Source organism: Pectinatus haikarae (genome assembly GCF_015732185.1).
In the GTDB taxonomy this organism is placed as follows: domain Bacteria; phylum Bacillota; class Negativicutes; order Selenomonadales; family Selenomonadaceae; genus Pectinatus; species Pectinatus haikarae.
Genome location: NZ_WIQM01000016.1, coordinates 580344 through 638014 on the forward strand (window position 1 = coordinate 580344; position 57671 = coordinate 638014).

The 57671-nt window shown below is 41.3% G+C and carries 52 protein-coding genes, 4 tRNA genes and 1 other annotated feature; of the genes, 13 read left to right on the top strand and 43 right to left on the bottom strand.

Going from position 1 to position 57671, the window contains the following annotated elements; translation table 11 throughout:
• Positions 1-63 precede the first annotated feature (63 nt).
• The 5 genes from rpsT (at position 64) to I6758_RS13340 (ending at position 815) form a co-directional block, all read left to right on the top strand.
• Positions 64-330 (top strand): 30S ribosomal protein S20, encoded by a 267-nt coding sequence (rpsT, locus tag I6758_RS13320; protein WP_196605728.1) that lies wholly within the window; start codon positions 64-66, stop codon positions 328-330.
• A 125-nt stretch (positions 331-455) separates the two neighbouring features.
• A tRNA-Arg gene (locus tag I6758_RS13325) sits at positions 456-533 on the top strand.
• 7 nt (positions 534-540) lie between these two features.
• Positions 541-626: transfer RNA gene (locus I6758_RS13330), tRNA-Tyr, on the top strand.
• An 18-nt stretch (positions 627-644) separates the two neighbouring features.
• Positions 645-722: transfer RNA gene (locus tag I6758_RS13335), tRNA-Arg, on the top strand.
• 7 nt (positions 723-729) lie between these two features.
• Positions 730-815, top strand: a tRNA-Tyr gene (locus I6758_RS13340).
• A 122-nt stretch (positions 816-937) separates the two neighbouring features.
• Here the strand turns inward: I6758_RS13340 and I6758_RS13345 are convergent.
• The 27 genes from I6758_RS13345 to radC form a co-directional block, all read right to left on the bottom strand.
• Positions 938-1147: a TOBE domain-containing protein gene (locus tag I6758_RS13345; protein WP_196605729.1), complete on the bottom strand. Its 210-nt coding sequence runs from the start codon at positions 1145-1147 to the stop codon at positions 938-940.
• 9 nt (positions 1148-1156) lie between these two features.
• On the bottom strand, positions 1157-2203 hold the full coding sequence (locus tag I6758_RS13350) for a sulfate/molybdate ABC transporter ATP-binding protein (protein ID WP_196605730.1): 1047 nt from the start codon (positions 2201-2203) through the stop codon (positions 1157-1159).
• Between the two features lie 2 nt (positions 2204-2205).
• Positions 2206-2892 carry a molybdate ABC transporter permease subunit gene (gene modB / locus I6758_RS13355; protein WP_196605969.1) on the bottom strand — a complete coding sequence of 229 codons (687 nt, stop codon included), beginning with the start codon at positions 2890-2892 and terminating at the stop codon, positions 2206-2208.
• A gap of 2 nt (positions 2893-2894) precedes the next feature.
• Positions 2895-3713, bottom strand: coding sequence for a molybdate ABC transporter substrate-binding protein (gene modA / locus I6758_RS13360; RefSeq protein WP_196605731.1), 819 nt, complete (start codon positions 3711-3713; stop codon positions 2895-2897).
• A 508-nt stretch (positions 3714-4221) separates the two neighbouring features.
• Positions 4222-5910: a methyl-accepting chemotaxis protein gene (locus I6758_RS13365; RefSeq protein ID WP_196605732.1), complete on the bottom strand. Its 1689-nt coding sequence runs from the start codon at positions 5908-5910 to the stop codon at positions 4222-4224.
• A gap of 364 nt (positions 5911-6274) precedes the next feature.
• On the bottom strand, positions 6275-7435 hold the full coding sequence (gene wecB, locus I6758_RS13370; RefSeq protein ID WP_196605733.1) for a non-hydrolyzing UDP-N-acetylglucosamine 2-epimerase: 1161 nt from the start codon (positions 7433-7435) through the stop codon (positions 6275-6277).
• A 32-nt stretch (positions 7436-7467) separates the two neighbouring features.
• Positions 7468-8514 (bottom strand): glycosyltransferase family 4 protein, encoded by a 1047-nt coding sequence (locus I6758_RS13375; RefSeq protein ID WP_196605734.1) that lies wholly within the window; start codon positions 8512-8514, stop codon positions 7468-7470.
• 210 nt (positions 8515-8724) lie between these two features.
• Positions 8725-9180 carry a deoxycytidylate deaminase gene (locus I6758_RS13380; RefSeq protein ID WP_196605735.1) on the bottom strand — a complete coding sequence of 152 codons (456 nt, stop codon included), beginning with the start codon at positions 9178-9180 and terminating at the stop codon, positions 8725-8727.
• A gap of 41 nt (positions 9181-9221) precedes the next feature.
• Positions 9222-9860, bottom strand: coding sequence for a uracil phosphoribosyltransferase (upp, locus tag I6758_RS13385; RefSeq protein WP_196605736.1), 639 nt, complete (start codon positions 9858-9860; stop codon positions 9222-9224).
• Between the two features lie 17 nt (positions 9861-9877).
• Entirely contained in the window at positions 9878-11122 is a 1245-nt protein-coding gene (glyA, locus tag I6758_RS13390) for a serine hydroxymethyltransferase (RefSeq protein ID WP_196605737.1), read from the bottom strand.
• Positions 11123-11162: 40 nt separating this feature from the next.
• Complete coding sequence (gene rpiB / locus I6758_RS13395; RefSeq protein ID WP_196605738.1) at positions 11163-11606, bottom strand: ribose 5-phosphate isomerase B; 444 nt, start codon at positions 11604-11606, stop codon at positions 11163-11165.
• A 138-nt stretch (positions 11607-11744) separates the two neighbouring features.
• On the bottom strand, positions 11745-12782 hold the full coding sequence (locus I6758_RS13400) for an L-threonylcarbamoyladenylate synthase (RefSeq protein WP_196605739.1): 1038 nt from the start codon (positions 12780-12782) through the stop codon (positions 11745-11747).
• Positions 12767-13666, bottom strand: a complete 900-nt coding sequence (prmC, locus tag I6758_RS13405; protein WP_196605740.1) for a peptide chain release factor N(5)-glutamine methyltransferase — start codon at positions 13664-13666, stop codon at positions 12767-12769. Before prmC ends, I6758_RS13400 begins: the two co-directional genes overlap by 16 nt.
• Positions 13667-13672: 6 nt before the next feature.
• Positions 13673-14740 (bottom strand): peptide chain release factor 1, encoded by a 1068-nt coding sequence (prfA, locus tag I6758_RS13410; protein ID WP_196605741.1) that lies wholly within the window; start codon positions 14738-14740, stop codon positions 13673-13675.
• Positions 14741-14763: 23 nt separating this feature from the next.
• Positions 14764-15672 (bottom strand): DUF1385 domain-containing protein, encoded by a 909-nt coding sequence (locus I6758_RS13415; protein WP_196605970.1) that lies wholly within the window; start codon positions 15670-15672, stop codon positions 14764-14766.
• Positions 15673-15895: 223 nt separating this feature from the next.
• The gene (rpmE, locus tag I6758_RS13420; protein ID WP_196605742.1) at positions 15896-16096 is read right to left on the bottom strand and encodes a 50S ribosomal protein L31; all 201 of its coding nucleotides are present in this window, start codon (positions 16094-16096) and stop codon (positions 15896-15898) included.
• Between the two features lie 187 nt (positions 16097-16283).
• Complete coding sequence (locus I6758_RS13425; protein WP_196605743.1) at positions 16284-16898, bottom strand: epoxyqueuosine reductase QueH; 615 nt, start codon at positions 16896-16898, stop codon at positions 16284-16286.
• 5 nt (positions 16899-16903) lie between these two features.
• Positions 16904-17953 (bottom strand): Holliday junction branch migration DNA helicase RuvB, encoded by a 1050-nt coding sequence (gene ruvB, locus I6758_RS13430; RefSeq protein ID WP_196605744.1) that lies wholly within the window; start codon positions 17951-17953, stop codon positions 16904-16906.
• A 27-nt stretch (positions 17954-17980) separates the two neighbouring features.
• Positions 17981-18973: a lysylphosphatidylglycerol synthase transmembrane domain-containing protein gene (locus tag I6758_RS13435; RefSeq protein WP_196605971.1), complete on the bottom strand. Its 993-nt coding sequence runs from the start codon at positions 18971-18973 to the stop codon at positions 17981-17983.
• 98 nt (positions 18974-19071) lie between these two features.
• Positions 19072-19365, bottom strand: coding sequence for a cell division topological specificity factor MinE (minE, locus tag I6758_RS13440; protein WP_196605745.1), 294 nt, complete (start codon positions 19363-19365; stop codon positions 19072-19074).
• 13 nt (positions 19366-19378) lie between these two features.
• On the bottom strand, positions 19379-20167 hold the full coding sequence (gene minD / locus I6758_RS13445; protein WP_196605746.1) for a septum site-determining protein MinD: 789 nt from the start codon (positions 20165-20167) through the stop codon (positions 19379-19381).
• 14 nt (positions 20168-20181) lie between these two features.
• Complete coding sequence (minC, locus tag I6758_RS13450) at positions 20182-20835, bottom strand: septum site-determining protein MinC (protein WP_196605747.1); 654 nt, start codon at positions 20833-20835, stop codon at positions 20182-20184.
• 134 nt (positions 20836-20969) lie between these two features.
• Complete coding sequence (gene mrdA, locus I6758_RS13455; protein ID WP_231038678.1) at positions 20970-22817, bottom strand: penicillin-binding protein 2; 1848 nt, start codon at positions 22815-22817, stop codon at positions 20970-20972.
• Between the two features lie 52 nt (positions 22818-22869).
• Positions 22870-23361, bottom strand: coding sequence for a rod shape-determining protein MreD (gene mreD, locus I6758_RS13460; protein WP_196605749.1), 492 nt, complete (start codon positions 23359-23361; stop codon positions 22870-22872).
• Positions 23358-24275 carry a rod shape-determining protein MreC gene (gene mreC / locus I6758_RS13465; RefSeq protein ID WP_196605750.1) on the bottom strand — a complete coding sequence of 306 codons (918 nt, stop codon included), beginning with the start codon at positions 24273-24275 and terminating at the stop codon, positions 23358-23360. The genes mreD and mreC overlap by 4 nt, the downstream gene beginning before the upstream one ends.
• 13 nt (positions 24276-24288) lie before the next feature.
• A complete protein-coding gene (locus I6758_RS13470; protein ID WP_196605751.1) occupies positions 24289-25323 on the bottom strand; it encodes a rod shape-determining protein in 1035 nt (344 codons plus the stop codon).
• A gap of 113 nt (positions 25324-25436) precedes the next feature.
• Positions 25437-26132, bottom strand: a complete 696-nt coding sequence (gene radC, locus I6758_RS13475; protein ID WP_231038679.1) for a RadC family protein — start codon at positions 26130-26132, stop codon at positions 25437-25439.
• A 497-nt stretch (positions 26133-26629) separates the two neighbouring features.
• Between radC and sigH the strand changes: the two genes are divergently transcribed.
• Both sigH and pfp read left to right on the top strand, forming a co-directional pair.
• Positions 26630-27514, top strand: coding sequence for an RNA polymerase sporulation sigma factor SigH (sigH, locus tag I6758_RS13480; protein WP_231038680.1), 885 nt, complete (start codon positions 26630-26632; stop codon positions 27512-27514).
• A 5-nt stretch (positions 27515-27519) separates the two neighbouring features.
• The gene (gene pfp, locus I6758_RS13485) at positions 27520-28767 is read left to right on the top strand and encodes a diphosphate--fructose-6-phosphate 1-phosphotransferase (RefSeq protein ID WP_370871626.1); all 1248 of its coding nucleotides are present in this window, start codon (positions 27520-27522) and stop codon (positions 28765-28767) included.
• A 60-nt stretch (positions 28768-28827) separates the two neighbouring features.
• Here pfp and I6758_RS13490 read toward each other — a convergent pair whose 3' ends face one another.
• Positions 28828-29403 (bottom strand): hypothetical protein, encoded by a 576-nt coding sequence (locus I6758_RS13490; protein ID WP_196605753.1) that lies wholly within the window; start codon positions 29401-29403, stop codon positions 28828-28830.
• Between the two features lie 40 nt (positions 29404-29443).
• Complete coding sequence (locus tag I6758_RS13495; protein WP_196605754.1) at positions 29444-31423, bottom strand: methyl-accepting chemotaxis protein; 1980 nt, start codon at positions 31421-31423, stop codon at positions 29444-29446.
• Positions 31424-31694: 271 nt separating this feature from the next.
• Here I6758_RS13495 and lepA point away from each other — a divergent pair, with 271 nt between their 5' ends.
• On the top strand, positions 31695-33488 hold the full coding sequence (lepA, locus tag I6758_RS13500) for a translation elongation factor 4 (RefSeq protein WP_196605755.1): 1794 nt from the start codon (positions 31695-31697) through the stop codon (positions 33486-33488).
• Positions 33488-34618: a radical SAM family heme chaperone HemW gene (gene hemW / locus I6758_RS13505; RefSeq protein ID WP_231038681.1), complete on the top strand. Its 1131-nt coding sequence runs from the start codon at positions 33488-33490 to the stop codon at positions 34616-34618. Before lepA ends, hemW begins: the two co-directional genes overlap by 1 nt.
• Before the next feature lie 180 nt (positions 34619-34798).
• On the opposite strand, the gene I6758_RS13510 is transcribed toward hemW, so the two are convergent.
• A complete protein-coding gene (locus I6758_RS13510; RefSeq protein WP_407947361.1) occupies positions 34799-36208 on the bottom strand; it encodes an anion permease in 1410 nt (469 codons plus the stop codon).
• Positions 36209-36381: 173 nt separating this feature from the next.
• Positions 36382-37731 (bottom strand): adenylosuccinate lyase, encoded by a 1350-nt coding sequence (gene purB, locus I6758_RS13515; RefSeq protein WP_196605757.1) that lies wholly within the window; start codon positions 37729-37731, stop codon positions 36382-36384.
• Between the two features lie 341 nt (positions 37732-38072).
• Here purB and I6758_RS13520 point away from each other — a divergent pair, with 341 nt between their 5' ends.
• Positions 38073-38960, top strand: a complete 888-nt coding sequence (locus I6758_RS13520) for a LysR family transcriptional regulator (protein ID WP_196605758.1) — start codon at positions 38073-38075, stop codon at positions 38958-38960.
• Positions 38957-39838 carry a hypothetical protein gene (locus tag I6758_RS13525; protein WP_196605759.1) on the top strand — a complete coding sequence of 294 codons (882 nt, stop codon included), beginning with the start codon at positions 38957-38959 and terminating at the stop codon, positions 39836-39838. Before I6758_RS13520 ends, I6758_RS13525 begins: the two co-directional genes overlap by 4 nt.
• A 127-nt stretch (positions 39839-39965) precedes the next feature.
• Here I6758_RS13525 and I6758_RS13530 read toward each other — a convergent pair whose 3' ends face one another.
• Complete coding sequence (locus I6758_RS13530; protein WP_196605760.1) at positions 39966-41474, bottom strand: catalase; 1509 nt, start codon at positions 41472-41474, stop codon at positions 39966-39968.
• Positions 41475-41660: 186 nt separating this feature from the next.
• On the bottom strand, positions 41661-43490 hold the full coding sequence (locus I6758_RS13535) for a phosphoethanolamine transferase (protein ID WP_196605761.1): 1830 nt from the start codon (positions 43488-43490) through the stop codon (positions 41661-41663).
• Between the two features lie 319 nt (positions 43491-43809).
• Between I6758_RS13535 and I6758_RS13540 the strand changes: the two genes are divergently transcribed.
• A complete protein-coding gene (locus I6758_RS13540; protein WP_196605762.1) occupies positions 43810-45738 on the top strand; it encodes a diguanylate cyclase domain-containing protein in 1929 nt (642 codons plus the stop codon).
• 77 nt (positions 45739-45815) lie between these two features.
• Here the strand turns inward: I6758_RS13540 and I6758_RS13545 are convergent, their stop codons facing one another.
• From I6758_RS13545 to I6758_RS13560, 4 genes are all read right to left on the bottom strand, one after another.
• On the bottom strand, positions 45816-46931 hold the full coding sequence (locus tag I6758_RS13545; RefSeq protein ID WP_196605763.1) for a Nif3-like dinuclear metal center hexameric protein: 1116 nt from the start codon (positions 46929-46931) through the stop codon (positions 45816-45818).
• On the bottom strand, positions 46858-47607 hold the full coding sequence (locus I6758_RS13550) for a tRNA (adenine(22)-N(1))-methyltransferase (protein WP_196605764.1): 750 nt from the start codon (positions 47605-47607) through the stop codon (positions 46858-46860). The genes I6758_RS13545 and I6758_RS13550 overlap by 74 nt, the downstream gene beginning before the upstream one ends.
• A 116-nt stretch (positions 47608-47723) precedes the next feature.
• The gene (locus tag I6758_RS13555; protein WP_196605765.1) at positions 47724-48839 is read right to left on the bottom strand and encodes a 5-methyltetrahydropteroyltriglutamate--homocysteine S-methyltransferase; all 1116 of its coding nucleotides are present in this window, start codon (positions 48837-48839) and stop codon (positions 47724-47726) included.
• A 137-nt stretch (positions 48840-48976) separates the two neighbouring features.
• Positions 48977-49891, bottom strand: coding sequence for a LysR family transcriptional regulator (locus I6758_RS13560; protein WP_196605766.1), 915 nt, complete (start codon positions 49889-49891; stop codon positions 48977-48979).
• A 249-nt stretch (positions 49892-50140) separates the two neighbouring features.
• Positions 50141-50390, top strand: a binding site (T-box leader).
• Positions 50391-50428: 38 nt separating this feature from the next.
• Here I6758_RS13560 and I6758_RS13565 point away from each other — a divergent pair.
• Complete coding sequence (locus I6758_RS13565; protein WP_196605767.1) at positions 50429-51751, top strand: MFS transporter; 1323 nt, start codon at positions 50429-50431, stop codon at positions 51749-51751.
• 110 nt (positions 51752-51861) lie between these two features.
• Here the strand turns inward: I6758_RS13565 and I6758_RS13570 are convergent, their stop codons facing one another.
• Genes I6758_RS13570 through I6758_RS13595 form a run of 6 tightly spaced genes read right to left on the bottom strand, consistent with a single transcriptional unit; the run spans position 51862 to position 57661 of the window.
• Entirely contained in the window at positions 51862-52542 is a 681-nt protein-coding gene (locus I6758_RS13570; protein WP_196605768.1) for a fructose-6-phosphate aldolase, read from the bottom strand.
• A gap of 31 nt (positions 52543-52573) precedes the next feature.
• Positions 52574-53002: a PTS sugar transporter subunit IIA gene (locus I6758_RS13575; RefSeq protein WP_196605769.1), complete on the bottom strand. Its 429-nt coding sequence runs from the start codon at positions 53000-53002 to the stop codon at positions 52574-52576.
• 22 nt (positions 53003-53024) lie between these two features.
• A complete protein-coding gene (locus tag I6758_RS13580) occupies positions 53025-54500 on the bottom strand; it encodes a BglG family transcription antiterminator (protein ID WP_196605770.1) in 1476 nt (491 codons plus the stop codon).
• A 22-nt stretch (positions 54501-54522) separates the two neighbouring features.
• Positions 54523-55734 carry a mannitol dehydrogenase family protein gene (locus I6758_RS13585; protein WP_196605771.1) on the bottom strand — a complete coding sequence of 404 codons (1212 nt, stop codon included), beginning with the start codon at positions 55732-55734 and terminating at the stop codon, positions 54523-54525.
• Positions 55735-55758: 24 nt separating this feature from the next.
• On the bottom strand, positions 55759-57207 hold the full coding sequence (locus tag I6758_RS13590) for a PTS mannitol transporter subunit IICB (protein WP_231038682.1): 1449 nt from the start codon (positions 57205-57207) through the stop codon (positions 55759-55761).
• A 16-nt stretch (positions 57208-57223) separates the two neighbouring features.
• On the bottom strand, positions 57224-57661 hold the full coding sequence (locus tag I6758_RS13595; RefSeq protein WP_196605772.1) for a PTS sugar transporter subunit IIA: 438 nt from the start codon (positions 57659-57661) through the stop codon (positions 57224-57226).
• Positions 57662-57671: the final 10 nt, after the last annotated feature.

Below are 57671 nucleotides of genomic sequence, written 5' to 3' on the forward strand. Positions count from 1 at the left end.
TGCAATCAGCATTGTGACGTGATAAAATATTTAAATGAAATGTTATGTAAAGGAGTGAATTAATTGCCAAATATTAAATCTTCAATTCAAAGCGTAAAAACTGATGCAGAACGCCGCGCGAAAAACGTATCGGTGAAATCTACCGTTAAAACTGCTTTTCGTAAAGTCAATGATGCAGTTAAAGCTGGCAATGCTGATGAAGCTAAGTCTCTTTTAGCTGTTGCCTGCAAAAAAATAGATAAAGCTGCCGCTGATAATGTTTTTCATAAAAATGCAGCAGCCCGCCGTAAATCTCGCTTGGCTCAGAAAATCAACGCTCTGGCTAAATAATTTTTTACCTGCTTCTATAATCGCGGAGCAGGTTTTTTTACGCCTTTAAAACTCTCTTAATAAAAAATGATTGACACTAAACCTTCTTTATGATAAAATAATTTTCGCAGTTATGAAAAGAATATGGCCCTGTAGCTCAGTTGGATTAGAGTGTTTGACTACGAATCAAAAGGTCGCAGGTTCGAATCCTGCCAGGGTCACCATTAACATGGGTAGGTGCCCGAGTGGTTAAAGGGAACAGACTGTAAATCTGTCACCGCGAGGTTACGATGGTTCGAATCCATCCCTGCCCACCATTTTACAATTTCATACATGGCCCTGTAGCTCAGTTGGATTAGAGTGTTTGACTACGAATCAAAAGGTCGCAGGTTCGAATCCTGCCAGGGTCACCATTAATATGGGTAGGTGCCCGAGTGGTTAAAGGGAACAGACTGTAAATCTGTCACCGCGAGGTTACGATGGTTCGAATCCATCCCTGCCCACCATTTATTAATTGGCAACAAAAGTTTTGACAATATTTTGTCAGAGCTTTTTTTAGTTTTACAATAAACAAGAAAGCAGACAAGAACACTCTCTGTTCTTGTCTGCTTTCTTGTTTATTGTGCGTTTAATCTACAGCAACAATCACTGAACTGGCTTTTATTACTGCGTAAGCTTCCTTCCCCACTTCAAGGCCAAGTTCTTTTACTGACTGCTTTGTTATGGTAGCAGAAACAATATCCCCGCTTGCGAGCTTGATTTTCACAACATCGTTTACGCTGCCCGTATCAATGCCGCATATTACACCTTTTAGCTGATTTCTTGCACTTAATCTCATTTTCTCACCTCATTTCTTTAGTAAAATAAGTTTATCCTCCGGGATAGTCAGAAATATCGGCTTGTCTCTTAAACGAACCCATGCATCTTTTTCCAGCTCCCAGCGCAGCAGCAAACTTTCTTTGTCATGGGGGCGGATCATAATAATGTAGGAGAAGGTATCCTCAATTACTTTTATGATCTGCGCAGAAAAACAATTCACCTGCTGCTGAGCCGTTGTCGGTTCAAAAAAATGTGCTCTAAACCCAACATAAGACAAATCGTCCGGTACCTGCTGAGCAGTGAAAAGTTCCAGCTGCCAGTCGACTGCATATAAATAATGCTCATCAATTTTATGAGCTTTTGAAGTATTTTTGCAGCCTGTCAATACTGCTGCTGTTAACGTCTGTGGATCATCGAAAATGCCATATTTATCGCTTACTGTCTCAATATGCCCATTACTCATGACAGCAACATGATTGCACAAACGATACACTTCATCACGATTATGCGAAATGAAAAGAGTCGTCTTTTTATATTTTTCAAGCAGATCGCCCAGTTCCAGTTCAAGCTGCCATTTAAGATAGCTGTCAAGTGCTGAAAAGGGTTCATCCAGCATCAGCAGTCTGGACTGTGCAGCCAAAATTCTGGCAAAAGCCACTCGTTGCTGCTGTCCCCCTGAAAGATTTGCAGGATATATGCTTTCTAATCCCTGCAGATGAAATCTCTGAATATATTCTTCTGCGGTTTTGCTTTTGTTTTCTTTACTGCCGCTGACCACAAAAGCAATGTTTTCAAATACTGTCATATTCGGAAACAAAGCATAGTTTTGAAAAAGATAGCCGGAATGACGTTTTCTGGGTGAAAGATTTATATTTTTCTCACTATCAAACAAAACTTGTCCGTCAAGTTCTATATAACCGCTGTCCGGTGTCTCTACACCGGCGATGCATTTCAATGTCATACTTTTGCCGCATCCCGAGGCTCCCAGTATAGCAAAAATTTCATTCTCCACGTTGAAATCAACATCAAGAGTAAATGCGTTCAGCTGTTTTTTTATTTTTACTTTCAATGCCATACTCAGACCCCATTCCCCGCAGAGGACTTCATCGCATATCGCCCATTGTTTTTCAGCCATAAATTCATAAGAACTATCACGACAAAAGATATAGCAACTATTATCCCTACCCAGAAAAATGCTGCATTATTATCACCGGCCTGCACAGCCGAATATATTGCGGTTGATATAGTTTGTGTTATTCCCGGAATATTGCCCGCAACCATAATTGTTGCGCCAAATTCACCGAGAGCACGGGTAAATGCCAATATCACCCCGGCAATAAGGCTGTGCTTTGTGTTTGGCAGTATTATATGCCAGAAAATTTTCCAGTCAGAAACGCCTAATGTTTTTGCCGCATAAATAATATTTTCATCAAGCTGTTCAAATGCGCCTCTCGTAGTTCGATACATAAGCGGAAAAGCTACAACCACCGCTGCCAGAACCGTAGCTTCCCAGGAAAAGACCAGTGAATAACCGAAGGACATCATTATCTGACCGATAGGGCTGTTTTTGCCAAAGGCGATCAAAAGGATAAAGCCGACCACTGTAGGCGGCAAAACCAAAGGCAGTGTCAATATAGCATCCAGAATTCCCTGAAAATGTTTCAGCCGCACTACAATATATGCAGCATATATACCTGTAAAAAAAGCTATGACAGTAGCCAGACAGGATGTTTTAACAGATATTAGAAGCGGTGAATAATCCATCATCATTTAGCCATTGTAAAGCCGTATTTTTCAAATATCTTTGCAGCTTCAGGTGTTTGCAGAAAAGCCACAAAATCCTTTGCTGCATCCATGCTTTTTGTCGATTTCAATATTGCAACAGGATAGATTATCGGTTTATGAGAACCGTCAGGTGCCTCTGCTACAATGTTCACTTTATCGGAAATAGCAGCATCAGTCTTATAAACTAAGCCGCAGTCAGCTTCTCCGTTTTCGACCCATGCAAGCACGGCACGAACATCATTCCCATAAACAGCTTTGGGAGTGACAGCATCCTCGTATTTAAGATTTTTAAACACTTCTTCAGCATATTGCCCGGCGGGAACACTCTTAGGATCTCCTATAGCGATCTTTTTTGCCTTATCCGTTATAATATCAGAAAATTGTTTTATATCATTTTTATTGTCCTTAGGAGTTATAAGAACTATTTTATTTATCAGAAGATCCTTCCGCGTACCGTCTGCCAGCAGGCCTTTACTGTCCAATGTGTCCATTTGCTTCTGTGCTGCTGAAATGAATACATCTGCAGGAGCTCCCTGCTCAATTTGTGACTGCAATGAACCGCTTGCTCCAAAATTAAAGGTCAGTTCTGTATTAGGCTGCTTTTTTTTGTATTCTTCTGCCAGTGAATTCATAGTCTCTTTCAAACTGGCTGCCGCTGACACTACGATCTTCTGCTGTTCTGCCGCCTTAGCACTGCTTTCATTTTTTTCCTCATTTTGCTGACCGCATCCGGCTGTCAGCACAGCTGCCGTCAACATGGCAAACAACAGTGTGACCATGATGTTTTTACATCTCTTCATAATTATCTAACTCCTTATTTCCAATTCTATTTTTAGAATAATTGATTGATCGAGAAATTGATAGTTAATTGCAGACATTCTTCAAAAAGAAGATATTGATGAAAAAAATATCATAAACGCTAACCGAACAGAATAGCTCACACAAGTACATATATATTTTCTCTGTGTATTTATGTACTGTATTAATATACTATTATTTTTTATTGTTTGTGTCAAGAAGGTTTCATTTTATAATATATCAAAATATGTTATCAATATTATTTGTATATTGGTTAATAACTTTGCAAAAGAAATATGTATACACTTTTTACTTGTTTTTTTTAAGAAAAAACCAGTAATTTTTATAATTAAAAAATATTATTGCTCATACATAAAAATATTATTGTTCAGTAAATTAAAAAATAAATATTTATAAAAAAATGTACACACTTCAAATTCAGCAGAAATGTGTACATTAAAGATATATATTGGAATTTTTTAATCAAAAAGACTCTGAATTAAGAACATATCATATTCTGAACTTTTTGGTTTCATCAAGTAATTTATCTGTCAGCTGCTGCAGATTTTGGCATGAGGCGGAAATTTCTTCCAGCGAAGCTGTCTGCTCTTCTGTAGATGCTGAAGTATTTTCCATTTCATCAGCAACGACCTTCGTTTCTTTATCCACTTCTTGTATTCTGGAAAGAATATTATCACCATTTTTAGCTACTTCGTCCATCGTTTCTGACATTTCCCTTACCTGCATGGCTACAGAGGCAGCGATCTGCATTATATTGGAAAAGGCTTCTCCCGATTTATTGACAGATTCCATGCCCGCCTGAACTTCTCCTGTTCCAGAAGATATAGCGTCAACAGCTTCCTGTGTTTCCTTCTGAATCCGGCCGATCAAGCCAGCGATCTGCTGCGCCGATTGCTGAGACTGTTCCGCAAGTTTTCTTACTTCTTCCGCTACAACGGCAAAACCTTTCCCCTGTTCACCGGCCCGTGCTGCTTCAATAGCAGCATTGAGCGCCAAAAGATTGGTCTGTCCTGCAAGTCCCGAAATAGTATCGACTATCTGTCCGATTTCCTTGGAACGATCTCCCAAGGCAGATATGACATCCGAAGAACGCCTGGTGGTTTCCTCTATCTGCTTCATCTGCTCTATAGTGGAAAACATTATCTGTGTTCCTTCATTTGCCGTATTAAGGGCTTTTTCTGCATCATCAGCTGCAGCTCGGGCGTCACTGGAAACAGCCTGCATATAGTTCGTTATATTCGCAGTATCCTGTGTGGACTGACTTATTCCCTTTGACTGTTTATCTGCGGATTGAGCCACTACAGTAACGGATTGTGCTATATGCTGTATCGCATTTGCTGACTGATCCGCTCCTGATGCGACCTGAGAAACAGTATTTGCTACATTTCCGGCGGTGCTTTGTATCGTTCTGACCAATGTATGAATATTTTCAATAGTTTTGTTGTAAACAGAAGCCATTTCACCAAATTCATCAGTACCCGTAAATTCTATCTTTTGTTTTAGATCCCCATCGGAAACTTTTTGGCTTACTAACAAAAATGCATTTATAAATTTACTCATATAACGTGTGACCACAGTTGCTATAGCCATGCCTATTATTATGGCTATAAGCAGACCTACACCTGTCATAATCTTGCTTTTGGTGTATTCGCTCTGCCCATCGGAAACATTTTTAGCTGTAGCTGTATTTATTTCTTCTACATAACTCTTTATATCATTATTAAGTTGTTCGCGCAACTGCCTTATTTTAATGGTCTGTGCTTTAACAGTATCTGTTTCCAAATTTTGCCCTGTTTTAAAATTTTTTATCCTATCATTTGTTAATTTTTTATAATCCTGCCATAGAGAAATGGTATTGGTTACACGTTCTTTATAACCGGAAAACGATTTTTCCTGCAGTTCGTTTAAATCCTTATCAATAACTTGCTCAATATTTTGCATTGCATCCGTCCCTTCACTGGAAGAAGGTCGAAGCATAGCATTGCGCTGTGCTGCCATATATTCACTCAGCTCTTTGTCTATATTGGTTATCAATACTAATTTAGGAACGCGCTCTGTCCCCAGCTCATTAAGCCGTGAATTTACTTTATCCATGGAATATAAAGAAAATAAACCTATAATCCCCGTTAAAATTATTACAACTGCATACGAAATATACATTCTGGCTTTTAAATTCATCCCATAAACACATCCTTTGTCTTTATGTAAAATAATTGATATCCCACATCAATAATTGTATGCAATATGCCCACAGACACAACTCTGCAAATTTTTCTTCTATTTAAGAAATATTCTGCAAACATACTGTAGAATAGGACTAATAAAAATATTCTCAACATTAATAAACTCATTTTTTCTTTACCTATCCCACCTCCTTATGCGAGACAGTTCGCACAACAGATAAACAACGCCCTTAGTTATGTTCCGGTTGCAGAATGTCAATAAAAAAGCACTATTATCTTGATGAACGGTACCTTATTCTCTTTTGAAAAGAGTATCAGATACCGTTCCCATGACCGAATAAAATTTAAAAATCCTATTTTCATGAATCTAAGGAAAAGCATTCAGGCAAAGTATTCCTGAAACCATAATAATATAAGACCGCATCGACGATCCGCTTGGCAGCATGACCATCACCATATGGATTGCAGGTGCTGGCCATACGCATATATTCGGTTTTATCATCAAGCAAATATTTTACTTCATTATAAACGCGGTCCTTCTCTGTGCCTATCAGTTTTACAGTACCAGCCGCTACAGCTTCCGGGCGCTCCGTAGTATCACGCAATACTAAAACCGGCTTTCCAAGCGATGGCGCTTCTTCCTGAATACCGCCCGAATCTGTCATTATAAGGTAAGATCGATGCATCAGATTTGCAAAAGGTTCATAATCCAGAGGATCTATCAAATGTACTCCCCGCAGTCCTCCAAGTTCCTCATTGACGACTTCGCGTACCTTAGGGTTTTTATGCACCGGAAAAATTATTTCCACATCTTGATACTCAGAAACAATCTGCTTCATCGCTTTATATACATGGCGCATCGGTTCTCCGAGATTTTCCCGGCGGTGTGTCGTTACCAAAATGACACGTTTATCTATGTAATCTATATTCTGCAGCATCTTATCGGCAAACTTATAGTTATCACAGACTGTTTTATGCAACGCATCAATGACTGTATTGCCAGTGACAAAAATATTCTTCTCCGGAACATTTTCTCTGATAAGATTTTCATGAGAAACTTGCGTAGGTGCGAAGTGGAGATCTGCCAGCGCACCGGTCAGTTTTCTGTTCATCTCTTCGGGAAAAGGTGAATATTTATTATTTGTTCTCAAGCCTGCTTCGACATGTCCTACCGCGGTTTCATGATAATAGGCCGCCAGTGCCCCCGCAAAAGTAGTCGTTGTATCTCCGTGAACAAGTACCATATCAGGATGTTCTTCGGTCAAAACCTCATCCAGTCCCCGCATAGCTTTATCTGTTATATCAAAAAGAGTCTGCCCTGCCGCCATTATATTAAGATCATGATCAGGTTTTATTGAAAAAAGATTCAATACCTGATCGAGCATTTCTCTATGTTGAGCTGTAACTGTTATGACAGGTTCTATTTCTTCGTGCCTGGCCAGTTCCAATATAACCGGAGCCATTTTAATGGCTTCCGGTCTGGTGCCAAAAACAGTCATTACTTTGATTTTTTTCTTCATGGACTTTCCTCCCACCGTCGGATAATAAAATATCAGGTATGAATGTTATTTTTAGGATGAAATATCCCAATCTTCCTTGCACCGTAAATAATAACAAGCAATATAAATAACACTATTATCACGCCGGCATATTCACTGACCTGTGTCAAAGCTATTGCGCTAAGCCCCAAAAAACTGCTGAACACATACATCAACAGCACAGCCTGCCGCTGTGTAAACCCCAGATCCAAAAGACGGTGGTGAAGATGTCCCTTATCCGGTTTAAAGATAGGAACACCGCTTCTATATCTGCGTATAATAGCAAAAGTCGTATCAAGAATAGGCAGTCCAAGTGCCAAAATAGGTACAATCAAGGCAATTGTAGTAGCACTTTTCACAACGCCGATTATAGACACACCTGCCAAAATGAATCCTAGAAACATACTGCCGGTATCTCCCATAAAAATGCGCGCAGGATTAAAATTGTATTTCAGAAACCCCAGCGAAGACCCTACAAGAGAAGCAGTGATAAAAACAATAAACGCATCTCCCTGCTGATAACCAACCAAAAGCAATGTTATAGAAGCAATAGTGGAAACACCAGCAGCAAGACCATCAAGACCATCAATAAGATTGACTGTATTTGTCAGGCCTACAATCCAAAAAACGGTCGCCGGTACAGATAGATACTCCAAAAAAATCCAATCGCCAAAGGGATTGGTCACAAAATCAATTCTGACATCAAAAGATACAAGTATACATGCCGCAGCGATCTGTCCAATAAGTTTCACCTTGGCAGGCAGGTTTTTATAATCATCTATTATTCCGACGACAACAATAAATGTCCCGCCGATCAAAAGTCCTGCCAGATCCATCCCATGTTCAGCAGCTATATCTGTAGTAAATGACAGTATCAATACCGTCATCAAAAAACCGATATATATTCCCAACCCTCCCAGACGCGGAACAGGATGACAGTGTACTTTCCTTTTATCTGGGGCGTCCATCGCATCCGTTTTAACAGCAAATTTTATCACCATCGGCATTATCAGCAATACAATGACCAATGAAATGATAAATGCCAGAAGAGAACTCGGCATCTTTACAGCGCACTTCCTTTACTATAAGCAAACAATACCCTCTTTATCCATGGATGCAATTCTATTCAAAAGCTATCCACAGCCAAAGCTGTCAGTTTCATCACTGAAAAGCCTTTTATGAATATGCCATTCAACTTATACCAAACAGCAGGTCTTGTTTATTATTTGATGTGAATACTGCTATTATCTTAACCTAACCCAAGAAATATATCAATATATTTTTCTGGGATCAGCTTCTACGACTGAACCGTCAGCTTCCAGATAAACAGCCTTATCGATCATAGCATTGCAGATCATGCGCCTGCACAAAAGACATGGTTTGCCCGATGCCAATGTTCCATCCTCATTACAGCCGACGATGTAAATCACTGCACCCTTCATTTTTACCGGATCGGCAGCTATTATCGCATTTTGTTCGGCATGTACAGCCACACACAATTCATATCTTTGTCCTTTGGGAACATGCTGCCTTTCCCTTTCACAGATTCCTGTATCAATGCAGTTATCCTCACCGCGCGGAGCACCGTTATAACCAGTACTGACAATAATTCTATCCTTTACAATGATAGCGCCATAGCGTCGGCGGAAGCATGTGGAACGCCGCCCTACCGCTCTGGCTATATCAAGAAAATATTCTGTCCAATCAGGACGGCTGTATTTATTCATATTTTTCTCCAAAACTATAAGACCAATATATGGCAGCCCGATTATAGCGTACCGAACAATCTGTCGCCGGCATCACCGAGTCCCGGCACTATATAACCGTTTTCATTAAGTTTTTCATCAATAGAGGCTGTATATATTTTTATATCGGGATGCATTTCATTTATAGCTCTTATACCTTCAGGTGCAGACACCAGGCACAGATAAATGATATGCTTTGCCCCTTTTTCCTTCAACAGAGAAAGAGCAGCCGCAGCCGATCCTCCCGTGGCGAGCATAGGGTCAATGACAATGAGCGTCCTCTCTGCCACGTCAGTCGGCAGTTTGCAGTAGTATTCGACAGGTTTGAGTGTCTTCGGATCTCTGTACATTCCCACATGTCCTATTTTTATAGTCGGAATAAGTTTGACGATACCGTCTACCATTCCCAGCCCGGCGCGTAAAATAGGGATGAGCCCCATCTTTTTGCCATTGAGAGTTTTAGAGCTGCATTTTGCCACCGGTGTATTTATGCTCACGTCTACAAGAGGCAGATCACGTGTTATCTCATATGCCATCAGCATCGATATTTCTTCCAGCAGCTCCCGAAAATCCTTAGTGCCTGTTTCTTCCATCCGCATCAATGTCAGCTTATGCTGCACCAGTGGATGATCAATAACGCTTATCTTTAAATCGTCAGTCATTTTTATTCTCCCTCAGATCAGTATAAAGGATATTTTTCACACAAGGTCTTCACTCGCTTAGCAGCCTGTGCCATTATACCTTCATCATTTGGATTATTGAGTACTGCAGCTATTATGCCGGCTGCTTTAGCCATATCCTTCTCATCAAAACCGCGTGTAGTGAGTGCCGGTGTGCCCAGCCTTATACCACTGGTCACAAAAGGACTCAACGGTTCAAACGGTATAGTGTTCTTGTTTACGGTTATACCTATATCATCAAGCAGTTTTTCAGCATCTTTTCCGGTGATGTTTTTATTTCTGAGATCCACCAGCATTAAATGATTGTCTGTGCCGCCGGAAACAATACGAAAGCCTTCCTGTGTCAGCGCTTCTGCCAAGGCACGTGCGTTCTTTATAATCTGACGCTGATATTCCTTGAATTCGTCACTCAGAGCTTCCTTGAAAGCAACAGCTTTGGCTGCTATGACATGCATCAGCGGACCACCCTGAATGCCAGGGAAAATAGCTTTATTGAACTGCTTGCCGAATTCGGCATCACGACAAAGGATAATCCCGCCGCGCGGACCGCGCAGAGTCTTATGTGTCGTCGAAGTAACTACATCGGCATATTCTATAGGATTTGGATGAAGACCTGCAGCCACAAGTCCGGCAATATGAGCCATATCAACCATCAGATAAGCGCCGACAGATTTAGCTATCGCTGAAAGGCGTTGAAAATCTATGATCCGCGCATAAGCGCTGGCTCCGGCAATTATCATTTTGGGATGATGCTTTCGTGCCAGCTCTTGCAATGAATCATAGTCAATGCGCTCGGTTTCTTTATCTACGCCATACGGCACGACATTAAAATATTTACCGGAAATATTCACAGGGCTTCCGTGTGTGAGGTGACCGCCGTCAGTCAGATTCATTCCCAGGACTGTGTCGCCGGGCTGCAATAAAGCAAAATAGACTGCCGTATTAGCCTGGGCGCCGGAATGCGGCTGTACATTTGCATATTCAGCACCGAACAATTTTTTTACGCGGTCGATCGCCAGCTGTTCAACAATGTCGACACATTCACAGCCGCCATAGTAGCGTTTTCCCGGATATCCTTCCGCATACTTATTGGTCAGAACACTTCCCTGTGCCTGCATTACCGCATTGCTTACTATATTTTCCGACGCAATGAATTCCAATTTATTACGCTGCCGGGCAAGTTCAGCATTTATAGCATTATTTACCTCCAGATCTACTTTCTCCAAACCATCCACAAGATTCATTTATATCCTCCTAAAAACTCCCAAGTATTATATAAGCTGCTTATTTATCTGCAATAGCCATTATTTTATCCACACGCCGCTTATGGCGTCCACCCAAGAATTCTTCTGCCACCCAGACACGCACCATTTCAGCAGCGGGACCAAAACCAATATCACGGCCGCCCATTGCCAAAACATTAGCATCATTATGCTGACGGGACATACGTGCTGTAAATACATTATGACACAGTGCGGCCCGTATACCGTCAACCTTGTTGCAGGCAATGGAAATCCCTATACCTGTACCGCAGAGTGCTATTCCTCTTTCAGCTTCACCGGAGGTTATCTTAGCACATATTTTTTCAGCTATGTCTGGATAATCAACCGAGTCTGCTGTATACGTGCCAACATCTTCAACTGTTATATCGGTAAATTCAGCCAATACTTCTTTGATATAGTTCTTCAATTCCAGAGCGCCCTGATCACAGCCAATAACAATTTTCATAAAAATCAGCATCCCATGAGGATGCTTCTACACCACCTATCATTTTTAACATAATTCTAACATATTGCATCATCCGCTGGCAAATATTTTACACTTTCCAGCAAAATTCAATCATTGAAATTTACTGATCGGAAAATATCATACACTTATAATTGTCTGTCCGCTTGCCTTTTTCAGACGATTCATGATAGCGAGTCCCACTCCTGTCTGTACCGTTCCTTCTGCCAAAATAACATCCACATTTTTATCGTCAAAATACAGCAGCGCATTATATAAATTAGCCGCTATTGCATATAAATTTTTTCTGCTGCCGTAATTATATACAGCATCACTGTCAAAAAGACCGGCAATTTCACTGCTCGCTATGATCCCGACTTTGAATCCAGCCCTTTTTCGTCTGCCTAATTCCCCGGTCAAGGCTCCCAGCATATTGGCAGCTTTTCCGGAAAATAATATCAACGGCGCTTTCGGTGCATAATGGCGATATTTCATACCGGGTGCTTTCGGCACTTCATTTTTTCCCGTTAAAGCAGGATCTACAGCTACTTTAGGAAATATTTCTTCCAGCATTTCTTTGGTAATTGCTCCCGGGCGTAAAATAATCGGTATATCTTCAGTACAATCCACTATCGTTGATTCGACACCGAAGCCTGATGGTCCGCCGTCAAGAATAAGCGGTATATGACCGTTCATGTCACGATAAACATCATTTGCGGTCGTGGGGCTCGGACGACCTGAAAGATTGGCACTCGGTGCCGCTATGGGAACTCCCGCCATACTTATCAGTTTTCTTGCCGTATCATTATCCGGCATCCTCACTCCCACTGTGGATAAACCGCCTGTAATAGCGTCCGGCACCGTGTTCTTTTTAGGCACAATTATAGTTACGGGTCCAGGGCAAAAAGCTGCCATGATCTCCATAGCCGTATGCGGCAGCCGATCCGTTACCATAGACAGCATTCTTATACTGTCTATGTGCAGTATAAGAGGATTATCCGAAGGACGTCCCTTAGCTTTATATATTTTTGCTGAAGCCTGTGCATCAAGACCATTCGCTCCAAGCCCGTAAACTGTTTCAGTCGGAAAAGCCACTACTTCTCCGAGCTTGATGAGTTCTGCCGCTTTTTTTATACCTGATTCCCCGGCATCCTCTACCTTTATTATTTCCGTTTCCATAATATAACCACCCGCTCTATTCCTGCCAGATCTCTTAATACTTCAACTTTTCCCCAGGTATTTTTCTGCGCTAATGCTTTTACATCCGAAGCCTGATTTATTCCTATTTCACAGGCAAAAAAACCATTTTCCGTCAACAATTCTTTACTGTCAGCCAAAAGCCGTCGGTAAAAATTTAATCCGTCAGCATCGTCTGTCAGCGCCCTTCTCGGCTCATATGCACGCACCTCAGGAGCTAATGCAGGCATATCGGCAAGAGGAATATACGGCGGATTGGATATGATAGCTGCCAGCCGGCCTTTGTTTTCCTCTTTTTGCAGCGGTTCAAGCAGATCTCCCTGCAAAAATTCAAGGCTGTCAGCTACTTTAAGAAGTACGGCATTCTTTTGTGCCATTGCCAAAGCCTCCGCTGATATATCAACAGCAACTCCTCTAAGATTTTTTCTCAGTTTGACCAGTGATACAGCAATGGCACCGCTGCCCGTACCTATATCGGCAAACACAGCCTCACTGTCTCCAGGGAGACGCTCGATCGCAGCTTCAACTAAAAGTTCTGTTTCCGGTCTTGGCACCAAAACATGCTCACTGACCTTAAAAGGCATCCCCATGAATTCCTTCTGTCCTGTCAGATAAGCAACAGGTATGCGCGCAGCCCTTTTTTTTACCAGCCCGCGGAATTGCACCAGTTCATTTTCCTGCAAGGGCTCATCAAAATGTACATATAAATATATTCTTTCCTTACCTAAAAGATGGGAAAGAAGAACTTCGGCATCAAGTCTCGGCGAATCGATGGCTTTTGCAGCAAAATATTCCTGTGTCCATTTCAAAAGCGCGCCTATAGTCCATACTTTTGTATCACCCGCGTGCAATTTATTCTTTGTCATATATCATTACCTGACCTGCTGCAGCCTTTCCGATTGATCGGCCGTAATAAGTGCATTTATCAGCTCATCAAGTTCACCGTTCAGCACCGAATCAAGCTTATGCAGTGTCAACCCTATGCGATGGTCCGTAACACGCCCCTGCGGAAAATTATAAGTCCTTATTCTCTGGCTTCTGTCACCCGAACCCACCTGACTTTTTCTGTCGGCAGCTATACTGTCACGCTGATTTTTTTGCGCCGCATCATTGAGTCTCGCTCTCAATACACGCATAGCTTTTTCCTTATTTTTCAGCTGGGATTTCTCATCCTGACATTGTACTACTATTCCTGTCGGCATATGCGTTATACGGATCGCCGAATCAGTCTTATTTACATACTGTCCACCGGCACCGCTTGCTCTGTATGTATCTATACGCAGATCAGCCTGCTTTATATCTATTTCTACATCTTCTACTTCCGGCAGTACCGCTACAGTCACTGCGGAAGTATGTATTCTTCCGCCAGACTCTGTTTCGGGAACCCGCTGCACACGATGCGTTCCGCTTTCATATTTGAACCGGCTGTATGCGCCCCGGCCTTCAATGCAAAAAGAAATTTCTTTAAAACCGCCAAGTTCAGTGGAATTGGCATCAAGGATCTCACTTTTCCAGCCTTTCATTTCTGCATAGCGTGAATACATGCGGAACAGATCACCGGCAAACAGGGCAGCTTCATCTCCGCCGACACCGCCGCGTATTTCGATGATAACATTTTTATCATCATTGGGATCTTTGGGCAAAAGTAAAATGGGAAGCTCTTCCTCAAAAGCTTCCTTTACTTTTTGCAATGCGGTTATTTCCGTTTCCAGCAATTTTTTAAATTCACTGTCAACTTCTTCAGCCTGCATTATTTTATTTTCACTTAACTCACTGCATGTTTTTTTGTATTCCCGATACTTTGTTACTATTTCATTAAGAGATGCATGTTCTTGACTATATCGCTGCCAGCGCGGAATATCCGCTAAAATATCAGGATCGCTTATGAGCGATTCCAATTCCAGATATTTACTTTCAATTGCCTCTAACTTTTCTAACACGAACGCTTATCCTTCCCCATATATCAATTATTATCGAGTGCCTGCGCAAACGACAGCTTTGCATCATATTCTTTTATGGTATTTTCCTGAGTTTGTACGACCACTGCTTCTACGGCCTTGACTGCAACTTCTATCATCGATTCATCAGGTTCTTTTGTAGTGAGCCGCTGAAGCCACAGGCCCGGCAAAACGGCAATATGCACAAGAGGATTGTTTGAGCGCCCGGAAAACCTAATAATTTCGTATGATATTCCTGCAACAACCGGCAGTAATATAACACGCGACAAGATCCTATACAGAAGATCCGGCCAGCCCAAAAAGGCAAATGTCACTATGCTGACCAGCATGACGATCAATAAAAAGGATGTACCGCAGCGCGGATGAAACCGCGAAAATTTTTTTATATTTTCCGGTGTAAGAGGAACTCCCGCTTCATATGCGAAAATAGTCTTATGCTCAGCTCCGTGATATTGAAAAACACGGTAAATATCCTTCACTCTGGATATCCCGTATATATATATAAGGAATATAGCCAGTCGCAATACGCCCTCTCCCAAGTTCATATAAAAGGGATCATCTGTCGGAAAATATTTTGCTGCAGCGGTAGGAATAACCACAAACAGCAAAATTGCGGCTGCTATGGACACAAATATTGTAATAGCCATATCTTTATCCGAAAGTTTATCATCCTCTTCCTCACCTGCCATTTTGGCCGAATAGGAAAGCGAACGCATACCAATCATCAACGATTCACCGAGAGAGAGCACACCGCGCAGGAAAGGTTTTTTCAAAATAGGGTACTTGCTGCCGAGTGAATTTACAGGTCCTTTTTTCACACAGATTTCACCCGACGGTTCGCGGACAGCTGTAGCTACATATTCAGCACCACGCATCATCACGCCTTCAATGACAGCCTGACCGCCTATATTCATTTTCGTACAGCTTTTTTCTTTCACGCCTAAACTCCTTTATTCCATAGATATTTATTGTTCACACTAAGCTTTCTTCCACCCCAAAATCAAAGAATATTATGCATGGGGCCTGACCTTTGCCAACGTATTTATTCGATCAATTTCTCATCTGATTATCAGCCGAAAAAATAATTCTATATATAAATGAAGCAGAGCATTACTGCTCTGCCGCCCATAACAAATATTATTTTGTCCCGTAACGTTTGTTAAATTTTTCAATTCTACCACCGGCAGCAGATTCACGCTGACGTCCCGTATAAAACGGATGACATTTCGAGCATATATCTACGCGCAGATTTTCTTTAACAGACCCGGTTTTAAAAGTATTGCCGCAGCCGCAAACAACTGTCGCTTCTTTATAATCAGGATGTATTCCCTGTTTCATATAACACACCTCATTTCTACTAAGCTATCGGTTTATAATTATAGCACACTGCTTTGTCTCTTGCAAGCAGCCGCCGGATTATTCACCGTTCATTTTACCGTCTTAAAACCGCCTATACCCATAAGATTTTTTGCCCGTTTTTAAAACAAAATCATCGATAATGAAAAAGAAATCTGCCCTTTTACTCTTAAGCTTCTGATTCTTTTTGCTCACGTAATTTTCTCATTTTCTTTTTATGATCTTTTTTCCATCTGTTGCTGTAACGTTCTTCCTCACTGAAAATACAACCGCAATAGGGCTGTCTGTATAGCTCTAATTTTTTGCATATCTCTACTCCTTCATCCCAGCCTGTACGAAAATCCTCATAAAAAAACGGAATATTTTCAGCTCGGGCAATCTTTTCGGCTGCATCCTTCATAACATTATGCAGTTGATAAGGACTGACGAACAATGTAGAAGTAAATGCATCAAAACCATTCTCTCTGGCATATACTGCCGTCTTCCGTAACCTCCACGCATAGCACATGCGGCAGCGGGGTTTTTCTGCCAGCGTTTCTTCACGCTTTTCCGCCGACAGAGCTCTGCGTAAAAATGTTCTGAGATCATAATTTTTATCAGCTACAACTGCTAATCCTGCTTTGTCTCCAAATTCCATCGCGGTGTCAATTCTTTGTTTAAACTCCTTATAAGGATGAATATTGGGATTAAAAAAATAACCTGTCAATTCATGCCCGCCAGCACGCAGGTTTTGCACAGGGTAGCAAGAGCATGGACCGCAGCACATATGCAAAAGTATTTTCATCCGACTTACCTTCTATTATTTTCTTCAAATAATTTTTCCTGTTTTACGGCACTGCCTGTCACAGAGATATTCATATGCTTATATCCCAGAGCCGTTACTATGCGGCCGCGCGGTGTGCGATTGATAAAGCCCAATTGGAGTAAATACGGCTCATATACATCCTCTATAGTGTCGCGCTCCTCACTTATAGCTGCTGCCAAAGTTTCTACCCCCACCGGCCCGCCGTCGAACTTCTCGATCATTGTCATGAGCATACGTCTGTCAATATTATCAAGACCGGCTTTATCAACTTCCAGCATTGCCAGAGAACTATCAGCAATCGCATCAGTTATAACACCGTTGCCTTTTATCTGAGCAAAATCACGCACTCGTTTCAAAAGTCTGTTTGCAACACGCGGCGTACCGCGCGATCTTTGTGCAATCTCGGCAGCACCCCTGTCTTCAATTTCAATGTTTAAAATTTCTGCTGATCTTTTAATAATATAAATCAGCGCTTCCGGTTTATAGTACTCAAGACGCGAAATAACACCAAATCGGTCTCTTAAAGGTGATGCCAATGCCCCGACACGTGTGGTCGCCCCGATAAGGGTAAAAGGGGCTATATCCAAACGAATAGAACGAGCCGATGGTCCTTTTCCTATTATTATGTCCAATGCGTAATCTTCCATAGCAGAATACAGCACTTCTTCCACACTGTGCGACAGTCTGTGTATTTCATCAATAAAAAGAACATCTTTTTCCGTCAGATTAGTCAAAAGAGCCGCTAAATCACCGGCTCTTTCAATGGCCGGCCCCGATGTAACTCTAAAATTCACGCCCAGTTCATTTGCAATTATTGACGCAAGCGTAGTCTTGCCCAATCCCGGAGGACCGTAAAGAAGCACGTGATCAAGAGCCTCTCCCCTTGATACTGCTGCCTTTATGAAAATCGCCAAATTCTCTTTTGCCTTATCCTGTCCAATATATTCATTCAGATGTTTAGGACGAAGGCTGTACTGCCACATATCCGTATCATTTTCTGCCCCGGCAATAATGCGGTCTTCACTGTTTTCCATACCATTCTCCCGTTACTCAAACGATCTTTAATTCCTTTTGAAAATAGACTTCCCCAGAAATTCTCTGCCAAAGGTCCTCAGAGAATAATAAAATCCCGCTAAAAAAGGCAGATACTCAGCAAAAAGCCGCCACCCCACAGCTACAACTCCGACTGTCCCCCCCGGTGCGATAGTATTGAACAACAGGATAAAGCCGCCTTCAGCAATTCCCGATCCGCCTGGTGTCGGTGAAAAATATAAAAATAAATTCAAAAAAATCATACGTCCCATTACCAATATCCAATTCACATCAGTGCCCAAGCCCAGCAAAAGAAAAGGAACGACAGAGTACAACGCAATCAGACTCAGACCGGATATTACAAAAACCTTAAGCATACCAAAGGGTGCTGATGTCAAAAGCAATATCGCCTTTTTATTATCACGATAAAAAGTTATGAGTCTGCGTCCTTTTTTACGGGAAATGCGTCTGGCAATAAATATTGCCACTCGATCAAAATAACCGCTTACCATAGCCCATACAAGTATTGCAATAATTGAAATAGCCAATATAGAAAATACAAGTAAGAATGTATTGGATACCCATGGCAGCACTCCATCGTCACTCAATAGGATAAAAGGCATGCATATAAATAAAAAAGCTATGGAAACGATCGTTCGAACAATCACTATTACAGCTGCCTTCCCCATGGGAATATCAGCATATCGTAAAAACATCAGCTGCGCTACTGCTCCTCCCGAAAATCCCGGTGTCAAAAGCGCAAGGAAATAATTTCCAAAAACCACTCTGGCGGCCTGTATCGGCGTTATTTTTTCTCCTGATATTTTAATAAGCTCAATTAATCTGAATCCATCCAAAAAAAGTCCGACTGCTACGCTCAAAAAAGCTGCTGCAATTGACCAGGGTTTAAAATCAAGTAAATTTCTTAAGGTGTTTATATCTACAGTAAAATATATTACACCATAAGAGATAAGCCCCACCAGCAGCAGCAATAATATAAGGCGTTTATAAAACATTTGAATCTCCTTAGTTACTGTGACAGATACCGGTTCCGCAAACTCGCAAGAAATGGCCTTTTGCTTATTTAACAAAAGGCCATTTCTTGCGAGTCTGCAAACCATTACCTATGCATATTGCGTGAAGACATAACTTGAGGCTTTATTCTTTTTACCGGTATACTGGCTAAAAGAGCCACTGAATTATCATCATCAGATAAGCTTATTTCCATATCATGCTGATTTATATCCATATAGGTTGAAATCACTTTTATTATATCGTCTTTTATATGATTGACCACTTCAGGTGAAATATTTGCCCTGTCGTGTATAAGTACGACACGCAAGCGATCCCTTGCTATTTTCCCCGACGGTTTATCATCATCGCGTCCAAACAGTTTCATAACAGCCCTCAACATAAGTTATACCTCCTCATACATGCAATATCTGTTTTAATTTATCAAACAGTGTTTTTTTCCGGAGATCAAGAAAAGGGATCTGTTCTCCGCATATTCGCCCCACGATATTATTGTATGCTTGCCCGGCTAAAGACTTTTTGTTAGAAATTACCGGTTCTCCTCTGTTAGTTGAGGTCACGACCATTTCGTCGTCCGGAACCTGCCCTATACAGTCTATTGCCAAAATGTCATTTATATCATCCATGTCAAGCATATCGCCCGAATCGACCATATGGCTTCTTATCCTGTTCACAACAAGTTTTATGCGGTCTTTATCTGCCCGGTTCAGTTCGCCGATAATTTTATCTGCGTCACGTACTGCGGCAACTTCAGGCATAGTGACCACAATGGCATAATCCGCTGCCGCTATTGCCGTCTTAAATCCCTGCTCAATTCCCGCCGGGCAATCTATCAGTATATAATCAAATTCGCCGCGCATTTCGTTGCATATATCAATGAGCTGCTGTCCGGTTACAGCAGTTTTATCCCGAATCTGCGAAGTAGGCAGCAAAAAAAGCGTTTCATGTTTTTTATGCCGGACCAATGCCTTTTTGTAACTGATGCGACCTGTCGCCACATCGACAAGATCATACATTATACGATTTTCCAAACCGAGCAGCAGGTCAAGATTTCTCAGCCCTGTATCAGTATCAATAAGCGCGACTTTATTGCCTCTTTTAGCCAGTCCAACTCCAAGATTGGCGGTCGTTGTTGTCTTGCCGACACCGCCTTTTCCGGACGTCACAACTATTACGTCACTCATATATGCCCTTCTTCCTACCGGTTAATCGCCTCTAATACTATCTTTCCCTTACTGACATAAGCTTTTTCAGGATAGGGTGCATCTGCTTTGGACATCCTTTTATCCGGCGCTCTTGCTACCAAGTCAGCAACCCTGATTTGCATGGGTATAAGATACTCCGCCGTCACCGTTGCATTTACATCGCCGAAAGCACCGGCATGCACGATACCCCGGCACGCACCCCTGACCTCAATATTCCCTCCTGCAATTATAGACGCTCCCGGATTGACATTGCCATTGATAATTATCGAACCGTCAGAAATAACTTCCTGCCCGTTTCTTATCGTTTGATTTATTACGGTTGTCTTTAATTTTCTGTCCTTGTCTTCTGACTCATGCGCCTGAGTTCTATCAACGCTTTCTAAAGACACCTTTAATGGTTCAGCTTTCTCCTCATAACCGTCCTGCAGAATCAGACCATATGAAGAAAAGATACCGCGCACACTTTGTTTTTGTGCCTTGTTGAGCCAGCCAGCCTCCAACTGGATGACAGTCCCTTCTTGAAAAAAATTAAAGGAAGAGTCCAGTTTCTGCCTTATTAAATTTTCGATTGTAGGAAAGTCGACAGTATTTGTCAATATCAATTTTAAGCCTGATCGGCTTCCCTTAAATACAACTTCTTCACTCATCGTATATATACATCCTGCTGTCCGCTATTTTCTAACCGTTAAATTCCGTCTGCCTATATTTTTAAAACTGCAATTTAAAACACCTTTTTACTTATGTTCGCTCTGGTATATATATATTCCTGCCTATACCTTTATCAGTGATCCACTTTTACTCCCGATTTTATATCATTGTTGCTGACAGTCGCCGGTTCCTTCTGCGGATCAATAAGCGGTGGCTCAGGAACCAGATTAAAAGCAGCTTCCAATATGGCCTTGCCTATCGGCACAGCTGACTGTGCCCCATAGCCGCCATTTTCCACTATAACGGCAACTGCCACATTTGGATCTTCATATGGTCCATACGCCACAAACCAGCCATGATCGGCACCATGAGGATTTTCTGCCGTCCCCGTTTTACCCGCAATATTTACAGGAAAAGAACCGCCAAAAAAAGATGCAGCTGTACCCACTCTGGTGACCTCCAGCAGGCTTCTTTGTATAAGCTTTATAAATTCTGGATTCACCCCGTCAAGCTTGCTCAAAACAACCGGATCAAAATGTTTGTAAACTGAACCGTCCGGGTTTGTTATATCCTCCACCAAATGTGGTTTATAACGTGTTCCGCCGTTTGCTATTTCACTCATTATCATTGCTGCCTGAATCGGTGTGACAAGGTTGAAGCCCTGTCCAATGGCCGCATCGAGTGTCTCGGACAGATACCAGTCTTCCTCATAATTTTTTTTCTTGTACTCTCTGCTGGCTATTAAACCGCTTGCCTCATAAGGCAGATCTATACCCGTTTTTTCTCCCAAGCCATAAAGCTTCGCATATTTGCCGAGCGTATCTATTCCTACACGGTTGCCCATTTCGTAAAAATAAACATTATCCGAATGAGCCAGTGCCTCGCCAAAATTAATCAGCCCCAATGCTTCTCCATCTGCATTATGTTTGGGAACAAGCCAATATACACCCGGGTCAAAAATTTTCTCTTCGGGCGTGACCTTGTGCTCATTCAAAGCCGCTGTGCCGGTGACTATTTTAAAAACAGACCCAGGCGGATATTCCCCGGTTATAGCCTTATTATCCATAGGATGATAAGGATTATTGTTTATTTCATTCCAATCCTTTTCAGAAATTCCTCTCGCAAATTTATTAGGATCGAAAGAAGGACGGCTGGATATGGCCAGTATTGCCCCTGTTTTGGGATTCATGACGACCGCAGCAGCAGCATTTGCATGTATCTCCTTCAGTCTGTCATCAATAGCTTTTTCTACAGCAAGCTGCAATCCCATGTCAATTGTCAGATGCAGATCCTTACCCGGGATAGGCTCCTTTTTGCCTAAAATCTGCACAGGTTTTCCCGTAACATCAACTTCAACTTGTTCACCGCCTGCCGTTCCGCGTAAATACTCATCGTAAATTTTTTCCAAGCCGAATTTGCCTATTGAGTCTCCCAGTTTATAGTTATCATCTTTATGCGTTTTCAGCTCATCCTCATTTATTTCGCCGACATAGCCAAAAGTATGTGCACCTATAGTCTTGTATATATAATCCCGCACTGGCTGTGCTTCAACAACTACTCCCGGATATTTTTCTTTTTGTTCTTCAATAATAGTCCAAATTTCCGGTCCGACATCTGTTTTCAACCGTATAGGATCAAAACCCCTATGCTTTTTTATTTTATCTTCTATCTCCGCTTTATCCATATGCAGCAAAGCCGCCAGATTATCTATCAGCTGCGGTTTTATTTCTTCTTCAAGCGGCAGAATAGCCACTGTGAAACCAGGCTGATTCATTACCATAGGATTGCCGTTTTCATCATACATGGTACCGCGCGGCGCCATGGTAGGTATGATTCGTATTCGATTTCCTTCGGCCTGTTTTTTATAAAAATCGCCTTCGTATATCTGCAAATAACCAAGTCTGATAATCAATGCCAATATAATCAGAACCGAAGCAATGGACAAAGCTTTCAATCTATTGAATATATCTTTCGATTCCAAGCTGTTTTCTCCCCGCATTTAATAATTAAGACACCCTTAAAAGGTGCCTTAATTACTCATCAAAACTCTTATTTTTCAGCCAGCACACTATTCTGTGCATCAAATAAGAAAAGCATAAATTATATACCAATGGTATTACTAACAAGTTGTATGCATTCTGCATAATATTTACTGTATAACCAAGCATCAATATAACAATAAGAGATATCAGATAATTCGCAGCTGTTGCCACAATAGATGAAATGACAGGCAAAATAATTTTTTTCTCATAGACCCGGCCTATCATAAAGCCAAAACCAAACCCAATCATCATCTTGCTCAGTGTATTGAAGCCAAGAAATGTTCCCGATGCAACATCCTGCAGAAGTCCGCTGCAAAATCCAATAAAAGCGCCTCGTCTGAAGCCATGCGTCAGTGAGTACGATACCGTCAGCAACAGCAGCAGATCTGCGTTGATATTATGAAAGGATACCAGATTCAACAGGGAAGTTTGCAAAATATATGCTGCAAGAAAAACAGCAATCCAGGCAATTTTTTTTTTCATTTGGCCGTTCCTTCTTCGTTGCTGCTTCCGTCAGCCGCCCGCTGCATTTGTTGAATAAGTGCATCCGGAGGCAATTCGCGGGAATTTACCACAACTGCCACATCCTCCAGCTTCTGAAAATCTACTGCCGTCTTCACAACTGCATATTTTAACAGACCACCGGATTCATTTTGCACATCATCAACTGTGCCTATGAAAATTCCCTTGGGATATATTCCGCCCAGACCTGATGTTATTATCTGATCGCCCTGTTGTATATCAGATGATCTTGGAATATTATCCATATGAACATCAGACTGTTTATTTATATCGCCCTTCACTATACCTGCTATCCTGGAATCACTGCGCTGGATCAACGCACCGACCGAAACACGAGGATCAGTTATAAGTTCCACAATAGAATATCCGCTGTAGGCCTCGACCACTGAACCCACCAATCCTTCAGGAGTCACAACCGGCATATCTTTTTTTATGCCGTCACTGCTGCCGCGATCAATTACAACATTATTGACCCATGTAGCCGGATCACGTGCTATAACAGTAGCCGTAACCAAATCAAAATTCTTTGCCTTTCCCTTGTAGTCCAAAAAAGCTCTCAGGCGTTGATTTTCGGCGACTAATTCGTTATTCTGCAAGCTTTGTTCTCGCAGCTTCGTTACCTCATCCTTCAGCTGCCTATTTTCGTCATAAACAAATATCAATTGACTTACAGTAGTGATCACATTACCGCTTTTATTGCTTATAGCCGATGAAAGGCTTTGAAACGGGGCAAGTAAAGTTGTCACAACACTATTCGTCAATGGCACGGAAACTCTGTCCTTAGCTGAAAAAAATATAATGCAGAATATACTCAGCAGAACCAATATCAATATCCATACTCTTTTGCCCATAGGATCATTTGTCTGCATATTCATTTATATCCGCTTCTCATCTCAGCTTTTTTGTTGTCATCATAACACGCTTGAGCAAATCAATATTTTCCAGTGATTTTCCCGTACCTTCACCGACGCAGGAAAGCGGATCTTCGGCTATCAGCACAGGCATCCCTGTTTCCTTGCCCAACAGTTTATCAAGGTTTGACAACAGTGCCCCTCCACCGGTCATCATTATGCCATGGTCCATTACATCTGCAGCTAATTCAGGAGGAGTACGTTCCAATGTACTTTTTACTGCTTCAACTATTTTATGAACAGGTTCACGCAATGCCTCTTCTATTTCGTGTTCACTGATATCGAGCACTTTGGGCAGTCCGCTGACAAGGTCGCGTCCGCGTATTTCCATATGCTTGCTTTGCTGCGCCGTTATAGCTGTTCCTATATTTATTTTTATTTCTTCTGCTGTACGTTCTCCGATCATCAGATTATACATACGTTTTATATAATGAACAATAGACAGATCCATTTCGTCACCGCCTATGCGGATGGAACAGCTTGTAACTATTCCGCCCAGTGATATCACAGCTATTTCTGTTGTACCCCCGCCAATATCAACTACCATATTCCCCGTAGCTTCTTCGACAGGAAGTCCGGCACCGATAGCCGCTGCCATCGGTTCTTCTATCAAATATGCCTCATTTGCTCCGGCCTGCCGTACAGCGTCAATTACAGCGCGCTTCTCCACCTCTGTGACTCCTGAAGGCACTCCTACAACTACACGCGGTTTCATAAAAGAACTGCGGTTCATAGCTTTACCTATAAAATATTTGAGCATTGACTGCGTCACATTGAAATCTGCAATAACACCATCTTTCATAGGTCTTATTGCAACAATATTTCCCGGTGTGCGCCCTATCATCCTTTTTGCTTCTTCACCGACTGCCAATACATTATTTGATTCTCTGTCTATTGCAACAACTGATGGCTCACGCAGGACTATTCCTTTTCCTTTCACGTGCACCAGTGTATTTGCCGTCCCTAAATCTATGCCCATATCATGAGAAAATCCACCAAAAATGTTCCACATTATGAATAAGTGCTCCCTTCAAATCCTGTAAAATATCAATCAATTTTTATTGTCGTTCTTTATAATACAATTATCTCCTGTACGGACGACATTATGTATCCGCTGGAGTTTTATCATCTCATCAAGCCTTGCTCTTTAAAGCTTATGTACCCGTTCCCCCCGACAATTATATGATCTGCAATTTCTATTCCCATTATCTGTCCTGCTTTTATCAAGCGACGGGTAGTGGCGATATCGTCACCGCTCGGAGCAGGGTCACCGCTGGGATGATTGTGCGCCAAAATAATCGCTGCTGCTGAATTGTTCAATGCCTCAGCCATTACCTCGCGCGGATGGACTATTGACGCATTTAAGATTCCCACAGATATTATTCTGAAAGACAATACCTGATTCTTTACATTTAAAAGTACGATGGCGAATTTTTCTTTTGTTTCATATTTCAGGCGCGGCATAATATAATCCGCTGCATCGGGCGGACCGTTTATGACAATCTTTTTTTTAGAAGGCTCCTGAGCAATTCGTCGTCCAAGTTCTACCGCAGCCAAGACAGTTGCTGCCTTAGCCGGTCCGATACCATGTATCCTGCTCAGCTGCACTGCCGATAAATTCACTATTGAAGCTAATCCCCGTTCTTTATACAGAGATAACAAATTTTCAGCTACACGCAAAACAGATGCCTCTTTTGTCCCGGAGCGTAACAAAATGGCCAATAACTCGGCATTGCCGAGTGACTGGACACCATATGCTATAAGCTTCTCGCGCGGGCGTTCCTGTTCGGGCAGATCACGGACCATCGTATTTTTTATCATGGTGAAATCCTCTAACCACTAAGCCAATTCAAAACTCCAGCCCCCGATAATATACTTCAAACAACAGATACTGTAACAAAAATACTATACCAAATAAATTAGTGTAAGACAATGCATATTTTATAAATCGATTGAAAAATTTTATAAATTACTTCGTCAGTTATTGCACCACACTCTCAAAGTTAATTTTTTCTTGGAAATACTCATTTTAAAATTATCTTTCTGGACGTTTAATTCCTATTTTAGATATCTTTATTTTTTATAGAACGTCAATCAAAAAGCATAATATAATACAGATCTGTACTTCGTTCGAAACTGTTTACCCGGCGTATAGTCAAAACACCTTAAAAGCCTTGTTATACTTGACTTGACAGCATTGCTAATGTATAATTTCAAATAAGATCAACGATTGTCTTATATCAATATATGACACAATCTCATAATTTGGAAATGACGCGAAAGCATCGTCATATTTCCGGACTGGAGCGATGATGCGAATGGAATTAAAGAGCAATTCTGTTTCTAAGGAAACAGCCGAAACCGCACCGGAAAACAGCAGTTCAATAGATAGTACAAAAGACAGTACAAAGATATCCTCTCGTAATATTGCAAGAAAATGTGCTGCAGCAAAGCTTCCATCCGTACAAACAGACGAATCGCCCGCCAAAGAATTGGAAGCGGCTCTCAGTGCATTAAGCGATGAAGAACTTCTATCAGAAATAAGAGAAAAACATGATAATTTTGCTTTGGAATATTTAATAAAAAAATACCGGAACTTTGTCCGGGTCCGTTCGCGCTCTTATTTTCTGATTGGCGCAGATCGCGAAGATATATTGCAAGAAGGAATGATTGGCCTTTATAAGGCTATACGCGATTTTCGCGATGAAAAATTATCATCTTTTCGTGCTTTTGCGGAATTATGTGTCACAAGACAGATAATAACTGCCATAAAAACTGCCACTCGCCAAAAACACATTCCCCTAAATTCATATATTTCCCTGAACAAACCTATATATGATGAAGATTCTGATCGTACTTTGCTTGACATTCTGTCAGGCACCGCTGTAAGCGATCCGGAGGAATTGATGATAAATCGTGAAGAATTTCTTGCCATAGAAGGAAAAATGGAACAAATTCTCAGTGACCTGGAATGGAAAGTTCTTATGTCATATCTTGACGGTAAATCGTATCAGGAAATAGCGGTTGATCTAAATCGTCATGTAAAATCCATTGATAATGCCCTGCAACGGGTCAAGAGAAAATTGGAAAAATATATGAGCAGCCGTGCTAAAGCAGAAGAACGTCCTTTATATAAACAGGCCAATAGTGCCAATAAGCATTTTGATGATCTTTATTTTACTCTAAATTCCAAAAATGAGTAGGGGGGATTCTCATGTCGCAAAAAACTATTGCCGTGATCTGCGGCGGTGGTCCTGCACCGGGTATCAACAGTGTCATCCGGTCTGTCACATCTGAGGCCGCACGCAATGGCTGGAAAGTTCTTGGCATCTACGAAGGCTTTTCACATCTTGCCAGAGGAGAAAAGAAATATGTCGAGCTTGTTTATGACAACACAAGCCGTATCCATCTTACCGGCGGTTGTCTGCTGCAGATGTCCAGATTTAATCCCACAAAGAATGACGCTGATCTGCAGCGTGTCGTAGAAACGCTTGCCGAGCTTAATGTCACGCACATGCTTACCATAGGCGGTGACGATACTGCATTTAGTGCATCCGCAGTGGCCGCTTATTCTCAAAAAACAGGTAATCCCATTAATGTTGTCCATGTACCTAAGACTATTGACAACGATTTGCCGCTGCCTGAAAATGTGCCTACGTTCGGTTTCGAAACAGCCCGCGCGTTTGGCACGACAGAAATAGAAAATCTGCTGGAGGATGCCCGGACTACCAATAATCGCTGGTATCTGGCTATCGCCATGGGCCGTACTGCCGGCCATCTGGCTTTGGGTATTGGTCGTTCCGCCGGTGCTGCAATTACCATAATCCCAGAAGAATTTCCCCAATATAAAATAACGCTTCAACACCTTATAGATATACTGGTCGGTGCTATGATAAAACGCTATATGATAGGCAGAAATTATGGTGTAGCTGTTATTGCCGAAGGTGTTTTAGAAAAAATTGCTCCAGAGGATTTTGCTAAACTCGGCAAGGTCTCTCTGGATGAACACGGACATATTCGTTATGCCGAGCTTGACTTCGGGGAAATATTAAAAGAAGCCATCAGTAATGAAATGAAACAGCTAAGTATCAAACTGACTATTGTCGACAAAGAAATCGGTTATGAATTGCGCTGTGCGGCGCCTATTGCTTATGATATAGATTATACTACTATGCTTGGCTATTCCGCTGTCCAATTTCTATTAAAGGGCGGTACAGGCGCTATGATTTCTGTGCAGGGAAGCCGAGCTATTCCTATGTATTTTGAAGAATTAAAGAATCCAACCACGGGAAAAACATTTGTCCGCAAGGTAAATATTGACTCCGTAAGCTATAAAATTGCCCGCAGTTTTATGCAGCGGCTGGAAAAAAAAGATCTCGACAACCCTCAAATAGCAAAAATATATGCCATGACACCTGAAAAATTCAAAAAACGATATATCTATTTATTTGAATGACCGATTCATCGTTTTATGGACAATAAAAAGAGCCTGTGCACAAACAAGCACAGGCTCTTCTTATTGTCCATAAGGTGTTTTGCAATCTGTTTGAAAAACTTCTCTATAATCCATACGATCGATAACTCTCAACAATTTGTAAAATACAATTATATTTATGGCTGATCCAACCTCATAAACGGCTATTGCCATATAAGTTACAAGCTCCTGCCCACCGGCATTGATCAGTACTATAAAACAGCCCCCCAGCATCAGCAATATTGATTTTCCTATCTCCAGCCTCATAGCTCTCACCAAAAAAAAATACCCCTTTGGATTTGGCGCCCATATGATGCGGTTAATCAACAAAGCTAAAATCATATATACGCCTGCCGTCAAAATTATTACCGCATCAGCGCGTAATATCATGCTTAAAAGTGAACAGAATATCGCACCCGGCCAATTAAACGGAAATATCATACCTGCCAGTAAAAGCCAGCTCACTGAAAGGACCCCCGTTGCCTGACTGGCATATAAAAAATAAAACAGCACCGCCCAGCTGACTGCCAGCAGCTCCGCCGCCAGCAGAATTCCCGCCAAAATTCTCATCCGGCTTATAAACTTTAATTTCCCAGACATGTCACCATGATTGAACATTATAGATTCTCTTAATCCCTTCTAAAATTAGATACTCGTCCTAAACCTTAAAGCTCTTGATCATATCCTGCAATTCATCCGCAAGTTTTTTCAATGAATCTGCCGAAGCTGCCGTTTCCTCAATAGATGCAGCCTGTTCTTCACTGGCAGCAGAAACTGTCTGCGTCTCACCGGAGGTAGAGGAACTGGTGCGACTTATATCTTCTACGTTCCCCTGGATAACGGATGCACCTTTTGCAATTTTCTCCACAGCTGCGGTTATTTCCTCAAGTCTCGCGCTCATTTCATTAACATTATCGGTTATCTTATGGAAAAAGTCTGCCGATTCCCTTACCTGTCCTGCTCCTGCGCTTACTTCCTTCGTGCCTGTCTGCATTGAAGCTACAGCTATGTCCGTATCTTTCTGAATAGCCCCTATCAGTTCGGCGATTTCAGCAGAAGCTCCCTGCGATTGTTCAGCCAGCTTGCGCACCTCCTCCGCTACAACAGCAAATCCCTTACCGTTCTCGCCTGCCCGTGCAGCCTCAATTGCAGCATTCAGCGCCAAGAGATTTGTCTGTCCGGCGATCTCAGCTATACTGCCAACAATTTTACCTATTTTTCTCGACTGTTCGCCCAGTGTGAAAATAGTCTTTGCCGAATCATTTGTGGCACTTTCAATGCTTTCCATCTGTTTTATAGCCAAATCAGCGATTGATTGTCCCTTTTGAGCATTTTCAACAACACTTGTCGAATAGTTCGCTGTCTCTTCAATATTAGTCCTCAAGGCGTCTATATTATTAACTATTGAGCATACTTCACTATTTGCCCTTTCAATGTGCTCGAGCTGTTTTGAAGCATCGGCTGCCACGCTTGCTATAGATTGCGCTATCTGTGAAGATGCCTGTGCAGATTGTCCCATTGTATCGGTCAAGCCGCTGACATACGCTGATAGCTGATCAGATCCGTCGTGTATTTTTTTCAGCACGGTGCCCCATGATTCCTTTATTTTCAGCATCACCTTTGCCACATCACCTATCTCATCATCCCTATGTTCGTCAGAAATGACAAAATTACTCCGCAGGTCACCAGCAGCCAATGTTTCCGCAAAACTCGCAACAATATTCAAGCTCATAGTAATTTTTCTTACTGTAAAAAGAATTATCCCCATTAATATTAAAGCAATAGCAATACCGCTGGCAACTAAAATATAACCCATGCGGCGTTCGTTGGCATACATTTCCTTTTCAGATACAGAAGTACAAAGAAGCCAGCCTGTCCCTGGAATTTTCTTTGCGGAGTAAATATAGTTTTCATTTTCACTATTTACAACCAAATTGTCAAAACCGTCCTTGTTTTGAGCGACAGCATCAGCGATATTTTTTAACTTTCCACCATCTACCTGCCCTATATTATCACCAGCTTTATAGCTGGGATGCGCTATAAAATCCCCCTTGCCGTCAAGCAAAAAAGCGTGTCCGGACTCGCCAATATAGATATTGTTGACGATCTTTTGAATATTATCCAAATTCATATCCAGTTCTACGACCTGTCCGTCAGCGCTCCGCGTTGACAATGTCACGCACATTTTTCCTGTTGCCGTATCCACATATGCTTCTGTATAGCTGATTTTTCCCGGTTCATTGTCCAGTGCAGCCTTATACCACCCGCGTGTTCGCGGATCAAAATCTGCCGGCAATACTCTGCCCGCAGCATCAATATACGATCCATCTTGACGCGCCGCAAACAAGCCCATTTTCAAATTGTCATGATCAGCATCAAGGACAGGCTTCAGCATTGATCGTATCTGGTCAGCATCTTTTCCTGCCATATTTACTGCCAATGTACGCAGGATTGCTTCCTGTTCCGTGAAGACCATGCCTATAGATGCCGTATCCGCATCCATCTTATAACTGATACTCCGCTGCAATTCAAGTTCCGCTTCTTTTGTCGAATAATGATAAGCAACCAGGCTGAGTCCTCCTATCAAAATAATGAGCGGTACCAATAGAGTAATCATCATTTTTGTGCGTATATTCACAAAATCAAACCTTTCTCAAAACGGAGTCATTACAAAAATAACTTCCATCTAAATTTATTATATTAATAATCAGTACAAAAATTTCATAATAGAGTTATTATAAAACAATTTTTCTCAATTTCAAACTATTTTACACATTTTTTATGCATTCTTTCCAAGAATTTATCTAAGAAAAAATAAAAACCTACAACGTTCTTCACAAAAATACATAAATTCGTTATAATCATTATATCTATAAGATTATTTCATTAAAAGAGAGGGTCACTTATAATTGGACGCAAAAAACATCAGAAATTTTTCAATAATCGCCCATATTGATCACGGAAAATCAACAATAGCCGACAGGCTAATAGAACAGACCGGAACATTGACACAAAGAGAAATGGAAAATCAAATTCTGGACAGTATGGAACTTGAAAAAGAACGAGGCATAACGATAAAGGCTCAGACTGTCAGATTGAATTACAAGGGAAAAGACGGACAAATTTACGAACTCAATTTAATAGATACTCCCGGCCATGTCGACTTCAACTATGAAGTTTCTCGCAGTCTGGCAGCCTGTGAGGGGGCTTTGCTTGTAGTCGATGCTGCCCAAGGTGTAGAAGCACAGACACTTGCCAACGTTTATCTGGCGCTTGAGCATGACCTTGAGATCATACCGGTTATCAATAAAATAGATCTGCCCAGCGCCGATCCCGAACGAGTAAAAGCCCAAATTGAAGATGTGATCGGCCTTGATACCAGTGAAGCCGTTCTATGCAGTGCTAAAACCGGTATAGGAATCGACAGGATATTTGATGAAATAGTAGACAAGATCCCTGCTCCTTCAGGTAAGGACGATGAACCTCTCAAAGCCCTTATTTTTGATTCATACTTTGATTCTTACAAAGGGGCCATTGCTCATGTGCGTGTCTTTGAAGGAATGATCAAACCTGGAATGAAACTAAAAATGATGTCTACGGGAAAAACATTTGAAGTAACAGATACAGGTTGTTTCCGTCCATCCCCTGTAAATGTTGACGAACTCTGCGCAGGACAGGTTGGCTTTGTTGCCGGCAGTCTGAAAAATGTGAAAGATATACGTGTAGGTGACACCATAACGACTGTACAGAATTCCACCAAAGAACCTCTACCTGGTTACAGAGGAGTCACGCCTATGGTTTATTGCGGACTTTACCCTGTTGACAGCAGCGATTATGACAATTTAAAGGATTCTTTGGAGAAACTCCAGCTGAATGATGCCGCACTGGTATTTGAACCGGAAACGTCTATAGCACTCGGATTCGGTTTCAGATGCGGTTTTCTTGGCCTTCTCCACATGGACGTTGTTCAGGAACGTCTGGAACGGGAATATAAACTAAAGCTTATAACCACTGCACCGAGTGTTATATATCACATCTACAAAACTAATGGGGAAATGCTTAAAGTTGCCAATCCTTCCGGATTACCGCCGACCACGGAAATAGAACATATGGAAGAACCGTTTGTAAAAGCCACTGTTATCGTGCCAAATGATTATATAGGCGCTGTGATGGAAATATCGCAGGAAAAGCGCGGTACATTTATCAGTATGGACTATATCGACAACCGGGTCATGCTTACTTACACCATTCCTCTAAATGAAATAATCTATGATTATTTCGATAAGTTGAAATCTACCACGCGCGGATATGCTTCACTTGATTACGAACTGGCCGGCTACCAGCAGTCAAAACTTGTAAAATTGGATATTTTGCTGAACGGTGATATGGTCGATGCACTTTCAACTATTGTGCATATAGACAGGGCACAGCCGCGGGGCCGTCAGTTAGCGGAAAAACTCAAAGAAATCATTCCGCGGCAAATGTTTGAAATACCTATTCAGGCTGCCATAGGCAATAAAATCATTGCCCGGGAAACAGTCAGAGCTATGCGCAAAGATGTGCTCTCAAAATGTTATGGCGGTGATATAACACGAAAGCGCAAACTCTTGGAAAAACAAAAAGAAGGGAAAAAACGCATGAAATCTGTTGGCAGCGTAGAAGTGCCACAGGAAGCATTCATGGCTATCTTGAAAGTAGACTGATGATTTCCGTATATATCCATATACCTTTTTGTCTTGCAAAATGTCTTTACTGCGATTTTCCGTCAACAGCAGCAGAAAAAAATATTTATCATAAATATATATCCGCGCTGCGGCAAGAAATAAAATTAAAGCATCAACAGCTTGGCTCCTTATTTGTTGATACTGTCTATTTTGGCGGCGGAACGCCTTCTCTTCTGCCTGCCGAATATATTACAGAAATCCTCACCGCATTAAACTCACTTTTTTATATTTGCGCCGATGCGGAAATAACTTTGGAAGCAAATCCCGGTACGGTGAATCTACCAAAGCTTGCAGCGCTGAAACAATCGGGTGTTAACCGTCTCAGTTTCGGCGTTCAAAGTACACAAAACATTCTGCTCAAAAATCTCGGCCGCATACACACTTTCGAGGATGCCAAAAAAGCTGTCAATGCTGCAAAAAAAGCTGATTTTTCCAATATAAGCCTGGATCTTATGTATGGCCTTCCCCACCAGACACTTGTTATGCTGCAGGAAAGTACAAATTGGATTCTGCACCAAAATATACAGCATGTCTCCATTTATGGCCTTCAGGTAGAAGATGGCACGCCTTTTGCCGAAATGCAAAAAGCGGGGACACTGCATTTACCCGACGAAGATGCTGTTGAAACGATGTACGATTATGTAACAGATATCCTTCCTCATTATGGTTTTCATCGCTATGAAATAGCCAATTTTGCAAAAAAAGGATTTGAAAGCCGTCACAATACAGGCTACTGGCAGGACAAACCTTATATCGGTCTCGGCTGCGCGGCTCACTCTTACTATAATTCAAAACGTACATACAATACACATGATCTTTATGAGTACATCCGGTCATGTAATAATGGTATTATACCCGTTTTCACGGAAGAGATAATAGACAGCAAAGCCTGGATGGAAGAATTCTGCTTTTTAGCTCTGCGCACCGCACAGGGAATTAACAAAAACAGCTTTCAAGAAAATTTTCATAGGGATATCCATACTGTTTATGGTAAAAATATAACTGAACTTCTCAGTCAAAAATTATTGGCGGAAAATACTACACACCTATTTTTGACTCCTTTGGGCATGAAGCTTGGTAATGCCGTATTTGAAAAGTTTTTATTATAATAGCCACCCATTTATGCTGCCCTGCTTTCCTCGGTTCGAAAATACCTCAGTGGCAGTTTAGAGCGTTATCAAGTCGGCCTGGGCATTGATGACACAACCGTATATAAAAATCCTCGGTAAAACCGTATATACCTAAATAAAAAAACTCTGGAATATCTCTCGATATCCAGAGTTTTTCATTTACCACAAACCGCATAGCTTCCACCAAAAACCACCGATCCCCAGCCAGATAAGAATATTTACTGCTGTAATTATAAAACCAAGTTTCCACCATTCTGCCTGAGAAACATATCCTGCACCAAAAAGGATAGGTGCTGCCCCCCCGCCGTAATGTGTCAGCGGAATCATCAGATTTGACAAAACAGCAAAAGTAATCGCTGCAAGAAGCGGCGGCGCTCCAACCGCAACGGCTACCCCCAGAAAAGCAGCATACATGGCCCCAATATGGGCCGATACACTGGCAAAACCGTAATGCGAGTAAACATAAACCAATATCAGTATACCAAAGGCGGGAACCCACGGAATACCCGCCTGTAAAATGGTGTTGCCAACATTGGTCGACAAATATTTTATAAAACCCGATTTTGCCAATGCATTTGCCAATGCTATCAATGAACCCATCCAAAACATAGTATCCCATGCACCTTTTTCATCAAGCACATCCCGCCAGTTCAACACTCCGGTCAAAAGCAATACAACAACAGTGAGCATCCCCACAGCTGTTGCATCCATATCTGTCAAACCAGATGTTGACCACAGCACCAAAGCTCCCACAAAAACAGCTATTACTATTTTTTCATTCAGAGATATCTTTCCCATCTTTCTCAGTTCGTCATCCGCCATTTTTCTTGCAAAAGGCATTTTGCCGATCTCAGGCGGAAAAAGTTTATAAAGAAGATATGGCATCACTATCAAAGAAATAATTCCTGGGACAATTGCTGCGGCAGCCCATATTCCCCAAGTTATATGTACATCTGCCGTTTTTTCCGCTAATTCTACTATAAGCGGATTCCCTGCCATAGCCGTCATGAACATCGCGCACGTAATAGCATTAGCCTGATATTCTATTTGCATTATATATGCACCAAATTTTCTCGCAGTTACCCCTGGTTCTGATCCAAGTGCCGCTGAAAGGCTTTGAATAATTGGATAAATGATCCCACCGGCCCGTGCCGTGCTTGAAGGTGTGGCAGGCGAAATTATAAAGTCGCTGAACGTAATAGCATACCCCAGTGTCAGCGATGATTTTCCTATCGTCTTGATTATAAAAAATGCTATACGTTTGCCAAGTCCGCTCTTAATAAAAGCTCTTGCCAGTAAAAATGCACAAATAATAAGCCATATTGTACTATTTCCATAACCGGAAATGGCTGATTTCACAGTCATCACACCCAGCAGCACCGCTGCCGTAACGCCTGTAAAGGCCACTGCTCCTATAGGCATCGGCTGCAATATAAACCCTATAATGATTGCGGCAAACACGGCAAAAAGGTGCCATGCGAACAAATCAAGACCACTTGGTGAAGGACAGAACCATAAAAGTACACCTATAAGAAATACATAAAAAAGCTTCTTTTTGCTTTTTATCAATTTTACGCACATCCTTTGTATTAAAAGCAGAATTGCCTTATAGTCATCATCTGCTATAAGGCAATAATTTTATTAATCGACTTATTCAAGTAGACTTTTATAAAATTTTTCTTTAAAGAAATCCGCGGTACCCCATCAGAAAATTCCTATTTCCGGCAAAGTTTTATCCGATATTATTTTGCACCGTATTTTTTCAATACACGATCTGCAAATTGCGGTGCATAGCCAATATAGTTATGCGGATCAAGCATTGTATCCAATTCCTTATCAGTGAAGGCTTTTCTCACTTCCGGTTCATTTTTAAGCGCATCTTTCATCTGTGATTCTTCTTCATAAGCCTTCATACAGCAGCGGTATACTATAGAATGAGCTGTCATTCGTCCAAGTTTTGGTGCCAAATGCATCATGATACATTCGCTCATCATCAAACCTCTCAGTTTATAAAGATTATTTTCCATATGTTTTGGATAAACGATCAGATGCTGCAGCACATCTTTTGATTTGTCGAGGGCAGCCGCTATAAGATGGCATGCACGGGGAATTGCTTCCCATTCTGTCAGAAAACATCCCCAGTCACGTTCATTTTCACTGACCATCGATTCCACTATAGCAGGTGCAATACTGCGTACACTGCGGCATACTGCAATAATGCCTTCTACGACCTGAGGATTGCGTTTATGCGGCATGGTGGATGATCCTACTTTTCCCATGAAAAAAGGTTCTTCAAGTTCCAGTATTTCGGTACGCTGCAATGTCAATATTTCATGAGAAATTTTTCCTAATGTCCCTGCGCATATAGCCAGAGTGCTGACAAATTCAGCCTGACTGTCGCGCGCTACATGCCATGCAATAGTCGGTACTTCCAGACCCAGTATCTCCATCATGCGAGTCTGCGTTTCCAATCCTTTTTCCGGCTGTGATGCTAAGGTTCCAACAGCTCCTGCCATTTCACCGACAAAAACACGTTTCTTTATTTCTTCCAATCGCTGTATATCTCTTCCAAGTTCATCAGCCCACACTGCCACCTTGTAGCCAAGCGTTATAGGCAGAGCATGAATTACATGCGTGCGTCCGCACATGATTGTATCGCGATATTTCTTCACTAAATCCAATGTGTATTTCTGGCAGGCTTTCATATCCGCAAGAATGACATTATAGGCATCCTTCATCTGCAGGACCAACCCTGTATCAACAATGTCCTGACTGGTAGCACCCCAGTGAACGTATTCTCCGGCATTTCCCGGCAGAATTTTTTTAAATTCCTTTAATAAGGGTACAATAGTTATGGATGACTTATAATTTTCTCCCACTGCGGACAGGTCAATCAAATTTGCATCAGCATTGGCATTTATCTTGTCTGCTTTATCCTTGGGAATAACACCCAGTTCTCCCTGTGCTTTAGCAAGAGCAGCTTCCGTATCCAGCCATTTTTGAACCAAAGCTCTGTCGCTGAAAATTTCTCTCATCTTATCGGTGCTGAACAAACAGCCAAAGACTTCACTATCAATAGTTGTAGATGCCATATTATCTTTCTCCTTTTCCGCCTTACCTGAAATTCATTGCGGTTAATTTATTTTGTAAATAAATCATAACAAAGAAAAAATACAAAGAAAAATTACTCATTATTATAGAAATATAATATAATATTATAAATTTCAATGATTTCTAAAAAAATATGTCATAATACTATATTTTGATAAATTATAACTATCGATTTTATTCTCTGTTATAAAAATTTTATTAATTATAACTTATCGTTATTGAATTATTAAATTATATTATTGATTTTTCCCGCATATATTTTCCATATACACCTTTTATATGCTAAAATTAAATAAATATACTCTTGAAAGGACATAAATTTATGGAACTGCGGCAGTTGGAATATTTTCTCATGGTCAGTAAACTAAAAAGTTTTACCCGAGCTGCTGAACGTCTGTACATTTCTCAGCCTGCAGTAACTAATGCCATTCATGGCTTGGAAGAGGAGCTGGGCATCCAGCTGTTTGACCGCAGCCAGAAACAGATTGTACTGACATCCGAGGGTAAGGTTTTTTACCGTCATGTGGATAATGTCATGAAAGGAGTATCAAAGACTCTTTTAGAAATAAACAATCTGAAAAATTTGAATGGAGGCTCACTGACAATAGGGCTTACCAATTTTGGCGGACTTGAAGCGGGAACTGATATACTGCACCAGTTCAGCAAAATATATCCCAGCATTGCCGTGACAATTATAGAAAAAAATCTTTTTTCTCTACAGCAGGATTTATTGGAAGAAAAAATCGATGCCGCAATTTTTTTTGATTCGGCAAATCCTGCTTTTACACATATATTGCTCGGCAGCAGCGAGCTGGCACTTTGCTGTTGCTGTGATCATAAATTTCGTCATAAAAATTCTATTGACTGGCAGTCTCTCGGTGGTGAAAAAATAATTATGTCAAAAAACAGCAATTTTTTCAGACAATATATAAAAGAATCCATCGATAAAATAAATCCGCAGCCGGAATTTATTTTCGGACCGACACACGTCCAAACCATCAAAAGTCTGGTAGCAAGCGGTGCAGGAATATCTGTTCTTCCCAGAAAATTATGTGAAACAGATACAAGATTAGTGACTATTTCTTTTTCTCCTCAAATTTACATGCCTTCTTACATGGCATATAAGAATGTAAAAACAAAATCACATGCGGCAGAAGCCTTTATCATGTTTGTGAAAAAATTTGTTGCCGAAGGAGTTGATCTCTTATGATGCCAGCAATTGCAGCTGTCGGCAGCAATCAGCTTATAGCAAATGAAATATGTCTTTTAACAGAAAATATGCTCAACAGCAAAGTACCTGTTTCCTGCTTCCGTACCGATGAAATAAAAACCTCCCCTTTGCTCGATTTCTATATTTGCGCGCCTACTCAATATGAAAAACTCTGCCATACAATTTCACCAAAAAATTTATTTATTTTTGAATTGATTCCAACCAGTACTTTCTTTTTAAAAATAGCGCGTATTCCTGCAGAATCGACTGTATATGTGTTCAATAATCTGCTTCCGTATACACAAACACTTATAGCATACTGTCATTCTCTGGGAATCACCGGCTTACACTTTGAAGCTATTGCTTATGAAAGCATGGAAGAGTCAGAAATATCCTTCCACCTAAAGAAGGCAGAATACATCATAGGCGTGGACCGTTTTGTTGGATCTGAAGCGCTTCTGTCACCTCACTATAGACAGTATCTGCGAGATGATGTCAGAATAATAGCAGCGAAAAGAACTGCTTCTGTGCGTTCTTCCTGTGTATTTCTTCATGCACTGGCCGTTTTTTACTATACTCAGGCAGAACATAAATATAATCAATTACTGCAATCCGCCAGCCTGACTGAAGCTTCTGCTCTTGCTATGAAAGAGCTTGCTTTTAAAACAGACAACGCAATAAATATGATCCGTACCGCCTCAGTACAGATTATAGCTAATCAAATAGATTTATCCGCAAAAGAAAGCACAGCAGAGATGCCAGATTATGCCGCGCACAGCATAGCCGAAGAAGACATTCCCTATTTCGCCCGTATAGTAAATGACCTTTTGCTTACATTTGCCATTCTCAACAAAAAATTGGAATATATCAGCAAATAGATACATACATTTTATATTCCCGTCCTATTTTCAACCAATAAAAAAACCTTCGCCCAACAGCATTTGCAGCTATTGGGCGAAGGCCTTTTATTTATACTAAATTATCTATTGTAATGACTTTTCATATCTATTTTTTTAGAGAAGTTGCCTCGGCAAGCTCATCATGTGATAATTTTGACAGCTCTTTCACCTTTGCAAAATCAAGTGATAAGGCATCAGCAATCCTTTTGCCGTAATCTTCATCCGCGAGAAAGCAATGCGCAGCATGACGATATTTTATATTATCTGTGACGGGAGCTATATTCGCCGCGGTATTTGCTATAAGAACTTTTTTTTGTTCGTCGCTCATTAATCTATAAAGATTTCCCGGCTGATAAAAACAATCATCGCTCTGTTCAATCTTCGGTTCATAACGATCCATGGCGCCGCTCAAACTCAGTGCTTCTTCCTTAAAAGCACTTTGTTCTTCCCATTCACCATAGCTGTTAGGCTCATAGCCTATGGTCGACCCGTAATTATCATCCACCCGCATAAATCCATCACGGTGATAGGCGTGCACCGGGCATTTTGCTCTGTTTACAGGAATCTGCATATGGTTTACTCCCAGACGATAACGCTGGGCATCACTATAGGAAAATAACCGCCCCTGTAAAAGTTTGTCAGGAGAAAATCCTATACCCGGTACAATGTTCGCCGGATTAAAAGCTGCCTGTTCAACTTCGGCAAAATAATTTTCCGGATTGCGGTTAAGTTCCAATACGCCCACTTCAATCAAGGGAAAATCTTTATGACTCCAAACTTTTGTAATATCAAATGGATTTTCTTTATAATTTTCGGCCTGTTCCTGCGTCATAATCTGGAAATACATAGTCCAGCGCGGATAATCTTTCTTTTCTATAGCCTGAAAAAGATCCCGCTGATGACTCTCCCTGTCTTTGGCTATAATGGCAGCTGCCTCTTCATCGGTCAAATTTTTAATGCCCTGCTGTGTAACAAGATGAAATTTCACCCAAAAGCGTTCACCATCAGCATTTATCAGACTGTATGTATGACTGCCAAAGCCATGCATATAACGATATGATGCAGGAATTCCCCTGTCTGACATAACAATAGTGATCTGATGCAATGCCTCCGGCAGCATAGTCCAAAAATCCCAGTTGCTCTGCGGCGAATGCATATTAGTCTTAGGATCACGTTTTACGACGTGATTCAGATCTGAAAAATGAAGAGCATCACGAATAAAAAATACCGGGGTATTGTTGCCTACAAGATCCCAATTGCCTTCTTTTGTATAAAATTTAACAGCAAAACCACGTATATCACGTTCCGCATCAGCTGCACCGCGTTCTCCGGCGACAGTTGAGAATCTGGTAAATACAGGTGTTTCTTCATTCAATGTAAAAATTTTAGCTTTTGTATACTTACTCACATCATGGGTCACAGTAAATTGTCCATAAGCACCCGAACCTTTTGCATGCATACGTCGTTCCGGAATCACTTCTCTGTCAAAATGGCCAAGCTTTTCCATCAGCCAGACATCCTGCATTGTTACCGGACCTCGTTCACCTGCTGTCAAAGAATTCTGATTATCGCTGACCGGTGCTCCGGCCGCAGTCGTTAGCTTTTTTTTCGTCATTTCTGTCCCCCCATTTATTCGTAATATTACATAATAACTAATATTATAATATAATGAACAGAATTTATTGTCAATATATAAATATTAGCAATATTGTTTTTTTTGAAAATATTAGTGAATATACCGCTGACATGGATTTTGGATTTTGCAAACTAATAAGCGCCGGAATTCTCCGGCGCTTATTAGTTATTGCGGTTTACCGATATATGGATCTTCCGTAAGTTTTCTCTGTCCCAGCATTGTCGTCAGATTCTGCAGATTGAATTTATACTGCGGTGAAGAAAAATCCTGCCCTTCATCATAATGATTCGATGGAGCATTCAAAATACCGCATACGGTATCATATATCATATCGTTAGTAAAATATTGTCCCTGATTCTGCTGCAGTGTACTGCTTCGCACAGGATACGTTCGCTGATATTCCCCTGAAAGATAAACAAACATCGGTATACGGACCATGTCAAATTTGAACACATCCGGATTATGTGATATATTTACATCCTCACCATGATCAGAATAATATACCATGGCCTGCAGATGGAGATTTTCTTTAGCATAATTGTATATCTGAGACAAAATATAATCCGTATAAAGGATACTATTGGCATATGATGATTCCGTTGAAGTGCTGTCTTCATTCTTCCATTTCTCAAAATCAGCCGGGTATCTGTTATTGTAATAAATATGGCTGCCCATAAGATGCAGAACAACGAAATTGTTTTTTGACGGATCTATTTCCGGCAGAAAATTCAACAGTGTTCCGTCAACCTGATCAGTGAACACATAAGAATCATCTGTCCATTTTGCATGATCGGCTGTCTTTGCTATCAAAGTTATTGCACTGTCATATTGCCCATAGCGTCCCTGATTGCTGAACCAATAAGTATCATAGCCCGCTTTTTTCGCTACGTCAATAACAGACAACGAATTGTAAAACTGCTTATCATTATATTGACTTTGCTCTGTTAAAGCTCTCTGCAGGACAGGGACAGTCTGTACCCAGGATGAATAAGCATTGTCAAATACGACAAAATTCGGATCCTGCCTGCGCTGTTCAAGCCACGGGGTATCATCATAAGCAAAAGAAGGCGTATATGTTTTCATATAGTTACGCGATGCCGATTCACCTATGACCATGATAACCGTTCCGGGCGCTTTCTGTGCCAATGTGGCCGCACTTGACAGCTGCATATCTTCATATCGCTCGGTGTAATTGATACTGTATTTTTGCGTCTGCTGGACATAATCCGAAACCTCCTTCCAATTATTTATAATGGATGTCTGCGGAAAGAGGAAAAAAAAGGAATAGACTGCCGTGAACAATGTCAACAAATATAAGACACTTTTTTTCTTTCGGTCAGGATCAGAAGTTATCAGCTTCAAAGATAAGCGCCGATTCATTCTGTACATAAAATAAAAAATCATTCCGATGCTGATCAAAACAAGCACTATCCCAAAAACACCGACAGTAGACTGGACAAAATCTACACTTTCTTTTGGGTTGGTCAGATACAATGCCATCAAAGTGGCCGGCGTCAGGCAATGCTGATAAATCAGATAATACGCAATTTCCAGTGCCGGAATCAAAAGGCATAATATATCAAGCACTGCAAACAGGACAGCTGCCTTGCTTTTTCCCATTCTGCTCTGTAAAAACACAGCCTGCAGGGACGCAAGCATAATAAAAAGCCCTGTCCCGAAAAGAAAGTCTATCCGTATCTGCGATATATACCACGCCGAGTGATAAGTCCATGAATACAGCAGCGGAAAAGTGATGCACCATGCCAGCCCGGGCAGAATATGCGCTGATAATTCAGCTGAAAACAAACTGCTCCCAGTCAGATACTGGATCAGACACAACGAAATTATTGTCGGCAGCAAATAGGCAAAATAATTTACAGGCCCCATATCCTGACCGATATTTATATAAAACAAAACCAAACAAATATAAAAAACCAAAGATGCCACAAGGAAGCCGACACTTCCTGCACGATAATTTTTTGTCATTAAACGCATAAAACTGCTTCATCCTTTAATATAAATTATACAAAACACCAATAATATACTATACTATAAAAATCTAAATTCTGCATGAAAAATTTAATAAAAAAATAAATTTTTTTTAACAAACTTATCTTTATTAAAACTATAGCATAAATATAAAGGATTTATATATGTATCCATAGAAAATTCTCTTTTATGGGAAATTTTGCCTATTTTGAGGAGCTCTACAAAAATCATCAATATCATATTATACTATCGATCCCACTAAAAATCTGGATATTCATCTACAAGTGAAGAATAGATGAACAATTTTACCGGATGGAGGACGCCTATGCAGAAAAAAAATGGCCTGCCGACAAGCCGGGTTATATACCCAAGTGATAAATTATCTGAACAATTTATAAAAGAAAGCGAGTGCACTGCAACGAAAACCTTTGACACAGAAAGTTATCGTATTTTAGCCGAGCTGAGTCAGGCAATAATGTTTGAATGGGAAATAGTAAATGACCATATATCAGTATCCGATAATTGGAGCTTGGTATTTGGCAATAAACCTCCTATTGGAAATTTCAGCGGCAATATTGACCGGATTTTTTCCATAGATCCAAAAACAAAGAATGTTTTTACAGAATACGTAAATAGAACAAAAAAAATTAAAAAAGTCGGTCCTCAGCATTATGAAAAATTTGAACTTCATTTACTGACAAAAAATAATGAATATATATGGTTTCAGGTGAGACTTCTCCTTCGCTGTGATGAGAACGAAAGCCCTGAACGTGTTTTCGGCATGATGACTGATATAAATATGCAGAAGAAGGAATATGAGAGTCTGCTGCACGAAGCCCGTCATGATGTTTTGACAAATCTGTACAATAAGGCTACCACACAGCGTCTCATTGCTCATTATCTCCGTCATTCCCGTTTAAAAGATAAGCGTCAGGTTCTTTTTGTCATTGATATTGACAATTTCAAGGATATAAATGATCTTTTCGGTCATTTATTCGGTGATTCGGTTATAGTTGATATTGCCCACAGCATTAAATTGGTATTCAATAAAACTGATATTGTAGGCCGTATTGGCGGTGATGAATTCATGGCTTTGTGCAAAAACTGCAGTGAAGACCTGTTCATCAGAAAATCCCACGAATTACTTGCTGCGCTTTCCAAAACATATACACATCAGGCTCGTTCTGTAAAAATATCCGCCAGCATCGGTGCCGTTATTTCACCTGATTACGGCACCCGTTTTGAAGACCTTTTCAGAAAAGCCGACAAAGCATTATATTATATAAAAGCCAGCGGTAAAAACAACTATTGTCTCTATGACAATGACTTGTCAGTGCCTCAGTATGTCAATAAAAGAGAATTCTTACTCACGGGCAACAGCGAAAAAAATAAAAAATTTTTTCATGAAAATGTTGTCGAATATATTTTCAAAATCCTGCACCGCAGTACAGATGCAACAGCGGCAACTAATCTTATTTTAGAAATAATCAGCAATAGATATAAAATCAGTCGTGCTTTTATTATCGAAAAAAACAGCGACGGCAATTATTCTAATACCTTTGAATGGTGCAGTGACAAATCAGCCTCAAAAAAAAGTTCACATCAAGATATACCCAAAGGAACCGCAGAAAAATTTTTCAGCTGTCTTAACGAAGACGGCATATTCGGTTGTGCCGATGTAAAGCTGCTTCCTGCAGAGATGCAGATTCATTTTAAGGACAGCGATATTCACGCTATATTGGAATGTGCTGTTTTCAGCGAGGGAAATATCAGAGCTATGATCGGCTTTGAATACCACACGCATCCGCGTGAATGGAAGAGTGAAGAGATAGAATCTTTATCTTTCACTGCGGAAATACTCGGTACTTTTCTTATTCAAAAACGTACGCTTGATAAAATGAAACATTCCCATATGCAGACATTGGAGATTTTGGACCATATAGAATCCTTCATCTATGTAATTGATACCAAAAACTATGAAATTCTTTTTTTGAATAAGAGTGCTGCTGAGTTCTTCGGAACAAAACAATTGGGAAAAAAGTGCTATAACATTATTGCCGGTGAAGAGGCTCCCTGCTCTTTTTGTCCGATAAAGCTGCTTGATGAATCAACCGACTCGGCACAAAAAGTAATTTATCTGGAAAAACGTGATCTGTGGCTGCGTGCTGCTATCTCAAAAATCCATTGGTCCGCAGACCGAGAGGTATGCATGGTCCACTGTCACGACATCACGGCATTAAAAAAGAAAAAATAGAACAGCATTAAGCCGGGCAGTTACCATGCTGCCCGGCTTAATGCTGACTTCACAGAAATCTGCTGTTTTCATGGATGCTATATTATACTGAAAGGATCTTTTGCCGTGGTATCATAAATGATCTCTATATTCCACTTATTTTTTCTCGCATAAAGATTCAGCTTATCGGCCAACGCCTCCGCAACAGGAGCTTCCGTGCCAAAATGACCGGCATCTATAAGATTCATGTCAAGCTCCTGCGCTTTTTGTGCCTCATGATATTTGACGTCACCGGTGACATACAAGTCTGCTCCCTGCATTTTTGCCTTGCCGATAAATTCAGCACCGGCACCGCTGCATAAAGCTACTCTTTTTATTTTTCTGTCATTGCTTTTCACAATGCGGACATAATCCACCGGTAGTATCTCTTTTATCATAGCTGCAAATTGTTCCAAAGAAAGCTTTTCTTCGATTTCACCAATCCGTCCCAGCCCTGCTGCCTTCCCTTTCGTTTTCAAAGGATATATTTCGTAAGCAGCTTCCTCATAGGGATGTACTTTCAGCATCGCCCGGACTACTCTGTCCTTTATTTGCTCCGGCAATACTGTTTCCAGCCGTACTTCATCGACAGATGCTATCCTGCCAATTTCTCCGATGTAGGGACTTGTTCCTTCTCTTGGCAGAAAATGCCCTTTTCCACGGACCTCAAAGGCACAGTGGGAATAATTGCCAATAAAACCAGCTCCCGCTTTACCAATGGCAAGACGCACCGCCTCGGCATGGCTTTGCGGCACAAATACGGCCAGCTTGACTAATTCTTCTGCAAAAGTAATATCCAGCGGCCGAATATTATGCAGATGCCACATTTCGCACAGCATATCATTTACACCGCCATTTGCACTGTCCAAGTTAGTGTGCGCGGCAAAGACAGCTATATTGCTTTTGATCAATTGCCGTATCAGCCTTCCCGCCGGAAGATCAGTACGTATTTTCTTCAACGCATGAAATATGAAGGGATGATGTGAGATTATCATATCACATTCTTTTTCAACGGCTTCCCGCACCAATGCCTCTGTGACATCAAGGCAGGTGATTATCTTGTTTATTTTTTGAGCCGGATCTCCCAAAAGCAGCCCAGGATTATCCCATTCCTCCGCCAGAACGCGTGGTGCGATCTGTTCCATTGCCTCCATTGCCATCTGGCATTTTATCATCGCTCATCATCTCCAAGCTTTTAATAAGAGCAGACAGTTTCCGATGCTGTTCATCATTTCTCTGTACGCGTGCAAGATTATAGCCGGCGAGCATTTTTTTGCTGCGCCGTAAAAGTTCGGCAATATGGTATTTAAAAAGAGCCTGCTTTTTTGCCAGCAATATCGGTCCCACCGTGAGAACCAGCTCATCGGGCATGTCCCGCTGCCCCGGAACGGCATAGATCAGCTGATATATATGGTGCTGCTCTTTTGCCAGGGCTTCGTCTTCTATATGCCAGCCAATATCATAAATATAACGCCGGACTTTTTCACAGGCAAGCTGAGGCTGCAGAACAAGACCGTGCAAAGCCGCTGTCACTTGCGGTGATTTTTCCAGCAATGAATTTATAAGCAAGCCGCCCATTCCGGCAAAAACGGCTACATCGGCTTCTCCGGGACGCAACGCAGACAAGCCATCGCCCAGCCTTACATCGATCCAAGTCTCCATGCCTTGCTCCCTAACCGCCCTTTTTGCCGTCTGATACGGTCCCTCATGCACATCAACAGCAATGGCATTTTTTATTCTGCCGGTTTTCAACAGATAGATTGGCAGATTGGCATGATCCGTACCGATATCGGCAAGGACTACATTTTCAGGCACGAAACCGGCCGCAGTCAGCAAACGGGAAGTCAGCATTTATTTCATCCTCTGCAAATAATATATTGTATAATTATATCATATATTATCTGCCTTATGTTTAATCCATCAGGCAAAACGGCTCTGATCACATAAAAAGCGATCAGAGCCGTTTTCTATTCCGCGTCCCGCCAAACTTCTTCAGCAATTCTCTTTATCAGTGCTATTTTTGCCCACTGCTCTTTTTCTGTCAGCAGGTTTCCCTCTTCTGTGGAAGCAAAACCGCACTGCGGACTGAGACACAATTGCTTCAAAGGAACAAATGCCTGTGCCTCTTCGATTCTTGCCTTTACAGCATCTGCGCTTTCGAGTTCAGGTGTTTTCGATGTTATAAGTCCCAAAACTACTTTCTGTTCCCTGATAAAACGCAGCGGACTAAAATCTCCGGCTCTTTCACTGTCGTATTCCAGAAAAAATCCGTCCACATGACATCCGCCGAACAGCACCTCCGCGACAGGTTCATAGCCGCCGGAAGAAAACCATGTCGATTGAAAATTACCGCGGCAAATATGCATCGTTATCGTCATATCTGCCGGTTTATCATTTATAATTTCATTTATCACACTTACATATGCCTCTGCTATGGCATCAAGATCAAAACCGCGTTCAGCATAAGCATCACGCTTTTCCGCAGAACAGAATTCTCCCCATGAGGTATCGTCAAGCTGAAGATAACGGCAGCCCAAATCATAAAATATTTTAACCGCTTTTTTGTAAGCGGCAGCAATATCACTGTACAAGCTGCTGTCTTGTTCATAGATATCAATAGGTGTATATTGTTCCGCACGCACGCAGGTAATAAGGTGCAGCATAGATGGTGACGGTATGGTCAGTTTTGCCATATGCTTATCATCCGCCTGTGCCTGCAAAAATTTAAAATGTTCGACAAAAGGATGATTTTCCGGAAAATCGATTTTGCCGGTAATTTTTATTGTTTCGGCTTTTGGCTGATGATCCTTGAATGCCACTGACCATGCCTTAGCCTTTACTTTTGTTATGCCATCAAGCTCTGCAAGAAAATCAAGATGCCAGAATGCTCTGCGGAATTCACCGTCAGTTATTGCCTTCAAACCAATACTTTTTTCTTTATCGACCAGATCTTTTATACATTCATCCTCAACTTCCTGCAGCTGAGCAAGAGAGATTTTTTCCTCGTTGAATTGTTCCCGTGCTTTTTTTAAAATTTGCGGGCGCAGAAAACTGCCCACTATATCATAGCGAAAAGGTGCCATAAATATACCTCCTGAAATTTTTTTGATTTTCTATTATGGTGCTTTTATGGAATAAACAGCGCAGCAACATCATGCGTATATTATAGCGCAGTACCAATATATATGGTAAGGCTTATTTTTTTTAATCAGTTATAGTATCAAGCTATAACACTGGCAGAAATATAATGCTTCAATTTGTCAATATAATTTTGTGCCAGCGGACTCAAATGAGCATGCTTATTATAAATATAGCCCACACGAATCTTTTCCTTACTGACAAGCGGTACGGAAATAATATTGCTGCCATTAAGATCTTCACTGAGTACTCCGCTGGAAATGGTATACCCGTTCAATCCTATTGCCAGATTAAAAAGAGTTGCCCTGTCACTCACACGAATGCTTTTTTTATGAGATATGGTGCTGTGTATTTCCTCAGAAAAATAAAAAGAATTATAGGTTCCCTGCTCAAATGACAGACACGGATAAGGATCCAGATCAGTAAATGCCACAACTTTTTTATGAGCAAGCGGATGGCGGGAACTCATAAAAACATAAGGCCGTGTAGCAAAAAGTTCGACAAATTTCAAATCATTTTCATGAAGTATTTTGCTTATTACCTGTTCATTGAATTCACACAGATAGATAACACCTATTTCACTGCGCATATCCTTTACATCATCTATTATGTCATGTGTTTTAGTTTCGCGTAAGGTAAACTCGTATTCATCATGCTCATATTCCCTAATAAGATTCACAAAAGCATTTACCGAAAAAGCGTAATGCTGTGTGGAAATAGCAAACAGCCGGCGTGACGGTTTTTTATGCATATAGCGTTTTTCGAGAAGCTCCGTCTGCTCCAATATCTGCCGGGCATAGCTGAGAAAATCCTGTCCGTCTGAGGATAAAGACACTCCTCGGTTAGTACGGATAAATATATCTATTCCCAGCTCCTGCTCCAAGGCTTTCACGGCATTGGACAGACTGGGCTGCGATATAAAAAGTCTTTGTGCCGCTGTGTTTATGGATCCTGAGTTAACTATTTCCACAATATATTTTAATTGCTGAAGCGTCATTTTGTTCTCCTTAAAAGCAATTACACAAATAAGTCCGATCACATCAAATCGCTACGTCAAATACTTTTAAAACTAAATTATATTTTACTTTGCTCCCATATTGTTTGTCAAATAGGAAAAACCTATGTCCTTATCAGCAGCAATCTCTCTAACTTCCCCTATACGAAAAAGTAAAAACAGCTTGACATATTCAAAATATACGAGTATATTATTTTACATTAAGTTTATGTAACTTTGTAATTTAATAATTTAAATTCCGTGATGGGAAAAAGTATTTTTTGCATAAGGTTCACAGAGAGTCGTTACCCGGCTGAAAGACGATAACCGTATCAGAGAAAAAAATCCTCCCTGAGAAATGTGGCTGAACAAATTTTGTAAGCCACATCGTCTGATCCACGTTACAGGAAACGCGTATTATAATGTACGTTTGAGCGCCCGGATCAATAACATTTTCCGGGAATTTAGGTGGCACCACGGAAGCAAAACCTCCGTCCTTTTCAGGACGGAGGTTATTTTTTTATTTTGGAGGCATCATTTATGAATACTATCAATTTTACCCATTTAAAACATCAGCGCGATCTGCGTATCATTCTGCCGGTATTTCTTGTCTCTATTATTGCCTGCGTCGATCGTGTAAATATTGCTTATGCCGCCCTTACAATGACGCAGGATCTCAACTGGATCACTCCTGAAATATTTGGGACAGGTGCCGGTATTTTCTTCATGGGCTATTTAATATTTGAGATACCCGGTTCTCTGATAGCCGTTAAATTTTCTGCCGCGAAATGGATAGCCCGCATCATGTTTTCCTGGGGTCTTGTATGCATACTTATGGCATTTATGCATACACAATTTGAATTTTATCTTTATCGTTTTTTACTTGGCGCGGCAGAAGCCAGCTTATATCCCGTTATTTATTCTGTCCTTTTTCCCCGCTGGTTCACTGCTGGTGAACGAGCCCGCGCCACATCCCTTATGCTTACGTCATTGCTGCTCTCCACAATAATCGGCGCACCACTTGCCGGTTTTTTACTCAATACATCATTTTTTGGCATGCATGGCTGGCAGGAACTGTTTATACTCGAAGCCATACCGGCTATTTTGTTTGCCTTTTTTTTCTTATTTTGTGTAAAAGACCGCCCGGAAAAAGTAGCATGGCTTTCGACAGAAGAAAAAAACTATCTTATCCAAGCTTATGAGAAAGAACAGTCGCGTCTGCAAAGCAAAAAGAAATACACAGTCGTGCAGGTTTTTAGTGATCCCAAGGTTTTAAAGCTATGTTTTATTTATTTTATGTGGGTAATCGGTTTTTGGGGGTTCAACTTCTGGATGCCTACCGTGCTCAAAGGTTTATCAGGCTGGTCAACACAGCTGCTTGGCGGTGCTATCGCCATACCTATGATTGCGGCATTGATAGTGCAATTGATAATCGGCCACACGTCCAGTACAACTGGAGACAAAGTCTGGCATGTATCCGGTACCCTGTTTATCGGCGCCATAGGCCTTGGACTCAGTCCATTTGCCGCCAATATATATGAAGCTCTTTTCCTTGTCTGTCTCTCGGCCATTGGTATTTATGCTGCGATGGGTGTATGGTGGACTATACCGACCACTTTCCTTACAGGTCCTGCGGCGGCAGCATCTGTTGCTCTTATCAATTCCTGCGGCAATCTCGGCGGCTGGGTCGGTCCTTATATGATGGGCTGGATAAAAACCTCCACCGGTTCATTTAATTTTGGCTATTTTTTGATGTCTGGTTTCATGTTTATCGCCAGCATTACTGTTCTCTCCATAAAATATAGCTGGAATAGAAAAAAAGAGACTACAGCCGCAAAAAACAAATCTTTGACTGAATCATAAATATTCACGATAAAACTAATTTTTTTAAATCATACACAAAATAATGCCGCTGATATCTTTTACGCTATCAACGGCATTATTTTCGTTACATACAATCGCTCTTTATTCCATTACGGCATATCACAAATATGATCTTTTCCAAAAACACTTTCCCAGTCAGCAGCAAAATCATCTACAGCTTTTTTTATCGACGGAACAGCAAAGGCTGCCAGTAATATATCAGGACTTACAGTAGCAGCCTGCGCTCCGCAGGCAAAGGCTTCATTCACCTGATGTATATTTTTAAAACTGGCCGCAAGAATCTTTGTACTATAGCCATATCTATCGATCATGGAAGCAAAGAACTCTACAGCAGCGGCAGCATCAATATCCAGATTTTCCATACGATTGAAATACGGTGCGATGAAGTCTGCTCCGGCCTCCATCGCCATAAAGCCCTGTGTTTTGCTGTAAACAGCAGTTGCCGTGATTTTTGCTCCTTCCTTTTTCAGCAGGCGGATAGCCTTCAAGCCTTCTGGCGTCACCGGTATTTTTATGTATACTGCCCTGTCTATTTTCTCCAATATCGTATGCGCTTCTTCAAGTATTCCCTCACATTTTTCAGCCAGTATCTGCACATGCAGCGTCTTATCAGCACCTATAATGCCGCGTATTTTTCTGAAATGTTCAAAAAAATCTATCCTGCCCTCTTTTTTTATGATGCTCGGATTACTTGTTATGCCCGTTATTGGCAACAGGTCAACACATTTTTCAATCATTGTCATATTGGCGGTATCTATTAAATATTCCATGTCCGTCTCCTTTTAATTTTCATATCCGGCATTATTTTATGCCTATTATATCAAGTATTTCCTGCTCATCCTTAGCCTGTATCAACTTGTCCACATTCTCTACATCGCAGACGATTTCCGACAGCTGCGTCAGTATTGACATGTGTGTATTATTCTTCCCCGCAATACCGATAACTATATATGCTGTTTTCCCTTTGCCGAAGGATACCCCTTGCGGAACCTGCAGCAAAGATATCCCCGATTCCATTATCTGGCTCTCCGAACCGTTTATTCCGTGCGGTATTGCTATTTTATTGCCGACGTAAGTCGATATTACTTTTTCTCTTTTCTGCATTGATTCAATATATTCCGGCTGCACATATCCGCGGTCAGCCAAAATCCTGCCCGCTGCATTTATCGCTTCTTCCTTATCCGAAAAAGTCTGATTTATAATAATGTTATCTTTTGTGAAAATGTTCATGCTTACACCTTCTATAATAAATTTATTTCCCCATAATGCGCCGCAGAAGTTTCACTTCTTCGTCCGTAAGCAAAGGAGATACCGTCACAGCCTTACTCAAACCGGCTTGCAGCGGTGCCGTTGAAATAATGATGTCATATTGCGCAAGGGCTTCCTCCTGCAGTTTTATAAGCGGCAGCGTTTTTTTCACCAAAATATTCGGAAATTCTTTTTTCAGCCTGCTGACCAGGAGCTTGGATGTTCCCATTCCGCTGGTACAAATCACCAAAGCTCTAAAAACACAGCTGTCAGCATCATTCACTGCCGCGGCAAAATATAAAACAATATAGGCTATTTCATCATCGGAGATACTTTCTCCCGAAAAAACACTGTCGCATATTTTTCTTGTCATTTCATATATATTTTTATAATTTTTTTTAATGTCCTCCCTATAGGGATTGCTTGTCCATATTCCTTTTTTTATACGATTCAGCGCCATTGACAGATGGTTGTATAAATTTTTTTCCAAAGCCGGACTGCGCAGTTTTTGGTGCAGCTCGCACTCAGCCCTGCTTATCAGCTCTGATACATTCTGCAGTAAAACCTTGTCATACTCGGTTTTCCCGCTGCAATCGAGCTTTAGATAAAGACTTGCTATCCATAAGAAATATTCTGTCTCTTTTTTTCTCAACACACAGGAAAATTCTTTTTCCAAAGCTTTTTTAAAATCATTCAGAAAGAGCTGCTCATCATAATACATCATCAGATCATTGGTAAAGGAATATTTACCACTCAGAAGATTATTCCGCCTAAGCAGCACTGCCAGCATTACTATTGCCTCCTGGAAATTCCGGTCAGTTATCTGTATATCGCATGCAGTGACTGCGGACCGTAAAAGTCTGTATATTCTCTTGAAATAGCTTTTATATTCCAGTTCACGGAAAATAAATTTTGCTGTAACGGATGCTGCATATTCGTCAGCCAGATATTTGAAAAAATCCTCTACCTTCAGATTATTCAGTATAAGCCTCACCAGCAGATGACGTTTAAGCACCTCATCGGCTTTTATAAAAAATCCGCTGCCTTTTTTACTTTCGATTTTTATCTGATACTTTGGCGCAGATTTTTTCAGCCTTATAAGATCGTTGCGTACAGTCTTCAATGAAGACTTCGTATCAATTGCCAACACCTGTGCTTTTGTATAAAATTTCTCATCCAGCAGTCTGAGCATAATCATATCTTCCCTGATACTTACAGGATATATTTCGTGCAGAACACTGTCGTTCAAAAAACTTTTCAGCCGTATCAAATCTCTCGGCAGAGCTTTTACTTTTATACCTTTACTAAATACGGTAGTCAGCATAATATCATGCTTCGAAAATATTTTGTTTATATCCGGCAGTTCACGGTAAATTGTACGCTCTGTCAGCTTCAATTTTTCAGCCAATTCCTTCATTGATACATATTCAGAAGCCTGACAAAGATATTCTATTATCTTTTTTTGCCTGATGGATACCATTTATCATCACTCTTTATTCAAATTAGATAATATCACCCGTAGTTTTTTTATAAAAAGCATCGACTGTTTCTATCATTCTTTCATAGGAGTCCTTTCTCGCAAACATGGCAAAAAATTTCGCCGTATATATAAATATTCTGCATTCCGGCGTTATATGACAAACTTTTTCCAAAACCGCCCTGCAATTCTCCTCGGTACATTCCTTATCTGCTTCACGCAGGAACGCACTTACAGCGCCGGCTATCCCTATTGATATATAAACAGGCTCCACTTCCATCTGCAAACAGCTGACTGCTGCGCCAATCAACCGATCCTCCGGCTGCAGTTTGCGCAGCGGATCTCTGCCCACACGCAGCAAGGTATCCTTAAGTCCCGGATTTTGAAAACGATACAGCAAATCATTCATATGCAAACAAAGTTCATCGTACTTGACATTATATTTTTTTGCAAGCATCCGCACGGCTTCCTGCATAGCTCCCGTAATTATCAAACGTATTGAGGAAACCTTGACTGCATCACTCACGTATCGCAAGTTTTCCCGCATTCCCAGATATGCGCTGATTGCATGTGCCATATTGTGCAGATACAGCTTTCTCTGCACATAAAAGTCAAACGGCTCATAGGCTATTATCTTTTTGCAGGCGGGAGGTTCTCCCAGGAACCCAGCCTTGTCCACAGGCAGGATATCATACGGCTCTGCTGCGACGTAGAGCGGATCGCTTTGCCGTTTTTCGTCCGGGACTAAGGGAACCATCCTGCCGATACAGGTTTCCACCAGTCCCGTGTTTTGTTCAAAAATTTTAACGGCATCACCCGCCATGTGCTTTTTAATTTCTCCGGCCAGAAAACTATCTGCATCCATCAAATTTTCACATATCAATATATTGAATACGCGGCTGTTCTTCTTCCAGCGCGCCTGAAGGCCATATGCTATGCTGCCCGCTATTCGGGGCAGCATAGCAGCACCGACAGCTGTGGCCATCAAATCGGCATCCTCCATTTCTTTTGCTATGAGATCCATATTTCTGCCATTTACACCGCGCACATTTCTTATCCTGTTCATGCGGCTGCCGGCAGAATCAACTATTTCCTGCCAATACTCGTGCCGCTCGTTGAGTTCCCTGATAAGCACCTCATCCACATCAATGAATACTACCTCATAGCCAAGCTGTGAAAACAGTGCCCCTATAAAGCCCCTGCCGATATTGCCCGCTCCGTACATAATGAATTTCATATTACCGCCTCTTTGCCGTGAATATCACTTCTTGTTATTTTTTTCCAATTCAGTAACCAATGCATCGTATTCCGGTGCATTGATATAATCAGATATTGAAATATGTTTTTTGTCCGGCCTGACCTTTCTCGCACTGCCGGTAAGCTCAATATGAGTAACTACTATATCCGCGTCATCAGGTATGCGCTGTATAGATGCATGTTCCACCGTTATATCAAGTCCCGCCTTCTTTATCTTTTTCGCCAATACCGCAGCGGACATTGCACTTGAACCCATGCCTGCATCACAGGCCACAACAATCTTCCTTACAGGCAGCTCCGCAGCTTCCCGTCTCGATTCTGAGACCTCCATCGGAATTATCTGATCCAGTATATTTCCCGGATTTTTTATTGAATCTCTGGTTTTTATTGCTTCCTGCAAATCCCCCTGTCCTTTGGACATTCTGACAAAAATAGCTGATACCAGAAATGATACTATCGAAGACACAGCTACGCCGCTTAAAACCGGTATAAAATTCCCCCTGGGTGTCATTGCCATCAAAGCAAATATACTTCCCGGTGAAGGCGTTGCCACCAAGCCCGTTTGAAAGAGAGTAAATATCAGCGTTCCGGTTATCCCTCCGGCAATAACTCCGATGATCGTCAACGGATTCATCAACACATAGGGGAAATATATTTCGTGTATCCCGCCAAAGAAATGTATAAGTATTGCTCCCGGTACCGAATCCTTCATTGTACCTTTTCCGTACATCCAGTAAGCCAGCAGCAAGCCAAGCCCCGGTCCCGGATTTGTAACCAGCAAAAACAAAATTGATTTTCCCTGCGTGACTGTCTGCTGAATTCCCAGCGGACCCAAAATACCGTGATCTATGGCATTATTCAAAAATAGAACTTTTGCCGGCTCTATCAGAATTGCCGATAGGGGCAGCAGGTTGGCTTGTATGAATTGCTGCATTATTCCCGATATGACTATATTTATATTCTGTACAATCGGTCCGATTACCAGAAAAGAAAAAATCATTAAAATACCGCCTAAAATTCCGGCGGAGAAATTGTTGACAATCATTTCAAAACCGGATTTTACCCTGCCGTCGACAATATCATCAAATTTTTTGATTAGATAACCACCAAGCGGCCCCATCACCATTGCTCCCATGAACATGGGAATCTGTGCACCTACTACCAGTCCCAGTGTTGCCAGAACTCCCACCACGGCACCGCGTTCACCGTTCACGATCCGTCCGCCTGTATAACCGATCAGCAAGGGCAGCAGTGTTTTCACCAGAGGTCCAACTAATTCTGCCAGTTTCTCATTTGGATACCATCCCGTGGGTATAAACAGAGAAGTAACCAGCCCGAATGCTATAAATGCTGAAATATTAGGTATTACCATGCCTGCCAAAAAACGGCCGAACTTTTGTATCCTTATCTTCACTATAGATGATTTCTGCATTGTATTTACCACATTTTCCATTGATTCATCTTCTTTCTCAATTTTGATTGAAGACATCGTGAAAAAATTTTTTATCCTCAGTGACAAATAATTTATTTAATAACACTTTATCTTCCAATATATCTGATAATTTCGAGAAAAACACATCATCTTCTTCAGGATTTATTGCCAGACCTATAAGCAAATAAACCATACCTCCCCCATATTGCAATCCTTTTGGAAACTGCAGGACGCAAATACCCGTCTTTTGAATAAATATCTCTGATCCAGGCATCCCGTGAGATATCGCAATCCCTCTGCCTATATAAGTGCTGCGCAATTTTTCACGCCGTATCATACTGGCAACATATTCCTGTTCCACAAAACCACCGGCTGCCAAATAATTTCCGGCTTTAGCAACAGCCGCCATTATATCAACAGACTCAATTCCCATAAATATACTGATATTCACCGCTGATTTTTCTTTGTCAGCCATGCCTGCTTCT

Coding starts and splice junctions, on each gene's coding strand:
- I6758_RS13345 (WP_196605729.1), bottom strand. CDS start 1,147: ATGAGATTAAGTGCAAGAAATCAGCTAAAAGGTGTAATATGCGGCATT.
- I6758_RS13350 (WP_196605730.1), bottom strand. CDS start 2,203: ATGGCATTGAAAGTAAAAATAAAAAAACAGCTGAACGCATTTACTCTT.
- modB (WP_196605969.1), bottom strand. CDS start 2,892: ATGGATTATTCACCGCTTCTAATATCTGTTAAAACATCCTGTCTGGCT.
- modA (WP_196605731.1), bottom strand. CDS start 3,713: ATGAAGAGATGTAAAAACATCATGGTCACACTGTTGTTTGCCATGTTG.
- I6758_RS13365 (WP_196605732.1), bottom strand. CDS start 5,910: ATGAATTTAAAAGCCAGAATGTATATTTCGTATGCAGTTGTAATAATT.
- wecB (WP_196605733.1), bottom strand. CDS start 7,435: ATGAAGAAAAAAATCAAAGTAATGACTGTTTTTGGCACCAGACCGGAA.
- I6758_RS13375 (WP_196605734.1), bottom strand. CDS start 8,514: ATGCCGAGTTCTCTTCTGGCATTTATCATTTCATTGGTCATTGTATTG.
- I6758_RS13380 (WP_196605735.1), bottom strand. CDS start 9,180: ATGAATAAATACAGCCGTCCTGATTGGACAGAATATTTTCTTGATATA.
- upp (WP_196605736.1), bottom strand. CDS start 9,860: ATGACTGACGATTTAAAGATAAGCGTTATTGATCATCCACTGGTGCAG.
- glyA (WP_196605737.1), bottom strand. CDS start 11,122: ATGAATCTTGTGGATGGTTTGGAGAAAGTAGATCTGGAGGTAAATAAT.
- rpiB (WP_196605738.1), bottom strand. CDS start 11,606: ATGAAAATTGTTATTGGCTGTGATCAGGGCGCTCTGGAATTGAAGAAC.
- I6758_RS13400 (WP_196605739.1), bottom strand. CDS start 12,782: ATGGAAACGGAAATAATAAAGGTAGAGGATGCCGGGGAATCAGGTATA.
- prmC (WP_196605740.1), bottom strand. CDS start 13,666: ATGACAAAGAATAAATTGCACGCGGGTGATACAAAAGTATGGACTATA.
- I6758_RS13415 (WP_196605970.1), bottom strand. CDS start 15,672: ATGAATATAGGCGGTCAGGCTGTCATTGAAGGCGTGATGATGCGTGGT.
- rpmE (WP_196605742.1), bottom strand. CDS start 16,096: ATGAAACAGGGAATACATCCTGATTATAAAGAAGCGACAGTTGTTTGC.
- I6758_RS13425 (WP_196605743.1), bottom strand. CDS start 16,898: ATGAAAATACTTTTGCATATGTGCTGCGGTCCATGCTCTTGCTACCCT.
- ruvB (WP_196605744.1), bottom strand. CDS start 17,953: ATGGAAAACAGTGAAGACCGCATTATTGCCGGGGCAGAAAATGATACG.
- minE (WP_196605745.1), bottom strand. CDS start 19,365: ATGTTGAGGGCTGTTATGAAACTGTTTGGACGCGATGATGATAAACCG.
- minD (WP_196605746.1), bottom strand. CDS start 20,167: ATGAGTGACGTAATAGTTGTGACGTCCGGAAAAGGCGGTGTCGGCAAG.
- minC (WP_196605747.1), bottom strand. CDS start 20,835: ATGAGTGAAGAAGTTGTATTTAAGGGAAGCCGATCAGGCTTAAAATTG.
- mreD (WP_196605749.1), bottom strand. CDS start 23,361: ATGAAAAAAAAAATTGCCTGGATTGCTGTTTTTCTTGCAGCATATATT.
- mreC (WP_196605750.1), bottom strand. CDS start 24,275: ATGAATATGCAGACAAATGATCCTATGGGCAAAAGAGTATGGATATTG.
- I6758_RS13470 (WP_196605751.1), bottom strand. CDS start 25,323: ATGTGGAACATTTTTGGTGGATTTTCTCATGATATGGGCATAGATTTA.
- radC (WP_231038679.1), bottom strand. CDS start 26,132: ATGATAAAAAATACGATGGTCCGTGATCTGCCCGAACAGGAACGCCCG.
- sigH (WP_231038680.1), top strand. CDS start 26,630: ATGGAATTAAAGAGCAATTCTGTTTCTAAGGAAACAGCCGAAACCGCA.
- I6758_RS13490 (WP_196605753.1), bottom strand. CDS start 29,403: ATGTTCAATCATGGTGACATGTCTGGGAAATTAAAGTTTATAAGCCGG.
- hemW (WP_231038681.1), top strand. CDS start 33,488: ATGATTTCCGTATATATCCATATACCTTTTTGTCTTGCAAAATGTCTT.
- purB (WP_196605757.1), bottom strand. CDS start 37,731: ATGGCATCTACAACTATTGATAGTGAAGTCTTTGGCTGTTTGTTCAGC.
- I6758_RS13520 (WP_196605758.1), top strand. CDS start 38,073: ATGGAACTGCGGCAGTTGGAATATTTTCTCATGGTCAGTAAACTAAAA.
- I6758_RS13525 (WP_196605759.1), top strand. CDS start 38,957: ATGATGCCAGCAATTGCAGCTGTCGGCAGCAATCAGCTTATAGCAAAT.
- I6758_RS13530 (WP_196605760.1), bottom strand. CDS start 41,474: ATGACGAAAAAAAAGCTAACGACTGCGGCCGGAGCACCGGTCAGCGAT.
- I6758_RS13535 (WP_196605761.1), bottom strand. CDS start 43,490: ATGCGTTTAATGACAAAAAATTATCGTGCAGGAAGTGTCGGCTTCCTT.
- I6758_RS13540 (WP_196605762.1), top strand. CDS start 43,810: ATGCAGAAAAAAAATGGCCTGCCGACAAGCCGGGTTATATACCCAAGT.
- I6758_RS13545 (WP_196605763.1), bottom strand. CDS start 46,931: ATGATAAAATGCCAGATGGCAATGGAGGCAATGGAACAGATCGCACCA.
- I6758_RS13550 (WP_196605764.1), bottom strand. CDS start 47,607: ATGCTGACTTCCCGTTTGCTGACTGCGGCCGGTTTCGTGCCTGAAAAT.
- I6758_RS13555 (WP_196605765.1), bottom strand. CDS start 48,839: ATGGCACCTTTTCGCTATGATATAGTGGGCAGTTTTCTGCGCCCGCAA.
- I6758_RS13560 (WP_196605766.1), bottom strand. CDS start 49,891: ATGACGCTTCAGCAATTAAAATATATTGTGGAAATAGTTAACTCAGGA.
- I6758_RS13565 (WP_196605767.1), top strand. CDS start 50,429: ATGAATACTATCAATTTTACCCATTTAAAACATCAGCGCGATCTGCGT.
- I6758_RS13570 (WP_196605768.1), bottom strand. CDS start 52,542: ATGGAATATTTAATAGATACCGCCAATATGACAATGATTGAAAAATGT.
- I6758_RS13575 (WP_196605769.1), bottom strand. CDS start 53,002: ATGAACATTTTCACAAAAGATAACATTATTATAAATCAGACTTTTTCG.
- I6758_RS13580 (WP_196605770.1), bottom strand. CDS start 54,500: ATGGTATCCATCAGGCAAAAAAAGATAATAGAATATCTTTGTCAGGCT.
- I6758_RS13585 (WP_196605771.1), bottom strand. CDS start 55,734: ATGAAATTCATTATGTACGGAGCGGGCAATATCGGCAGGGGCTTTATA.
- I6758_RS13590 (WP_231038682.1), bottom strand. CDS start 57,207: ATGGAAAATGTGGTAAATACAATGCAGAAATCATCTATAGTGAAGATA.
- I6758_RS13595 (WP_196605772.1), bottom strand. CDS start 57,661: ATGGCTGACAAAGAAAAATCAGCGGTGAATATCAGTATATTTATGGGA.